This is a genomic window from Enorma timonensis (assembly GCF_000321165.1).
GTDB lineage: Bacteria > Actinomycetota > Coriobacteriia > Coriobacteriales > Coriobacteriaceae > Enorma.
This window is the reverse complement of the sequence record NZ_CAPF01000067.1, coordinates 1-54,999: the sequence shown is the minus strand read 5'-3', so window position 1 is coordinate 54,999 and position 54,999 is coordinate 1. Positions and strand designations below refer to the sequence as shown.

The window sequence follows — 54,999 nt, the reverse complement described above, 5'->3', positions numbered from 1 at the left end:
GGCGCTGCGGCCGACGGCCCCACGACGGGCGATGCGCCCGCGGCCGAGGGCGGCGCCGCCGAGCCCGCCGCCGGCGAGGAGCCGGGTCACGAGCCCGCGCCCGGCACGGGCGGCAAGCTCGCCTTCACCCCCGCCGTGATCCACGTCATGGAGGCGGCGTTCCGCCAGGCGCGCAGCCACGACCAGACCTACGTCTCCACCGAGCACCTGCTGCTCGGCATCGTCGACGAGACCTCATGCCGCGCCATGGACATCCTCTTGCGGCTGGGCGTCTCCGCCCCGGCGATCCGCCAGGCGGTGGAGCAGCTCATCTCGAAGGACCAGGGCAAGCGCCCCATGGCGGGCGCGGGCTTCGGCCGGCCGGGCGCGGGGCTGCCGTTCTTCTCCGGCGAGGCCACGGGCGGCAAGCAGGACAAGGGCGGCTCGATGCTCGAGCAGTTCGGCACGAACCTCACCGCGAAGGCGCGCGCCGGCGAGCTCGACCCGGTGATCGGCCGCGAGCGCGAGATCGGCCGCATGATGGAGATTCTCTCGCGCCGCAACAAGAACAACCCGCTCATCCTGGGCGACCCGGGCGTGGGCAAGACCGCGCTCGTGGAGGGCCTGGCGCAGGAGATCGCCTCGGGCGACGTCCCGGAGAACCTCGTGGACAAGAACATCTGGGCGCTCGACCTGCCCGGCCTCGTCGCGGGCGCGAAGTACCGCGGCGAGTTCGAGGAGCGTCTCAAGGGCGTCATCCAGGAGTGCACGGACGCCGACGACGTGATCCTGTTCATCGACGAGATGCACACGCTCATCGGCGCGGGCTCCGCGGAGGGTTCCATCGACGCGAGCTCCATGCTGAAGCCCGTGCTCGCGCGCGGCGCGTTCCAGATCATCGGCGCCACCACGGCCGAGGAGTTCCGCAAGTACCTCACGAAGGACCCGGCGTTCGAGCGGCGCTTCCAGTCCATCGACGTCGAGGAGCCGAGCATCGAGGACACCGTGAAGATCCTCACGGCGCTCGTGCCGCGCTACGAGGAGCACCACCACGTGCGCTACACGCCCGAGGCCGTCGAGGCGGCCGCGAGCCTCTCGGCGCGCTACATCCAGGACCGCTTCCTGCCCGACAAGGCTATCGACCTCATCGACGAGGCCGGTGCCCGCGCGCGCATCGCGAAGAACCGCGCGCCGGAGGGGCTGCGCGCCGCGGAGGCAAAGGTCGCCGAGCTCAAGCGCGCCATGGACGAGGCGTCCGAGGCGGACGACATGAACCGCGCCGCCGACCTGAAGGAGCAGGAGCACGAGGCCGAGATCGCACTCTCCGAGGCGCGCGCCGCCTGGACGGCGGAGCTCGACGCGAGCCCCATCACCATCGACGTGCCGCAGATCGCCGACATCGTCTCCGTCGCGTCCGGCGTGCCCGTGTCGTCGCTCACCGAGGACGAGAGCCGCCGCCTGCTCGCGTGCGAGGACGCGCTCAAGACGCGCATCATCGGCCAGGACGAGGCGGTGGCCGCCGTGGCGAAGGCCATCCGGCGCAGCCGCTCGCCGCTCAAGGACCCGCGCCGTCCCGGCGGCTCGTTCATCTTCCTGGGCCCCACGGGCACGGGCAAGACCGAGCTTGCCAAGACGCTCGCCGAGTACCTCTTCGGCAGCAAGGACGCGCTCATCAGCTTCGACATGAGCGAGTTCGCGAGCGAGTACGAGGTCTCGAAGCTCATCGGCTCGCCCCCGGGCTACGTGGGGCACGAGGAGGGCGGCCAGCTCACGAAGGCCGTGCGCCGGCACCCGTACTCCGTCGTGCTCTTCGACGAGATCGAGAAGGCGCACCCGGACATCTTCAACATCCTGCTGCAGGTGCTCGACGAGGGACGCCTCACGGACGGCCAGGGCAAGACGGTCGACTTCCGCAACACCGTCATCATCATGACGTCGAACGTGGGCGCGCGCGAGATCGCGCAGGATTCGAGCGTGGGCTTCGGCACTACGGGCGAGGCGGGGCTCACGGCCGGCGAGATCAAGAGCCGCGCCATGGGCGAGCTCAAGCGCCTCTTCCGTCCCGAGTTCCTGAACCGCGTGGACGACATCGTGGTGTTCCAGAAGCTCACGGGCGAGAGCCTGACGGCCATCGCCGAGCTGCTGGTGGACGACCTGCGCCAGCGGCTCATCGCCAACGGCATGAACATCCGGCTCACGGACGCGGCCATCGCGAAGATCGTGTCGGAGGGCACCGACCTCACGAACGGCGCCCGTCCGCTGCGCCGCGCCATCCAGCGGCTCATCGAGGACCCGCTTTCCGAGGAGCTCCTCGCGGGCGAGTGGAAGGCCGGCGACACCGTGGTCTGCGATGTGGACGGCGGCGCGTTCGTGTTCAGCCACGGCACGGGCGAGATTCCCGCGCCGCGCGGCGAGGGCGCGCTCGGCGGCTCGTTCGAGCAGGCGCCGCATTCCGGCGGCGCGTCGCCCCGCGCGGGCGGCGGTGGCGCGGGCGGCCTGCAACAGGTCGGCGCCGGCGCGCGGGCATAGCGCATGTGCGGGGCGGTCTCCTTCGCGGGGCCGCCCCTTTTGCTGTTGTATGGCGTGCCGCCGTGCGCCAACCGCGCCGCCGCCGTGGCCACGCCCTGCGCCGCCGCGCCGTGTCGCCATCCTGCCCGGCCGCGCCGCGTCGCTCGCGCACAAAGTTGACGGATTTCAACGCGAAGGCGACCTTGCGAGCGGCTTCATGCAAAGAGTTGTCAACTTTACACGCGAACGGCGGTGCGACGAACGCGATGCAACCATTCGCTCTGGCTTGTATCATCTGATTTTCAACTTCTCCAACCTTATAGACCAGGGTAAACTATGGAGTCCATGACCGAATTCGGCCTATGGTGCCTTGCGGTGCAGCGCTTTGCACTCTCGATGCCGTGCCACCTTGCAGCATTTTGGTAATTCACGGTCTGAACGCGTGGGTGAACAATGATGTCAGGGGATGCGGGAAACCGCACACGATCGGGAGGAGGAGACCGGTGAAGCTCAACAGCCGCCAGATTCAGCTGCTTCGCTCGGTCGCTCGCTCCGCGAACGGAATCGCCCTGGAAGCGGTTTCCGAAGCGCATGGTATATCCCAGCGCACCATCTATTACGACATCAAGACGATCAACGATTTCTGCGCCACGAACGATTTGGGCGTCCTGCGCGTCGTAGATTGCCATATCGTGGGTAGCGTGGATTGGGAGCGTGCCTGGCAGCTGCTCTCGCAGGGATCGCGCTATTACTTCTCGGCTCCGGAGCGGCGTGCCATGTCGCTCATGTACATCGCCCTTTCGAGCGAGCGCATCACCATCGGTAGCCTCACCGAGACGTTCGACGTGAGCCGCAACACCACGATCGCGGATATTCGCGATATGAAGGAATGCCTCGATACCTTCGGCATCAGGCTTGTGAGCTATCAGAAGCTCGGTTACCAGATTCGGGGTGAAGAGGCGTCGATCCGCAAGGTGCTCTGGCATGAGCTCCAGCGCCTTGAGGGCATGGAATGCCTCACCACGCTCCGCGACTTCTTGCAGCGGACGCTCGTGGCGAAGACGGGCGAGGATATCGACTTCTTCGAGCTCTGTCGCTGTCTCATCAAGCAGTATGAGACCGATCTCGAGACGCGCTGCTTCCTTGAGGGCAACGGCCTCGAGAGCACCATGATCCAGATTTCGTGGCTGCGCAGCCTCGACGGCCATTTCATCACGATGGGTCGCGAGGAACAGGCGGCGCTCATGGACACGCTCGCTTACCGTTCCATCCTCCGCAGCGCCGAGAAGCTCAAGGTGAACGGCATCCATCTGCCTTCTGAGGAGCTCCTGTACCTCACTTCCCTGCTGTTGGGTGTGAAGACGGCCGACTTTGCCAGCCAGCGCGAGGAAGACGAATACGTGAGCAAGCTCGCCGAGCGTCTTTCGACCAATTTTGAGCGCGTGAGCTGCCTGAACTACATCGATAAGGGAATCGTGTGCCGGCAAATCACCCATCATATTCGCCCGATGTACTACCGCATGAAGTACGGTTTGCAGGCGAGCAACCCGCTCACGTCGGACATCAAGAAGATGTATCCGCTCTCATTCGAGTTCGCGCGGCGCGCGACGCGTCTCACCGGCCTCGACCAGCTGGATGATAACGAGATCGCCTACCTTACCATCTATCTCACCGCAGGGCTCGACAGCAAGATGTTCGAAGATGGCGATACGAGTTCCACCAAGGTGCTGATCGTGGGCGCGGCGAACATGTCCACCATCATGCTCATCCGTCAGCGCATCATGGATGCCTGCGGCATGAATTTCGATTACTCTTTCATGGATGTCGCGAAGCTCCGTCGTTGGATGCTCGACCGGTATGCGCTCGTGATCGCCCTCGAGAAGCTGCCCGACCAGCTGATGGGCGAGAACGTGGTAAAGGCAACGCCCCTGCTTACCGACGAGAACCTTGCGAGCATCTTTGAGATTCTGAAGAAGAACCGCATCGTGTCGCGCTACAACGGCGTTATCGAAGAGATCGTGGACATCTTCAAGAACGTCATCCCTGAGCGCGACCACGATTACCTCGAGTCGGACAAGCTGTACTTCGAGCTGTTCCGTTATTTCAACGAGCGTGATTACTCAAGCGCGCTCGAGTCGCGCACGGTGGTAAGCGAGCCGCGCACGGTGGTAAGCGAGCCGCAGATCGCGAAGCAGATCGTGAGCGTTCCCGCCGAATCGACTTGGCAGGATGCGGTGCTTGCCGGCTGCCAGGCAATTTGCGAGGAGACCGGGTCGCGTTTGCTCGTGGAGCGCATGCGCAACCTCGTGACGAGTCCCAAGTTCCAGTGGTATCGCATGGCGGAGGATGCCGTGGTGGTGCACTGCCCCATGCAAGGTGACGCTTGCGGCCATGTGGGCGCGCAGGTTGTTCTTGCTGGGGGGGGCGTGCTTCCCTGATGGCAAGCCCGTCCAGGCGATTTTCTGCCTCACGACCGTAGACCGCTATTCCCACTGGGGAACCCTGTACGGAATCTATACCGCTTATTCAGACGAGCAGCGCTTTGCCGCCGCCCTTGATGGGTGGCGCGGTTGCGCGCTGCCGGTCGAACCAGCAGAAAGCCGGAGGTGATCGGCATGGCACGCGAACGCGCGTATAGCGAGGCCGGGCATGACGGAGCCGATGTCGCGATGGGTGCCTCTGCGCGCGCAATTCCCGGCGGCGTCGGATCGGAAGGCGTTGCGTCCGAGGCACAGCCCGTCCGCAAGCTCAGCCGCAAAGAGCGGAAGCTCTACGGCGGCGAAGCGCATTGCCTGTGGTGCGGCGCGCTCACAGAGAGTCCGTATTATGTGGTGAACCCCGGCGGCGAGCCGGTGCTCAAATGCTGCTGTCAGGAGCACCTCGACCTCATCCAGCTCTTCATCGAACGCGATACCCGCTACAAGCGACCCTTCTGGATCGCGCTGTTCATCTGCTGCTTGGGCAGTCTGCTCTCACTCGGCTTCGAACCCGAGGGCCCTATCGCCTATGTGCCGCTCTTGGGTTTCGCCATCATCGTGATGGTGTGGCCGTCGCTGTTTACGCGCTATGAGTTCTACGCGCGCTTGGGTCTTGTGACCACAAGGCGAGTCTTTCGATTCTTCGCGGTGCTTGTGGGGTTGCTGGCGATTTTCTCGTCGCTCTCCGCATGGCTTCCTGTGCTGTAGGTTTCGCCCGTCGAGCGCTTCGCTCACGTGCATGAATGGTTGGAAGGAGGTGAACGATATGGGTCATCTACTCGATGAGCGGCTGGTTATCCTCGATGCCGATGTGAAGACGGCGGAAGAGGCGATCCATCTTATGGCCAGCCGGCTCGAGGAGCTCGGCTATGTTCGTCCGGGGTACGGCGACATGGTGTGTGAGCGCGAGAAGACGTTCCCCACGGGCTTGCCCGGCAAGACCATGGCGATTGCGCTCCCGCACACCAATCCCGACCTGGTGAACAAGGCGGCGATCGGCGTCATCGTCCCGAAGGAGTCCGTCCCCTTCAAGATGATGGGCGCGCCCGATGCCGACGCCACGCTCGACGTGAAGCTCATCATGCCACTGGTCATCAAGGATCCCAACACGCAGCTGAGCCTGCTGAAGGCCATGATGAACGTCATCCAGGATGGCGAGCTGCTCGAGCACATCCGTGCGTCGCATGACAAGGCCGAGATCATCTCGAGCCTCCAGATGCTTGAGGAAGCATCCGATTAGAGAGGAGCATGCAACATGCGTGCCGTTCGTATTCTTTGCGTCTGTGGTTCCGGTACCGCTACCTCCGCGATGCTCGCGGCGAAGCTCCAGGACGTGCTCGAGGAGCACGGCTATACGGCAGAGACCGACGAGACCAACCCTCCGGGAGTCGAGATCGCCACGACCGGGCGTGACTGGGATCTTATCGCCTTCACGAGCCCCGTCGAGGATTCCAAGGGCATCCCGACGCTCAATGCCACCGGTTTCCTGGTCGGCATTGGTGAGGACGAGTTCATCGAGCAGCTCATGGAGCAGATCGGCAAGCTCGATCTGAGCGAGTAGCCGCTTGGGATTCCGCCGCAGGCGGCGTATCTGCGCCGCCCGCCCCGGCAACACGTTAAGGGGGAACAATGGGCTTTTTTGATACCCTGAAGTTGATCTTCGACACATTCTCGAACTACATCACCGTGCCGATCATCATCTTCGTCATCTGCAAGATCTTCCGCACGCCCACCAAGCGTGCCTTCCAGTCCGCGGTGCTCGTGGGCGTCGGCCTTATGGGCATGTCCTTCGTGACCACCGCCTTCGGCAACGTGCTCACCCCGCTCATCCAGCGCATGGTCGACGTCTCGGGCATCGACAAGCCCGGTCTCGACATCGGCTGGCAGGCGGTCGCCTCCGTGGCGTACTCCACCGACCTCGGCATGATGTTCATCGGCGTCGGCCTGCTTTTCCAGGTTGCCGTGTGGTTCCTCAAGATCACCGACATCTTCATGCCGTCCGACCTGTGGAACAACTACTCCATCTCGGTGTGGGGCTCCTTCCTGTTCCTGCTCTGCGGAAACATGCCGCTCGCCTTCGGGCTCATGTTCTTCGTGAACCTCGTGACCCTGCTCATCGCTGAGTCCGTGCAGAAGCGTTGGTCCACCTACTACGGGTATCCCGGCTGCGCCATGACCGCGCCGCATCACAACGGCGATGCCCCCATGTATCTCGTGCTCAACGTCGTGTTCTCCAAGCTCGGCTTCGATAAGATCAAGGCCAACCCGCAGGCCATCAAGAAGAAGATCGGCTTCATGGGCGAGCCCATGTACATCGGTCTCGTGATCGGCCTCGTGCTCGGCATCGTGGGTAACGTCGATTGCCTCGCCACCATCGAGGCCTGGGGCAACATCGCCCAGGTCGCGGTGACCTGCGCGGCCGTCATGGCCATCTTCCCGCGTATCGCCGGCATGTTCGCTGCTGGCTTCGGCGCGCTTACCGAGTACTCGCACAAGACGCTCGCCAAGTCTAAGTGGGGCAAGGACCGCCAGTTCATCGTTGCTGTGAACGACGCTCTGGGTTACGGCGAAGCCGCGACCCTTACCACCGGCCTGCTTGTGATTCCGTTCGCCATCGCGGTGGCCTTCATCCTGCCCGGCAACGTCGTCATCCCGCTCATGGTGCTTCCGTCGCTGCCCTACATGGTCGAGATTCCCGTCGCCCTCTCCAACGGCAACGTGGTCAAGTCTCTCGTCATGGCAGTCATCGTCTTCTGCGCGAAGCTCCTCATGGCCTCCTACTGGGCTGCCGCCTTCACCCAGATCGCGGCAGAGACCGGTTTCGAGGCTGCCGTTGAGGCCGTTGCGTCCGGTACGTACGTGCTCGGCTTCATCATGTCCAACTGCACTGCTGGTCTCATCACCATGGCGTTCCTGACCCAGAACCCGATCATCATCGCTGCGGTCGTCGCCGTGTACCTGGTGCTCTTCGTGCTCTTCAAGAAGAACAAGGTTCGTTTCCAGGATTACCTCGAGTACCTCGCCACCGGCAAGCGTCCCGAGCATGCCGAGGAAGCGGCTGCGTAAGGTTGATGGCTTGGCTGCCATCATGCAAAGACCTTGATAGGTAATCGATAGGCGGCGGGGTGCGCTCGCGGTACCCCGCCGCCTGGAAAAGAGGATACGAAATGAAGATCGTGGTCATCGGCGATATCGTCGTGCCGTGCGACCTCTTGGTCGAAGCGGCGAAGACCCTCGATGACGCCGCCGAGGTAGTGGCGATCGAGTGGCCGTGCGCATCGCGCCAGGAGTTCCAGCATCGCTCGCAGAACCTTGAGAAGAACGGCCCGGAGGCCGAGCCGGTTCCCGACGAGGTGTATGAGGCCGTTGCGGATGCAGATGTCCTGCTCACGCATTTCTGCCCGGTTCCCGCTTCCGTGGTCGAGGCCGGCAAGAACCTCAAGCTCATCGGAACCTGCCGTGGTGGTATGGAGCACGTGGACGTGGCCGCCGCCACCGCGCGCAACATCCCGGTGATTCACTGCATCCGTAACGCGGAAGCGACCTCCGATTTTGCTATCGGCCTCATGTACGCCGAGACGCGCAACATCGGGCGCGCGCATGCCGCGCTCAAGCAGGGTGAGTGGCGCAAGGAGTATGTCAACAGCGGCTACACCACCTCGATGTGCGAGATGACGCTCGGCGTGGTGGGCCTCGGGCATATCGGCAAGCTCGTCGCCAAGAAGGGCGCCGGCCTGGGGATGAAGCGCGTCATCGCCTATGACCCGTTCGTCACGCAGGAGCAGGTTGATGAGATCGGCCTCCCCGTGACCATGGTCGGCGAGGAGGAGCTCTTCAGCACCGCCGACGTCATCAGCCTGCATCTGCGCCTCACGCCGGATACCGCCAAGTGCATCAACGAGCGCCTGCTCGGCCTCATGAAGCCCACCGCGTATCTCATCAACACGTCGCGTGCCGGCGTCGTCGATAAGGATGCCCTCGTGAAGGCACTGCAGGAGAAGAAGATCGGCGGCTGCGCCCTCGACGTGTTCTGGGAGGAGCCCGTCCCGGCGGATGACCCGATTCTCGCGCTCGATAACGTGACCATCACCCCGCATAACGCGGGCAACGTGGTGGACGCGCTGCCCAAGAGCCCGCTGCTTCTTGCTCGCAAGATCCGCGAGTACTGGGATACCGGCAAGAGCGACATGGTCGTGAACCTGAAGCAGCTTTCCTAAGACCACCCCTACTCTCTTCCCCTTCACTCCCCGTCGGGTTTCTCCACCTTTTTACGCCCGGCGGGGAAGGGGTGGGAGCGAACGCGGCGTACATGCGCCGCCCAATGCGTTCAAGCTATCGAGAGGATGATGTTCCATGATTATGGAAGCAGAGCGTCAGCAGATTGTTGACTACGGTAAGAAGATGAGCGCATCCGGCCTCTCCGTGGGTACGAGCGGCAACATCTCCATCTACGACCCCGAGACCGGTTATATGGCGATCAGCCCCTCCGGCCTGGGGTATTTCGACACCGAGGCCAAGGACATCGTCGTCATGGACCTCGACGGCAACATCATCGACGGTGAGCGCAAGCCCTCGAGCGAGCACGGTCTGCACACCATCGTGTACAAGAACCGTCCCGAGGCTCGCGCCGTGGTGCACACCCATTCGCCGTACGCGACTACGCTCGCGGGCATGCACAAGACGCTGAAGCCCGTCCATTACGCCATGATGGGCTGCAACGTCGACGAGGTGCCGCTTGTGCCGTATGTGACCTTCGGCACGCCTGAGCTCGCTGAGGCCGTGGGCGAGGTTCTGCGTGCGGTGCCGGATACCCGCGTGGTGCTGCTCGCCAACCATGGTGACGTGTGCTACCAGGCGAATCTTCCCAAGGCGTTCGGCCTGGCAGAGAACATCGAGTTCACGGCCCGCATCCAGTGGCAGGCCATGTGCGCCGGCGAGGCCGTCTATCTCACGCATGAGCAGATGGAGACCGCTCGCGAGCGCTCCAAGACCTACGGTCAGCAGGGCAAGTAGCTGAACTGATGGCGTGCCCGGAGCCGGTGCCACCGAGCTCCGGGCTCTCTGCAAGGAGGCGCGCATGCTGAGCGCTGTACTGTGGGATCAGAAGGACATCCGCATCGTGGACGGCCCGATTCCCGAGATCGGCCCGGGCGAGGTTCTTATCAAGAACAAATGCTCCACCACCTGCGGGACAGACGTTAAGAACTTCATGCGGGGGTACCCGCTGCTCAAGCCTCCGCACCCCTTCGGACACGAGTTCTCGGGCGTCATAGCCGCTGTCGGCTGCGATGTGCGGGGGTTTTCGGAAGGCGACCGTGTCGCCGTGCACAATTCGGCGCCTTGCAATGAGTGCTACTGGTGCAAGCACGGACAGCCCTCCATGTGCGAACGACCCGTGTTCAACCGGGGAAGCTACGCTGAGTATGTAAGAGTGCCCGAGGCGATCGTCAGGCAGAACATGTTCAAGATGCCGGACGGCATGACCCATAAGACCGCAAGTCTGCTCGAGCCGTTCGCCTGCGCGGTGTACGGCATCGAGAGTACGCCGATACACGTGGGGGACATCGTCGTGGTGAACGGCGCAGGGCCTATCGGTCTTATGTTCGCGCGGCTTGCCGTGCTCAAGGGTGCTGAGGTTATCGTTACCGATCTAGTGAAAGAGCGCCTGGATATCGCGAGCCGCATGGGAGCGCACCGAGTGCTCGACCTTACCGGGGTTGATGACACCGTTGAGGCTGTGAGGGCGTGCACGCCAGGTGCTCGCGGGGCGGATGTTGTCATCGAGGCGACAGGCCTTATCAGCGTGTGGGAAACGAGCTGTCTCATGGCTCGCAAGGGCGGATTTGTGCTGCTGTTCGGCGGGACGAAGGCGGGCAGCAAGCTCACCATCGATGCGACGCTTTTGCATTACTCGCAGCTCACGATCGCCGGCGTGTTCCACACAACGCCTGTCGACGTAGCTCGTTCCTTCAAGCTGCTCGAGATGGGCGTGATCGACGAGCGCGATTTCGTACAGCACGAATACCGCTTGTCGGATCTCGAGACCGCCATCTTGGAGCATGCAAGCGGAACGGTCATCAAGAACTGCATCGTCTACGACTAGGGCGTACTGGGAAACGCGCGGCGTGCGAAGCGCGTTGCGCAATACCCGGGCTGCCCAGATAGGAGCGTGATAAGCGCATGAGAAGTTATAAGTTGGGCCCGCAGAAGATCGTGAGCGGCGAGGATGCCATCCAGGCGTTGGCCGAGCTGCCTGCCGAGCGGAAGCGCGCTTACATCGTGATGAGCGGCACCATCCAAGAGGAACTCGGCCAGCTTAAGATGGTGACGGACGTGCTTGAGGGTGCGGGCTTCACCTGGAAGGCCTATACGGACGTTGAGCCCGAGCCGAGCTGGAAGACCGTCTTGCGCGGCGCAGAGGACATGAAGGAGTTCGAGCCCGATTGGGTTATCGGATTCGGCGGTGGCTCCGCCATGGATGCGGCAAAGGCCATGTGGGTGTTCTATGAGAACCCCGACTACACCTGCCTTGCCGATGTCATGCCGCCCAATGAGATCAAGACTCTCAAGGAGCGCGCTCGCGTGTGCTGCATTCCCACGAGCGCCGGCACCGGCTCCGAGGCGACGCGCGCCGCACTTGTGAAGGATACGGACGAGCATAAGAAGTACTCCATCCGCTGCATGCGCAACCGCATGGTGCCTGATGTGGCGATTCTCGACCCTGTGTTCTCCACCACGATGCCACCCTCGCTCACGGCTGGGTCCGGTATGGACGCGCTTACGCATGCCATCGAGACCTATGTCGCCACAAACGCCAATCCGCTTTCGGACGCGATGGCCATCGGCGGCTTCATCACGGGCTTCAATAACCTCGCGACCTGCTATGACGAGCCCGAGAACCTCGAGGCGCGCGCTGCCATGCTCGAGGCGTCGTGCATGGCGGGTATCGCGTTCTCCAACGCCGCGCTCGGCATCGTTCACTCCATCGCACATACCTTCGGCGCCATCTACGGTGTACCTCATGGCATGGCGAACGCCATCGTGCTGCCCTATGGCCTCGCGTTCAATGCCGAGCACAGCGAGCGTGCCGCCAAGCGTTACGCCCAGCTTGCGAGCATGGTCGGCGTCGAGGATCTTACGCAGGCCATCATTGACCTTCGCGCGCACATGAACGTGCCGAGTTGCATGAAAGAGGTCGTTACCGACGAGGCGGAGGTCATGGCAAACATCGATCGCCTGGTCGCGCAGGCACAGGCAGACGTCTGCACCCCGTGCACCCCGCACCGTCCCACTGACGAGGAGATGCGCGAGCTCATCCTCAAGGTATACAACGGGAGGTAAACCATGAAGATTACGAGCGTCGACATCGTTAAGGCTTTCAAGGAGCCGAGCGTTGCTGCCGAGGTCGCCGTGGGCAACGTGCCCTGGCACCCCGTTTTCGTGCGCATCAATACCGATGAGGGCATTTCCGGTCTCGGTGAGGTCGGCGTCGCCTATGGCAATGCGCAGACCGCGGGATTCGGCATGGCGGTTGATTTCGCGAAGTGCATCATCGGGATGGACCCGATGAACAACGAGGAGATCTGGAACAAGCTGCATCGCATGACCTTCTGGGGCATGGGTAACGGCGGCGTCATCATGGCCGGCATCTCGGGCATCGACATCGCGCTCTGGGACATCAAGGGCAAGGCGCTCGGCGTGCCGTGCTACAAGCTCCTGGGCGGCAAGACCAACCATAAGTTGCGTGCGTACGCGAGCCAACTGCAGTTCGACTGGGGTAAGGTGAGCCATTCGCTCGCGAAGCCCGAGGAGTACGCCGAGGCTATGCGCAAGGCGATGGCCGACGGCTTCGATGCCGTCAAGGTCGACCCGGTGGGCTTCGACGCGAATGGCGTTTGGATGGGGCGCAGCTCGCGCGGCATCCTGCAGCGTGATCAGATGAAGCTCGCGGTCGACCGCGTCGCCGCCATGCGCGAGGTGGGTCCCGATGTTGACATCATCATCGAGCTCCATGCGCTTACCGACGCCACCACGTCCGTGCAGCTTGGTCGCGAGCTTGCCAAGCTCGGCTGCTTCTACTACGAGGAGCCCACGCAGCCACTCAACCCGAATCTCTTCCGCGAGATCTCGTCCAAGGTCGAGATTCCGATCGCCGCTGGCGAGCGCATGTATACGCGCTGGGGCTATCGCCAGTTCTTCGAGGACCACTCCATCAGCATCATTCAGCCCGACCTGTGCAACACAGGTGGTATCACCGAGGGCAAGAAGATTTGCGACATGGCGCACGTGTACGACATCGGCGTCCAGGTGCACTGCTGCGGTGGCCCGGTTTCGGCGAGCGCTGCGCTTCAGCTCGAGGCGGTCATCCCGAACTTCGTCATCCATGAGCTGCATGCGAGCGCGCTTATCGATGACAACATCGAGCTCTGCACGAATGACTTCGTGGCAAAGGACGGCTACTTCGAGGTGCCGGAGCTTCCGGGTATCGGCCAGGAGCTCACTGAGAAGTGCCTTGCCAACGCGGAGATCGTGACCGTGAAGTAATACAACCCAGCCGGGTTGGTTCTTATCGCGAACGGTTTGCGGCGTAGCATATCTTGGGGCGGTCTCTTTCGCGGGGCCGCCCCTTTTGCTGTTGTGTGGCGCGCCGCGTTGTGGCCACGCCCCTGCGCAGCCGTGTCGTCGCCCCGCCGTGCCGCCATCCTGGCCGGCCGCGTCGCATCGCTCGCGCACAAAGTTGACGGATTTCAACGCGAAGGTGGCTCCGAGAGCGGCTTCATGCACATAGTTGTCAACTTTGCCCGCGAAGGGTGACGTGGCAGAGGCGGCGTGGCAGAGATGACCCCGCCGTCCGCCCGCAACCCTCAACCCGTAGTTCTTTTTTAAACATTGCCGCCGCCGTCTGCCCATCCCGGCCGCGCATGCGAGAATAGATGCATACGTGCGAATGTCGAGTGGGATGGGGGAGCAGTGTGAACAAAGAAGAGATCCAGAAGCGCATGAACGAGGCCATCCGCCTCACCGCCCCTGGCCAGCCCATCCGCACCGCCCTCGACATGATCATCGCCGGGCACCTGGGCGCGCTCATCTGCGTGGGCGACACGGAGCACGTGCTCGCCGCCGGCAACGACGGCTTCCCGCTCAACATCTCGTTCACCTCGAACCGCCTCTTCGAGCTCTCGAAGATGGACGGCGCCATCGTCATCGACGAGAACCTCTCCCAGATCCTGCGCGCGAACTTCCACCTCAACCCGGACCCGTCGCTCGCCACGAGCGAGACGGGCATGCGCCACCGCACGGCCGCGCGCATGAGCGTCCTCACCGACGCCATCGTGATCTCGGTCTCGGAGCGCCGCTCCGTGGTGAACGTGTACGTCCACGGCACGTCGTACCAGATCCAGCCGGTGTCCGAGATCATGGCCTCGGTGAACCAGCTCGTCTCCACGCTGCAGACCACGCGCACCGGCCTCGACCGCGCGCTGCTGCGCCTCACCGCCCTCGAGCTCGACGACTACGTCACGCTCGCCGACATCACCGACATCTTCTCGAGCTTCGAGATTCTCCAGCAGGCGAAAGACGAGCTCAAGTTCTGCATCGTGAAGCTCGGCAGCCAGGGCAAGCTCGTGCGCATGCAGCTCGAGCAGCTCGCGGGCGACGCCATCGAGAACGACTACAACCTCATGATCCGCGACTACGCGCAGGATTCGTCGGAGGCGAACGCCGCGCGCATCCGCAAGCTCTTCTCGGGCATGTCGGCCGAGGAGCTCACGAACCCCAAGCGCGTGGCCGAGGCGCTCGGCTACGACGACCTCGACGAGGACTCCGTCATGACGCCGCTCGGCCTGCGCACCTTAAGCCAGGTCTCGGTCGTGCGCGACGGCGTGGCCGAGAAGATCGTGGACGAGTACGGCTCGCTGCAGGAGCTTCTCGACGACATCCAGAAGGATCCGGAGCGCTTGGGCGACTTCGGCGTCAACAACCCCACGATCCTGGCCGATTCGCTCTATCGCATGGGCGGCAAGCGCGGGGGTGCGGTGTGATCCTGGGGCAGGCGTGCGCCATCATCGTGGCGGGCGGCACGGGCTCGCGGTTCGGCAACCCCGGCGGCAAGCAGCTTGTGGAAATTGCCGGTCGCCCCATGCTCTCGTGGACGGTCGAGGCGTTCGACCGCGCGCGCACCATCGCGCACATCGTCATCGTGTGCCCGGCTGAGCGCCGCGCCGATTACCGCGCCCGCGCGGTGGAGCCGTACGGGTTCTCCACACCCGTCACCTTCGCCGATGCCGGCTCGACCCGGCAGGATTCCACATGCGCCGGGCTCGATGCCGCGCCGGAGGGGTGCGCGCTCGTCGCCATCCATGACGGGGCGCGGCCCCTCATCCTGCCCGAGACCATCGACAACGCGGTGCAGGCGCTTTGCGAGGACGCGGACCTCGACGGCGTGGTGTGCGGCCAGCCCGCCATCGACACGCTCAAGGTGGTCGACCCCGCGGGAATCATCGATTCCACACCCGACCGCAGCCAGTTTTGGTGCGTGCAGACGCCGCAGGTGTTCCGTGCCGATGCTCTGCGTCGGGCGATGGCGTCCGCCCAGCGCGCGGGGCTCGTCGGCACCGACGACGCGTCGCTCGTGGAGGCGGCGGGCGGCTTGGTGCGCTGCATCGAGGCCCCGCGCGACAACCTCAAGGTCACGGTGCCCGAGGACCTGCCGATGGTCGAGGCCCTCATGCGGCGGCGCCTGGGCTGAGGGCCTGGGTAGGGGAGCGCACCCGTTTCCTCCCCGCATTTCCGCCCGCCCGCCGTTCTCATGCGCAGATTTCCACGGATAGCCGGGGCTTGTGCCAGAAAGCTGTCCGGGGTGAAAAAATAATGTACCCCGGCTAAGGGAATCGAAATAGTCGATACCAGCTCGTATGCCTGCGGTCGTGTGGCAACGTGCATGCTGACGCGTGAGAAAACACGACCCCCTCCCCAGTAATTTATCCATTGACAAACGTACCCCCTCACAAGCTAAATGGAAACAACTGGGTACCTCCCACAAAACTGCTTGTCAAAGCGCATATTGAGACCGGCGGTGGCGCGCGAGATACCCGGCTTGCATGAGGGAGGCAATCGCAATGAAGAGCAACCGCACCAGCATCGTCAAACTCCTGAAGCGCGCATATCGCTCGTGGGGCGTCCGCGCCATCGCCATCCTGCTCACGATCATCCTGTGCTCGCAGACGATCGTCAGCTCGGGCGTGCCGCAGGCGATCGCCCAGGAGCTGGGCCAGATACTCGTGACACGGCCGGCAGATGATGCCGACGCCGCCGACGAGGGCACGGCGGGCACCGCCACGGACGACGCCGACCAGGCAGGCACCGAGAACCCCGCAGCAGATGCGAGCGCATCGGCGGGCCAGACGACGGACGGCACGGGCACCGAGGGCGCGACGACGGGCGCCCCCGTGAACCCGTCCGATGCCGCGGGCACCGCCGCGGACGATGCCGAAGACTCCGCAGTACACGAAGCCGAACCCTCGACTCCCTCCGAGGATTCCGCAGATGACGCCGCGACGGACGCCGCGGACAGCTCCACCAACGCCGATGACAACGCGGACGACCCCGCCGCCGATACCGCGGACGACCCCGCCGAGCGCACCGACCCGTACGCGTGGACGGGCGACCTCGGCGCCCTCAAGCTCTCGAGCACCGGCCTCTCGATCGCGCTGCCCTCGCACTCCGACGAGGCGACCGGCGCCACGGACGCGCGGGGGGGGCGTCTGTTGCGGTAGATGAGCAGGCCGACCCGGCAACCTCGGCCGATGCCGCAACCTCGACCGATGCCACGGACGCGCCAGCCGACTCGGACGCCTCCACAACGGACGCATCCGCCGCTCAGACCGTCATCCCGGACACCTATCCCGCGACCCTCAACCTCACCTTCACGCTCAACCCCGCGGACACCGCCAACGCGGGCACCGCTCCCACCGAGGTCATCCCCGGCGACACCTTCGAGGTCACGTTGCCCGAGGGCATCGCGCCCGCAGACCCCTCCGCCACGATCGACGTGTTCCAGGCGGACGACGAGGGCAAACCCATCTCCGTGAAGATCGCCGAGGCCACGTACGAGGACGGCGTGCTCACCGTGACGTTCGTCGCGCCCGTGGACACCGAGACCGGCGCGGCGCGCGAGCTCTCGTCCCTGCGCGCGAGCATCGACCTCGACGTGCTCCTCTCCACGGCGCTCGCGGGCGATACCGCCACGCAGATCGAATGGACGCTCCAGGTCGCCGCCGACGGCTCCGCGCAGACGGCGCGCCTTGCCATCCCCGCGCGCTCGGCGTTCGAGATCGTCCTCGAGCAGCCGCAGCTCTCGCAGGATGAGGAGGTCGCCGAGCAGGAACTCGCCGCCACGGACGCGGCCATGGGCGTGCTGAACGCGCTCACCCTCCCCGGCACCCGCGCGGCCGAGGGCACGTGGACGTACACGTGGGATGCCCGCTCCGGCAGTGCGGAGATGCGCATCACCTGGTGCGATAACAACTCGAGCGCGCGTCCCGATAGGGATACGTATGCGAGCCACGTCCTCCCGCAGTTCCAGATCGACGGGGGCGAGTGGATCACCCTCGTCACGGCGGACGGCAGGCTCACGGAAGCGGCGCGCCAGGCGCTCAACATCCCCGAGAACGAGACCCCGAGCTGGGTGAAGCAGGCGGCGGCGAGCACCGCGAGCACCGGGACGTGGAACCTCTCGGTGAGCGGCATGCCCACCGAACTCAACACCACGGTGACCGTTCCCGCCCTCGAGGAAGACGGCAGCCAGAAGTACGACGAGCGGGGCAACCCCCTGACCGTCGTAGTCCAGCTCGACGAGCACGGCGATCCCCTGTACGAGGAGAACGACCAGGGCGTGATGATGCCCGTCCCGACCGAGAACGGCGCGCCCAGCAAGAGCCAGAAGATCTCCTGGCGCCTCATCGATACGAACGACCTTCCCGCGGGCTACACCTATGGCGAGAACGACGGGGGCGAGACCGGCCTTGAGGGTAGCCAGGAGGGCTCGGACACCCCGCAGCGCTACCTCATGCTCACGCAGGAGTTCACCTTCACCATCCAGGGCAAGCTCGGCGACAAGATGCTCAAGGAGGTGTTCGGCGGCGGCCTCGACGCCTCTGCGTACGCCGACTACTTCCGCTTCAGCGCGCTCATCGACAACAAGCAGGTGACCGACGATACGGGCGCGGTGCGCTTCAACACGCTGGCGGGCATGGCCGGCGCGCAGTACGCCGAGGGCCAGTCGTTCACGATCGTATTCAGCGAAGATGGCAACACCGCAACCATCACGGCGACGCTGCCGCGCTACGACGAGTCCGGCGCGCCGATCGTCTACTACGCCTACTTCGAGGATCCGAACGCGCCCGCGGGCGACGCCCCCGCAACCGACGCGGACTACTTCCAGCCTACGTACGACAACGCCGCCTCGCCGAGCCACGGCAGCGCCACGGATGCGCTCTACGACAACGGCACCATGACGATCCGCCCCGTAGGCACGGCGAGCTACGGCGCGACGAAGGTCTGGCTCGACGGCGGCAACCGGGACAATCGCCCCGAGACTACCTTCACGCTGTGGCGCTACTCCACGAACGGCAGTCCGGCGACCGCCTCGCAGGTGCAGCTCAACGAGGTGGACGGCACCGCTTCGGGCGCGCAGGAGAACGCGGTCGACTACGTGCAGATCACCATCCCCGCGGGGAGCGCGGACACCATCGACCTCGGCCAGCTGCTTGCCGAGCAGTACGGCGAGCAGGGCAAGAACCTCCTCGAAAACCTGCCCAAGTACGACCCGGACGGCTACCCCTACATCTACGCCCTCCGCGAGGACACGAGCCTTGCGGGCTACGAGACCGTCTACGGCTCGGTGGCGGCCGACGGCGCGGTCACGGACACGCAGCCCAACTACGTGGACGAGACGGGCGCGACGCAGAAGCTCGACCAGCCGGATCGCTCGGGCGACCACTTCATCTACAACGGCGGCACCGTGACGAACCGTCTGACCGGCACCGTCGAGGTGAAGGCAACCAAGACGTGGGAGATCGCCGCGTTCCAGGACTCCCTCGACGACGTGGTGGTCACCTTCATGGCGCAGAGCCGCCTGAAGGGCTCGAACGACGCGTGGAATGACACCGGCAAGACGCTCGATGTGGACGGCTGGAAGGCCGAGGTGCTCACCCAGACGTTCAGCGGCACCTTCCCCAAGTACGATTCCCAGGGCCGGGAGCTCGAGTACCGCTGGGTCGAGTGCGACGTGGCGCTCGGCGACCAGGACACCGCCTTCGAAGCCGATGGCGCGGGCGGCGGCACGTTCACCCTCACGCTCGAGAACGAGGAGGGCCAGGACGAGCAGCTCGCCTTCACCTCGACGCTCGACGAGGAGACGAACACCATCACGAACACCTTCGCGAACACGACCGAGGAGCACGTCGACAAGTTCTGGCAGCAGCCGGACGGCAGCATGGCACAGATCAAGCCGCAGGACGGCGCCTACGACGTGGATCACGACCTCGATACGAGCGGCGTGGCGTACGTGCAGCTCTTCCAGAGCGGCACGCTCATCGGCACGTTCGAGCTCGACGGCGTCACCGACGCCGCGCCCACGCCCATCGACGGCCTGGAGGGCGCCACCTACCAGGAGACGGCGTCCTACCACCTGGACTTCGAGGGCCTGCCCAAGTATGACGACGGCGGCGTGCGCTACAGCTACATCGTGCTCGAGACGGACGTGGCCACGGGCTGGTACACGGACCGGCAGTACGACGACGAGACGCACACCACCCAGATCTACAACCGCATCGGCCAGGGCGAGACGTCCGAGATCCGCATCGTGAAGCAGTGGAACGACGGCGACGACTCGCAGCACCGGCTCAAGGTGGCGGTGAACCTCGTCGCCCTGCACCACATCGAGTCGAAGGCGAAAAACGACGACGGCACGCCGCGGTATTCGTATGAGGCGGGCAAGGCCGTGAACGCCCAGCCCATCATCCTCTCGGGGAACGAGGCGTGGTACGCCGAGTACGCGGTGCCCATCGGCAACCTCACCTACAAGGACTTCAAGGTCGTCGAGCTCTACCTCATCGACGAGGACGCGAACGGCAACGAGGTGCACTACCCCGTGGTCGATAGCGCGGAGGCGAAGGCCGCCTACGAGGGGCTTTCGGATGACCTCGACTGGATCAACGAGGGGTGGGACTACGAGACCTCCCGGGGCACCGAGCGCGTCGCCACGGACGACCACGTGTACGAGGTGAGCGCGACCGAGGATGCCGCGCCCACGTACAACGACGACATGCGCGCCGTGACGGCCACGAACCGCCGCCTGGGCCTGCTCGACCTCACCGTCGAGAAGACGTGGAACGACCAGGGCGAGCACACGCGCCCCGACGCCGAGCTCACGCTCTCGAGCACTGAGTACCCCGATGCGTTTAGCGCGGATGCCGAGGGCCGCATCTGGGTTCAGGTGAGTGCGAACAAGCTTCCCGTCCTCGATGACGCGGGCAACCAGCTCACGACGGGCGAGCACGTGCGCGTCGAGGACGGCTCCGTGATCGTGACGGTGGACACGGCGAACGACGCCTACACCTCCACGTACCACTTCTTCGGTCTGCCGAAGTATGACGAGGAAGGCGACGTGGTCCACTACGACGTGAACGAGGAATGGGTGGATGGCCACGGCGACTACTCCTACACGAAGAGGGTGGGCGCCTACACCGTGGGCAGCCGGCACTTCCACGACACGCAGACCATCGAGTTCACCAACACGCGCCAGGCGACGCGCGAGGTGACGTTCAACAAGCTATGGCAGGACCACTACGTGAACGACAGCCTGCGCCAGCGCCCGGACATCTACCTCACGCTCTACCGCGTGACCGTGGGCGTGGACGGCGAGGGTGCCCTCACCTACAGCGAGCCCGAGCAGGTGAACGGCTACGTGCATTACCTCTGGACGGGCACGCCGGATGCCGATGACCCGCAGTACGCGCAAAGCTGCACCATCTCCGGGCTCCCCGCCTACGACGAGAACGGCAGCCAGTACATCTACTACGCGAGCGAGAGCATGTCGGCCGACGGCGGCTCGCTTGACTACGCGCCGGTGCGCTTCGATTACACGGGCGTCGTGAGCGTGCAGGCGGGCTCGACCGAGCCGAACGCGGTCGTGGTCGATGCGCGGTACGAGGGCGCGAACCCCGAGGAGAACGGCACCGGCTGGGCGATCCACGAGGGCGGGCGGTTCGTGAACGCCCTCACGGACAACCTCGTGGCGCGCGGCACGAAGCTCTGGGAGGACGTGCCGTCGAACACGAGCCAGGGCACGGCGGGCACCATGCTCACCGAGACGGACCTGCCCGAGGTCACCGTCTACCTGCAGCAGCGCGTGCAGGGCGAGGCGTGGCCGTCGCTCAAGTTCGACGTGACCGAGGGAGAGGACGGCACGGCGGCCTGGAGCTTCGCCGACGGCACGAGCGCCATCGCCTGGACGTCCGACCTCTCGCAGGTGACGACGAACCAGTACAGCTACATGCTCACGCATACCGGGTCGAACACGGCCGAGAGCGCCGCGGCGGCGATCGCGGCCGAGAACCCGACGCTGCCCGAGGGCGCGGAGCTCCTGCCGCGCTACACCGAGGACGGCAAGATCTACGAGTATCGCGCCATCGAGGTGGTGTGGGGCATGCTCGACGAGCCGGGCGGCATCTCGACCGAATGGGTCAAGAGCACGGATTTCTCGGCGCTGCGCGACGGTGACGAGGACGCGATGGGCGTCTACGTGATCGAGCATGGCGAGACGGGCTCGTTCTTCATCAACAACATCTACCAGTCCAAGACGGGCAAGCTCACCGTGCAGAAGCACTACACCGGCCGCGAAGCGGGCGACCGCTACCCCGATACGACCTTCGACGTGTACCGCTACTTCGTGCGCGCGGACGGCTCGAAGAGCGATGCGGCGCTTGTGGATTCGGTGACGATCACGAACGACATGCTGAAGGCCAAGGAGCCCACGAAGCTTGACGGGCTCACGGTCGAGAACGCCGGCGAGGCGTCGACCACGGCAAGCTACACCTTCGACGGCCTGGACATCTACGCGCCCGACGGCAGCTACTGGCAGTACTACGTGGTGGAGCACAGCATCAAGGGCTACACGACCACGGTCGCGGTGGGCGACGTCGCCGCCGGTAACGTGACGGGTGCGGGCGAGGCGGCCGCGGGCGGCGTGAGCTCCGGCGCACTGTGCCCTGCGGATACGTCGGACTCGGTTGAGAGCACCGTGCTGGGCGATAACACCACGCCCGACGTGACATTCGAGAACGCGTACACGCCGGGTCAGGCCAGCCTCACGGGCACCAAGACCTGGAGCGACTTCGACGACATCTTCAACCTGCGGCCGACGGCGGATGAGTTCAAGGCAGGGCTCACGGTCGAGCGCATCGGGAACGGCAAGGTGGAAAAGCTCGGCGAGGACGGCGGGCTGGGCTTGCTGCAATCCAGCGAGCCTGACGATCCGTACTACTTCACGGTTGCGCCGGATCCAAGCAACCAGAACAACTACATCATCACCCTCGCGAACGTGGCCAAATTCGCGCCCGACGGCACGTCCTACCAGTACCGCATCACGGAGAACCTGTCCGGCATGGTGCTGGGGCAGGACGATGAGACCGCCGACGACTACTACTCGGCGGCGAACACCTCCTCCACGGTGAGCGCGGAGAACCCCGGCAACGGGTTCCGGTTCACGAACTCCCTCAAGGGGCAGGCGTCGGTCGTGAAGACGTGGAACGACGGCGACGACCCCTATGGTCTGCGTCCGACGACCGTGACGGTGCGCCTGCAGGCGCGGTATACGTACTCGGGCGGAACGACGAGCGCATGGGCGGATTTCAAGGCCACGCTGACGAGCCTGGGCTATTGGGATGCCTTCGCCGAGGAGTGCGGCGGTGAGGAGGCAGCCGTGGCGTACCTCGAGAAGACGCTGAGCGCCGAGAACGGTTGGCGCGGGTCGTGGACGGAGCTGCCCACGGCGGGTCGCGAGGCCGCCGGCACCAATCAGGAAGGGCGGCTCTTCACCCTCGAGTACCGCGTGGTGGAGGTGCAGATCGGCAACCAGAAGATCGATCAGCCGACGAATGACGGCGTGAACTTCGAGTACACGACCTCCGAGGGCGGGGAGTACCATCCCTACCAGCCCGCGCAGGACAGCTGGACGAGCGAGCTGGGCAAGAGCTCCACGGCTATTTCCAACACGCTCGAGACCACGAGCATCTCGGCCACGAAGTCGTGGACGGGCGATACCGTCGACGGCGTGTCGGATGCGTGGGATACACGCGGCGGCGACGAATGGGCGGTGACGTACCTCCTGCAGCGTCGCCTCGAGGGCTCCGGGGATGACGGCTGGCAGTGGCTCATGGAGTACGGTGAGGATCTCGCGACGAGCCCGCTGGACGACGGCATCGTCTCGCAGGTCATCACGGGCACGGGCGATAGCGCGACCGCGACCTGGGAGAACCTGCCCGATTGCGACGCGGACGGCACAAAGTACGAGTATCGTGTGGTCGAGCGCGTGCCCGGCGGGTACGACGTCGAGGGCGGCACGGAAATCGCCGAGGCGACCGATGCGACGACGGGCGTGACCTACCGCTTCTACGCGGTGGCGAGCACCGATGCGGACGCGGATGGCCAGGTCGATTCCCAGGCCTTCACGAACGACCTGCGCCTGACCTCGCTCACGGGTACCAAGACCTGGGACGATTACGACACGACGCTGGCCGATGATCTCACCGAGGACGACATGCCCGACCTCGTGCTCTACCGTGCGATCCAGGCGGGCGAGGACGCCACGGGGCACCCGATCTATAGCACGGCCGAGCCCGTGCGGGTGAAGCGGGCCGATGGCACGACCGCCGTCCCGCAGCCCACGTGGAAAGAGACGGGCGACAGCACCTGGACGTTCACGTACGAGGACCTGCCCGCGGCGAACGAGGACAACGTCGACTACGTGTACTGGGCGGTCGAGGAGAACGGCGCGGCACCGGGGTACTACCCGCACTACGGCACCGCCCCGGATCAGAGCGACGCGCCCGCCGGCGCATCCGGCACCACGGTGACGACGCCCGCCACGGCAGGCACGGACGGCGCGCAGCAGAACGAGGCCATCACGAACGTGGCGACGCGCTTCACCCTCGACAAGGTGAGCGACTTCACGCCCGCGGGGGAGAGCGCGCCGGAGAACCTGCGCGACATCGAGCTCACCGTCTACGGCTCGGACGGCCAGATCTACGCCGTGTGGAAGGACGTTGGCGGCACGGTCTCGAGCACCGTGTGGCCCACGGGCACGAGGGACGCCACGACCGGCGGCGTCGAGATGACCGGCACCGATGCCGGCTACATCGTCGGTCTGCGGGCGGGCACGTACACGGTGCGCGAGACGGGCACGGTGCCCGCGGGCTATGCCAAGGCGCCGGATACGACCGTCATCATCGCGAAGGACGGCACGATCGCCGCGACCCAGAGCGGCAACGAGAACGTGCTCGAGGTCACGGGCGGCAATCCCGGCGGCACCATCACGGTGAACGTCGAGGATCCCGTGCTGCGCGCGAACCTGAGCTTCACCAAGTACGTTACGGATGACGGCCAGGTGGGCGGCGCGCACCAGGCACCGCTCCAGAACGCGAAGTTCGACCTCTACGTCGAGGGCATCGACGAGCCCATAGCGCGCGGCCTCACGTCGGACGCGCAGGGCACGGTCGCCACGAACAGCAGCGCCAACAAGGGCATCGCGCTCTCCGATGCGTTCGTGACCGAGCACGACGGCAAGTACTGGACGCTCGCGGACGGCCTGCCCGAGGGCACGTACCACTTCGAGGAGACCGACGCCACCACGGGCGCCGTGCTGCCCACGGGCGATGCCGCGAAGTCCCCCGAGCTTGAGATCACGCAGGCCGACCACGGCACGACGGTCTCGACCGCGGTGGGCGGCGGCGCGGCGCAGATGGCCAACGAGGATTTCTCGGCCGTCGTGAAGCTGCACAAGTACGATACGGCCACCGGGGATCCCATCGAGGGCGCGGTGTTCGACATCACCTACACGCCCGCGGAAGGGTCCGCGAGCACGCAGGCAACGAGTTGGCAGGAGACGACCGGCCCGGACGGCGTGCTCACCATCGACGGCCCGGGCAACGCCGGCCTCGAGAAGGGCACGTACGTCGTGGCCGAGGCGAGCAACACCGGCTATGTGTCGAACGACTTCCGGGCGCAGTTCACCATCGATGACGCCGACGACAACATGACCTACGACATCACGACGACCGATCCTGACGATCCCGCGGTCGAGGCGATCGACTTTGAGGTGACGAGCGGCGAGGACACGTTCACCGACGACAAGGGCATCCCCAACGTGCCCGAGCGCGGCAGCGTGACCATGGCGAAGGTGTCGAGCGCGGGCGCGGCGCCCATCGACGGCGCCACCTTCGAGCTGCAGCGCAAGGCTGAGGACGGGACGTGGGAGACGCTCGCCAGCGACCTCACGACCGGCCGCGACTACACCATGAACGACGCGAACGACGCCCTTGTGGACGCGGAGGGCACCGCGGGCACGAGCGGCCAGATCACGGTCAGGAACCTCACGTGGGGCACCTACCAGTTCGTGGAGACCGCGCCCGCCCCGGGATACGCGGGCGCAAACGAGGACGGCGCGATCACGAGCGCGGAGCTCGAGATCAAGCGCGACGACCTCAACCCGTCGCTCACCGGCGGCACCGCGGTGCCAAACGAGCCCACCCGCCTGGAGCTCGAGAAGGCCAACGACATCGGCCAGCCGCTCCAGGGCGCCGAGTTCCAGGTCACGGCGGTCGGCGCGACTGAGTTCGCCGACCCCGAGGCGCTCACGCAGCAGTACGGTGACACGTACGACGCCGCGAAGAAGACCGTGACGCTCACGACCGACAGCACCGGCCATGCCGCGCTCGAGGCGCAGCTCATGGTGGGCGGCACCTATACCGTCTTCGAGAGCAAGGCGCCCTCGGGCTATGACCCGGCGGACAGCGTGCTCACCGTGGTGGTGCAACAGGACGGCTCGCTCGAGGTGCAGGGCGCCATGCCCGATCGCTACGCGTGGGCGGACCTCGACGAGGACGGGCACGCCGATAACGCCTGGACATTCATGGTGACGAACCTCCATGAGGAGATCGACCTGCGCAAGGTGAGCGCGGACAAGACCGATCTGCCGATCGCTGGCGCGGAGTTCACGCTCATCGGCCAGTGCATGACGGACAACAACACCACGCACACCTACACGACGAACGATGACGGCTACATCCACATCGACGCCGGCCTCATGGGCGGCGTGGTCTACCGCCTCTACGAGTCCAAGCCCGGTGCCGGCTACATCGCGCGCCCGGACACGCTCTTCTTCATGATGGACGAGCGCGGCGAGATCGTGGTGACGGACAGCGCGGGCACCCCGCTCGCCGAGGAGGACTATCCCGCGGGGTACGCGGTCGGCGCCGACGGCATCTCGTTCGAGGTGACCGATGAGTCCGTCGACCTGCAGATCACGAAGCGCGCCCCCGGCGAGGACGGGGAGCTGGGCGAGCCGCTCTTCGGCGCGGAGTTCAGCGTGACGCCGGCCGAGGGCTCCGCCTTCGCCGACGGCCGCGCCGATGCGCAGGTGCTCCGTACCGGCGAGGACGGCGCGCTCCGCATGGGCGCGCAGCTCGTGGTGGGCGGCGTCTACGACATCACCGAGGTCTCCGCGCCCGAAGGCTACGAGCGCGTCACGGGCACCATGCGCGTGACGGTGGCCGCTGACGGCGAGATCATGGTGCTCGGCTCCGTGAACGAGGATGACGAGCTCATCCCGGGTTCCGCCGCGCCCACCGGCTACGAGAAGGTGGCCGACAACGCGTTCGAGGTGCAGGTGACGAACGAGCCCATCGAGGTGGGCATCGTGAAGGTGGGCGAGGACGACGTGGCGACGGGGCTCGCGGGCGCCCAGTTCGAGCTCACGGGCGTGTTCCCGGGCACGGGCTGGATGGCCGACCGCACCGAGACGCGCACCCTCACCACGGGCGAGGACGGCCGCATCGACCTTGCCGCCGAGCTCGTCGCGGGCGAGACCTACACCCTGCGCGAGACCGTCGCGCCGGACGGCTACAAGCTGCTCGAGGGGCAGATCGAGTTCACCGTGGCGGAGGACGGCACGATTACGCTCGTGGGCGACGCGCCCGAGGGCATGAGCATCCAGGGCGATAGCGTGACCATCCTCGCGATCGACGAGCCCATCGGCGTGTCGTTCGCGAAGACGGACGAGGCTGGCGAGGCGCTCACGGGCGCGACGTTCAGCATCGCCCGCACGGACGGCTCCGCGCTGCCCGACGGATCCGCGTCGCGGGAGTTCACGAGCGACGAGACCGGCCTCGTGTTCGAGGACCTGCAGCTCGCGGGTTCCGCCGAGGGCATCGAGTACACCGTCACCGAGCTCGCGGCGCCCGCAGGTTATGAGGTCGCCCCGGCGTTCACCATCCTCGTGTTCGAGGACGGCCACGTGGAGCCGGGCGCGGTGCCCGAGGCCATCGCGGGCGCGGTGAGCGTCGAGAACGAGGCGGCGAGCACGGGCGCCGGCGCGGACGGGGACGCGACCGCCGATGCGGGCGAGGACGGCCAGGTGCCCGCGACCTCGAACAGCGCCGTGGTCACGCTCGCCGACGCGCGCATCGAGGCGCAGATCGCCAAGGTGTCCACGGACGGCCGGGCGCTCTCGGGCGCCGAGTTCGCGGTGACCGGGCGGTTCGCGGACGGCTCCGGCACGAAGGCCGTCGCCGTGGATGAGCGCGGCCGCGCCGAGCTCGAGGGGCTCGTGGCGGGCGAGACGTACCGCGTGCGCGAGACGGTCGCGCCCGAGGGCTACGACCTCATCGAGGGCACCTGGGAGTTCACCGTCCAGGCCGACGGCACGCTTGCGGGCGAGGCGACCTCGACCGGCCCGGACACGGCGGGGTATGCCGTGGCCGAGGACGGCGTGACGCTGCGCGCGGTCGACGCCCCCACGCCGGCGATCCCGGGCGAGCTGCCGGGAACGGGCGACACGAAGCTCACGTACGCGGTCGTGCTGGGCATCGCGGCGCTCGCGTGCCTGGCCGGCGGCCTGCGGCTCTCGAGAAGGAAGAGGTAGGGTCCATGATGGCGACGGATGAGACGGCCGATGCGCGGATCGCCCCGGTCGCGACGGGCTCGGGCGCGGGCGGCGCGGGCTATGGGTGCCTCGCCGCCCGGACGCGCCGCGTGGAGGGGATTCCCACGCGCATCGGGGACCGGCACGCGTTCGTGCATGAGCGCGCCCTCGTGTACATCGCGCTCGAGACGCGCTCGCGCGGGGGCGTGCGCTGCAGCAAGCGCGAGATGGCGGAGCTGCTCGGCGTGAACCTCAGGACCGTCGACCGCGCCATGACGCGGCTGCGCGGCACGGGCGAGGTCGAGTCGGCGCCGCGACACGACGAGACGGGCGCGCAGGTTTCCAACGAGTACCGCGCGACCGCCAAGGGGCTCGCCCAGGCCGATGGGCTCATCGCCCGCGCCTTCGCGCTGGGGGAGTGACGGCGGGCGAAGAACGATGGTATCGCTGGATGGGGCAGCGGGTGCGAAATCCTGCTGCCCCATCCACGTTTTTTGTGCGGCGGCGCGGCGGGCGAGGGCGTTCGGGTATCATCGACCGGAATCTGGTGCCCGCAGGCAGGTAGGGGGAGCTGGTATGGATATTCGGACGGTTCGGCCCGCGACGATGCGCATGCGCACGGCGGCGATCGCCGTCACGGCGCTGCTGATCGCGCTGTTCGCACTGCCGCAGACGGCGTTCGGCATGCAGATCTTTGCCCAAGTGCCCAACAGCAAGCACATCACGCTCGAGGTCGAGCCGACCGACCGTACCGAGGATGTGCGGGAGAAGGTCTCCGAGAAGGAAGACTATGCGAGCGACGCGTTCTACCTGGTATTTGCAGGTAAGGTGCTGAAGGACGGCTTCACGCTGCAGGATTACAGCATCCAGAAGGATTCGACCCTGCACATCGTGCTCAAGCCGACGCTCGAGCTCCGGGTTGCCGCCGACGCCGACCTGTCCGACGGTCTCGATGCCGGGGAGCTCGTGCTCACGGCCGACACGGCTTCGGGAGGCGCCGAGGCGCTGACGGACCAGGCGACCTACTCGTTCAGGCCGGACGGGGCGGCGGACGGCTCGTGGGAGCCGGGGTTCCCTGCGGCGCCCGGTTCCTATGAGGTGCGGGCGCTGGTGCCGGTCGCGCTCGCGGCATCCGACGAGGTGATCGAGCACCTTGAGGTGCGCACGCAGGTCACGATCCCGGATCCCGCAGAGGAACCGGGGACGGGCGGCGACTCTGGTTCGACCGCGCCTGGGATCGGCTCAGAGGGGAGCGGTGACTCCGGTTCCGTGGACGCGGGTGCGGGCTCCGGGACGCCTGGCAGCGGCGCGGAAGGTTCCCCCGAAGCACCCGAGTCTGGGAACGGACAGGCCGGGGCTGAGCAGAACGACGCGGATGCCGGCAGTACGGGCGCGCTGGCTGCGCAGCTGCCTGCCACGGGCGACAATATGCCGACCGTCCTCATCGTGCTCGTCGCCGTCGCCGCCGTGGCGATCGTAGCGGGCATCGTGCTGCGCTCCCGCAAGCGCTAAGCGGCTGCGGCGTTCGCCCTGAGCCGTGCGGTATCATACGGGCAGCGTTCGCGGCACCCCGCGCGCGAGCCGCGACGGAGAGGAGACCTGCCTTATGCTGCGCATCGGACACGGATACGACGTTCACCAGCTCGTCGAGGGGCGGCGCTGCATCATCGGCGGCGTCGACATCCCGCACGAGCGCGGGCTGCTCGGCCATTCGGATGCCGACGTGCTCGCCCACGCGCTCGCCGACGCGATCCTCGGCGCGTGCCGGGGCGGCGACATCGGCAAGCTCTTCCCCGACACCGACCCGGCCTACGAGGGCGCGGACTCGCTCAAGCTGCTCTCCGCCGTCATGGGCTACGCGCGCGAGCGCGGGTACGAGTTCGTCGATGCGGACTGCACCATCGCCTGCCAGGAGCCGAAGATCAGCCCGTACCGCGACGCGATGCGCGCGAACCTCAGCGCGGCGCTCGGCGTGCCTGTGGAGAGCGTGGGCGTGAAGGCCACAACGACCGAGCACCTGGGCTGGGAAGGCGAGGGCAGGGGCATCGGCGCCTGGGCGGTCTGCCTCCTCGACCAGCGCTAATTGATAAAAACCAGACAGGCTGGTTTTTATCACGCGACCGCCGCCAGATGATAAAAAGCAGACAGGCTGGTTTTTATCATTTTGGCATTGGTATGCCGTTCTGTAACATTTCGCCCACGCCCGTTGCCCGCGCGCGTGGGTGCTATCATGAACCACGATGCAGGGGTACCCGCGCGGCCTGTGCTGCCGCGCGAGTTGAGAGGGCATGCGCCCAACCCTTCGAACCTGTCAGGTAATGCTGTCGTAGGGAGCATGCGTGCAAGCAAGGATGTCCGCTCGCAGGCGCGCCGTCCGATACGGGCTCGGCGCGGCATCACGCGGCACCGCTGCGCTTGCGCTCCAGGAGGGAACAAGATGATCGAGAAAGCCGATCTGCAGGAGCAGGTTCGCGCGGCGGCCGCCCAGGTGCGCGCGACGAACCCCATGGCGCCGTCCATCACGAACACCGTCACCATCAGCTTCGTCGCAAACGCGCAGATCGCCGTCGGCGGCTCCGCCGCGATGGTCTACCTGCCGGACGAGGGCGAGGCCATGGCCGCCGCCGGCCCTGCCATGTACATCAACGTGGGCACGCTGCTGCCCATCTACGACGAGACGCTGCCGCGCACGGCCGCGCGCCTCGCGGAGCTCGGTAAGCCCTGGGTGCTCGACCCGGTGGCCGTGGGCATCGGCGAGATGCGCACGCGCCTGCTCGCCGGCTTCAAGGAGCAGAAGCCCACGATCATCCGCGGTAACGCGTCCGAGGTCATCGCCCTCGCCGCCCTGTGGGGGCTCGAGGGCGCCGGCAGCCAGAGCCAGGTGCGCGGCGTCGACTCCACGCAGGAGGTCGACGAGGCGCGGGCTGCCGCCGTGGCGCTCGCGCGCTACACGGGCGGCGCCGTCGCCGTTTCCGGCGCGGTCGACCTCGTGACCGATGGCGAGACCGTGGCGCTCTCGCACGGTGGCTCGCCCTTCATGGCGCAGATCACGGGCTCCGGGTGCAGCCTGGGCGGCGTGTGTGCCGTGTACGCCGCGTGCGCGGAGACCCCGCTCGCCGCGGCGCTCGCCGCCGTGAACGTCTACAACCTCGCGGGTGCCCGTGCCGAGGCGCGCGTGAACGCGCCGGCGAGCTTCCAGGTGGCGTTCCTCGACGAGCTCTACCTCGCCACGCCGGAGGACATCGCGGCGAACCCGTTCGACCTCGAGGAGGCGTAAGGCATGAACACCCTGGTAGCTGTTGCGATCGCGCCCGTGGGCGTGGGCGATGAGCTCAAGGAATACGTCGCCGACGTGGTGCGCGTGATCCGCGAGAGCGGGCTCTCGTGCCGCACGAACTCGATGTTCACCGAGATCGAGGGCGAGTGGGACGACGTGATGCGCGTCGTGAAGGACGCGACGTTCGTGCTGGCGGAGCGTGGCATCCGCACCGAGGTCGTGCTCAAGGCCGATATCCGCCCCGGGTTCGAGAACATGATGGAGCGCAAGGTGCGCGTGGTGGACGAGATCCTCGACCAGGAGTGATACGCAGGCGCCGGTGATAAAAAGGTGTCAGTCACCTTTTTATCACCTTGCGCAGTGAGTGATAATTTGGTGTCAGACACCTTTTTATCACCCCGCGCGATAAGTCAATTGAACCCGTCCCCATTGTCTCGGTGAGTCAATTGAACCCGTCCCCAATGACTCAAGGAAGGAAGCTGCATATGAGCATCCGTGAGAAGCTGGACATCTCGGCATACCTGGTGCTCGGGCCGGAGAACACGCTCGGACGCCCGGTGGCGGACGCGGTGCGCGCCGCGCTCGACGCCGGGTTCACCATCGTGCAGGTGCGCTCGAAGGTGGCGGGTGCGCGCGAGCTCATGGAGTGCGCGCGGTCCGTGGCGGACGTCATCGCCGAGGCGGGCAAGGCCGACACGGTGCCGCTGCTCATCGACGACCGGCTCGACGTGGCGCTCGCCTGCCGCGACGCCGGCATCAAGGTGGACGGCGTGCACGTGGGCCAGAGCGACATCCCGGTCGAGGTGTGCCGCCGCTACCTGGGCGAAGATTCCATCGTGGGGCTCTCCGCCGCAGCGCACGAGATGCGCCGCTACATCGAGACGGCGGATACCTCGCAGGTCGATTACCTCGGCGTGGGTCCGCTGCACGAGACGGCGACCAAGCCGGACTGCGGGCTCGACGATGATGGCCATGTCATCACCCGCAGCCTCGAGGAGCTCGCCGAGCTGCGGCGCGTGAGCCCGAAACCCATCGTCGTGGGCGGCGGCGTGAAGGCGGCGGACATCCCCGCGCTCGCGAAGACCGGCGTCGACGGGTTCTTCGTGGTCTCCGCCGTGGCGGGCGCGCCGGAGCCCTACGCTGCGGCGAAGGAGCTCGTCGACCTGTGGCGCGCGAACGCGTAGGGACGCGAGGCCGGACAACGTGCGAACGCCGTGGGGCGCGGGCGAGCTGTGAGGGCGTGCCCGCGCCCTTTTCTTGAGAACGCTCAGGTGGGCGTTTGTCCGCGGCTTTGATTACGCATCTTTCGGAAAGCCGGGATGTGATTTGTCCGATGCGGGATGCTTGTCAGCTTTACTACGGCCACGTCTGCTCCTCATCCGGAATGCTTGGGTCAAAAACCAAGATCACAGAATTTGATCGTCTGAGGCGCGTGATGCTGTATTCAGTGCACTCTGTGTGTATGCCGACTTATTGATTGATATATACGCTAAGGCACAATCACCAACGCAGCGCCTTATGCCACCTTCTATGGACACGGATACCTATTGCCGGTCAGCTGACGAAATGATGCCATCCAGCTATTGAAACCGACCGTTTATCGGAAGGTAACTGCGCTCTGACACAAGAGAAACGCGTATGTAATATTTTGGAGTAAACTCCAACTAAGAAAATAAATCAGAAGTTTACGCCAAACCTGATGTAAACCCTTGTATTTGCATAGCCAGTTTGCGATGAAAGGGGGTGAAAGCAATCGATATGGCATATGACAGAGCTATGGATAGGCCTGCGAACGGTTTCGCGTTGTCGCGAGAACCGATGCGCTCTCCACCCTGACGGGACAGAACGGATTTTGTTCGCCGTCATAGGTTGAGTGCTCGAGTACTGGGCGCGATTGAGATGAGGTGGGGCAATGATTGTACTTGTGCGTTGCGATGATCGCTTGATCCACGGTCAATGCATGACCGTTATCGTCAAGGAATACGACATCAAAACCATTCTGGTTGTAGATGACACCACGGCAAGCAACCCGATTCTAAAGTCAGTGTTCTCGGCAGCCGTGCCAAGCAATATGAAGGCACGGGTGGTGACGGTCGACCAGGCCGTTTCAAAGATAAAGGCTGCAGCAGAGAACGATGTGCGCACCATGGTGCTCATGAAGTCGCCTGAGGTGTACTACCAGCTCCTGGAGAAATCACCGGAACTTCCGCGGGATTTGAACATCGGCCCCATGTCCGCACGCAAGGGAGCTATCGATGTGCACCCCGCCATCCATCTGCTCCCCCAGGAGGGCGAGGCAATCAAGCAGGCGGTTGCCGCTGGAGCTCATGTGTGGTTCAGGCAGGTGCCCGGCCAGCCGATTATCGAATGGGACGAAGTGAAGGATCGCTTCTAGAGCCGTCATCAGACAGTTGGTTCATAGAGCGAATCGAGAACGGACGGCGCATCGCGCTTTGTCCGCGCATCGGGATTCGAATGAGGAGGGAACGCATGACAGTCTTTCAAGCACTCTTACTCGCGTTATTTGGATGGATGAGCTCCATCTACTCACCGGTGCTCATCGGCGGCCTGCTTGGATGGTATACCATCGGGCGTCCGCTCGTTTCTGGCGCGATTATCGGTTTCATCATGGGCGATGTCACCACGGGCGTCATCATGGGCGCTGCTATCCAGATGCTCTACATTGGCCTCGTGACCCCTGGCGGGTCGATGCCGGCGGACGTGAACTATGCGTCGTGGATCGGCATCCCGCTTGCCATGGCAGCGGGCGCGGGCGAGGAGTACGCCCTTGCGCTCGCCGTTCCGCTGAGCACGCTCGGTGTCCTCGCCGTGTACGGTTTGTGCGCCATCAACCTGTTCTTCGTGCACATGCAGGATAACGCCATTGACAAGGGCAACCTCAAGCTTGCAGCACAAGTGCCCATCATCGGCCAGGTGACGAATTTTGTTTTGCGCTTCATTCCGATTTTCGTGATCGACCTGTTCGGCGCAGACCTCATCACGCAGATCGTGAACATGATGCCCGTGCAGGTGACCGATATCCTGCAGATCTTTGCCAACATGCTCCCGCTCGTGGGCTTCATGCTTCTCATGCGGGTGCTTTGCAAGGTCGATTTCGACCTCATCTATTTCTGCATCGGCTTCTTGCTGGTCGCTGTGGGCGGTATGGCGATGATCCCGGTCGTCATCATCGCGCTCGCCATCGCATATGTGGGGTCGAAGGGTGATTTCAATGCGAAGAACGCTGAAGAGGAGGTCGAATAACATGGCAGAGAACGCAACCGAAACCAAGCTGAGCAAGAAGACCATTGCTAGGGCATATTGGAGCTGGATGTTCTTCAATCTGTCCGTTCAGAACTTCGAGCGCATGCAGGGGCCAGCCGTTGTCAAGATGCTCGGCGATGTGCGCGAGGATTTGTATCCCGGCGATCCTGAAGCGCAGAAGAAGATGCTTGCGCGCCATGCCAACTTCTTCAATACCGAGCCCTATCTGGGCAGCCTCGTTCCCGGCGTGATCCTGGGCATGGAGGCGAGCAAGGCTGAAGGCGCTGATGTGCCTGACGAGCTTATCGACTCGATCAAGACGGCGCTTATGGGACCGTTCGCGGGTATCGGCGACTCGCTGCTTCCCGGTACGATCATTCCCATCCTGCTTTCCATCGCGCTCGGCCTCTCCCCGAACGGAGAGCTTCTTGGACCGATTTTCTACGTGGTCGTGTTCCTCGCCATCATGTTGCCGCTCACACGGTTCCTATTCACCTATGGCGCGCGTACCGGAGCATCTGCGGCATCGGCGCTCTTGGAAAGCGGCATCAAGGACAGGATCGTCTCTATCGCCCAGACTGTCGGACTGGTAGTCGTGGGTGCGGTGACCGCATCCTACACGCAGGTGAACATCGGTCTGGTGTTTACGAGCGGCGACCTCACGATCGATATCGCTTCGATTTTCTCGACGCTCATGCCGGGTCTGCCCGTGCTGCTTATGGCGTTCCTTGCGTACTTCCTTATGGTCAAGAAGAAGTGGAGCGCCAATAGGATGATCCTGTTCTTCCTGATTGTTGCCATCGTGGGTTACTTCACGACGATCCTGACCGTTTCCGCTGCATAAGGGGGCAAGGCCATGAAGGACGTGGTCAAGAGCCTCCTGGGAGGCGTGGTCATATCGTGCCAAGCCTATGAGGATTCGCCCATGTATGGGGCGGATGTGATGGCGCGGATGGCTCGATGCGCCGAGGTGGCAGGCGCTGCCGGCGTGCGCGCGTGCTGGCCGCAGGATGTGCGCGCCGTTCGCGCGGCGGTGGATCTTCCCATCGTGGGTATCAACAAGCGTTTCGGAACGGGCGATCCCCTCGATGACATCTTCATCACGCCAACGGTGGAATCTGCTGCAGAGGTCATCGAAGCGGGTTGCGATATCGTGGGCATCGATTGCACGATTCGCCCTTCCCGTTCATTTGACGAGCTTGTGGCGCTGCTCTCAGAGGTTAAGGAGCGCTATCCCGATATCGCCATCATGGCGGATCTCGCCACCGTCGAGGAGGCCGTGGCGGTTGCCGAAACCGGACTCGTGGATATCATCTCCACGACGCTTGCGGGCTATACGCGCCAGTCACTTGGACGTGCAAGCGAAGGTCCCGACCTTGAGACCTTGCGCGAGGTGAAGGCTTCCGTCGATTTGCCGGTGAACGGCGAGGGTCGCATCTGGGAGCTTGCGGACCTCAAGGCGGTTATCGACGCGGGTGCGGATATGGTGACGATTGGTTCTGCGGTAACGCGGCCGAATCTCATCGCAGAGCGGTTCGTTTCGGCCAACCGCCGCATGCGCTCATGATGCGCGTAGGCACATAGAGATTATCGTGGCGCCGATAGAGATTATCGTGGCGCCGATGCTCCCGTGGGGCATCGGCGCCCACTCTGTTAGAGGTGAAACATGGCTCGATGCATTCAAAGCAATAACGTGTGGTATCGGGGGCGCCTGCAACCTGCGTGGCTGGTAGTCGAGGATGGGAAGATCGTGCAGATCGGGGAGGGTACGCGCAAGCGGGCCGATGCGGATTACGGAGACCTGCTCGTGCTGCCCGGCTTCATCGATGCACATACCCATGGGAACAACGGCGTGTCAACGGAGACCGCTGACGAGCGGGAGATGGAGCGCTGGCAGCGAGAGATTGCGGCTGAAGGCGTTACGTCGTTTGCTGCAACGACCGCGAGCTTTCCCTTCGAAGAGAATGTTGCAATTTTCGGACGCCTTGCGTCGTGCGTCGGTCGAGACGAGGGAGATGTACCTGGGGCAGAGGTGCTGGGAATCTACGTCGAGGGTAATTTTATCGACCCGGATCATCGAGGCGCCCAGGACATCGAAGCCATCGTGGAGCCGTCCATCGAGGTTCTCCAAAGGTACATCGAAGCGTCGCGGGGGACAATCATTCGCATGGTGCTTGCAATCGAGCACGATAGAGACCTTGCCGTGCTCGACTATGCGCGCTCGCAAGGAATCGGTGTGAGCGTTGGGCATAGCGCGGCGACGTACGCCGAGGTGCTCGATGCCTGCTGCCATGGGCTCGATGGCGTGACGCATACCTATAACGGGATGTCGCCCATGCATCATCGCGAGCCGGGCATCGTGGGAGCGGCGCTCGATATTCGCCAGCTCTATGCGGAAATCATCGCCGATGGCCATCATGTCAGCTGGCCTGCGGTGCGCCTGCTCGGCCGGATGAAAGGTATCGACCGTCTTGTGCTGGTGAGCGATGCAAGCCCGCTCAAGGGATTTGACGGAGCGCTTCCTTCGGGGATACATATCGACGAAGAGGGCCAATTCCGCACCGATTCCGGGGCGCTCGCAAGCTCCTCCATGCGCATGTGCGACGGCGTGCGCAATTTGATGCTTCGCGCTGGATTGCCGTTTGCAGATGCGGTATGCGCGGCGACCATCAACCCAGCGCGCCTGCTCGGATGCGAGGCGCGCAAAGGGTCGCTTGAAGTGGGCAAGGATGCCGATATCGTTGTACTTGACCACACGTTCAATGTAGTGCAGACACTCTGCCGCGGTAGAGCGATGTTGATCGAATAGGAGGTAATCTCATGCAGGCCCAGGAAGTTATCGACCATCTTGAGGCGCTGGGAACGTGGGTCGATTGGAACAAGACCCGGGACATCGTGCTCGCGGGCGATGTGACACGCGAGATTGAACGTGTGGGCGTGACGTGGGTCGCCACGATGGCATGCGTACACGACGCGGTTGCGCACGGCATCGATCTGCTCATCACGCACGAAAATCCATTTTATGCCCCCTCGACCGATCCGCACCGCCTCGTATATCGACAGCGGGAAGAGAAGCGCGCGCTTATAGAAGAGAACGGCATGGTCGTTTATCGGTGTCATGACGTGTGGGACAAGGTTCCCGGCGTGGGCGTCGCCGACTGTTGGGCGAAGATTTTGGGTCTGCCGTGCACCCGGAAGGTCGAATCGTATATCCAGCACGCGCGTGTTGAGCCTGTGAGCGTCCGAGATTTTGCGCGCCGGGTGGCCGCCGCCCTTGCGCCGTATGGTGAGGAATCGGTTTGGGTGGTAGGCGATCTTGACGCTCAGGTACGCGAAGTAGGTCTAGGTACGGGCGCGGCGACTGATGTCTGCAGGATGCTTGAGCAGCCGTGCGACGTTTGCATTGTTGCCGATGACGGCATCAGCAATTTCCATGACGTGCAGCTGGCGATAGATGCGGGGGTGCCGCTGATCGTAGTGAACCATGCGTGCTGCGAGAAGCCGGGTATTGACGCGATGGTCGCGTATCTGGCGGACGCGTTTCCCGGATTGGATGCGGTGCGTTTGAGCGAGGGCTACGCCATTCACGCCATTATGGGCTGATTCTCGCTGTGCTTTGCGAGCGGGGTACTGCTTGCGAGGCGTACACGCTTATCCTATCGCCTCCTGCGCCCCGCACGCCGCGGTGCGCAGGAGGCGGCGTGATGATACACTGCAAGGCGCGACGAGCTTATAAGAGCTTGTCCAGGTGGTATGCCATCCGGTTGATTCTACGGAGTGCCCATGCAGGTCATAGCCCAGACGAAGACGCTTTATCCCTCCCTGACCAAATCCGAGCGCAAAGTCGCCGATTTCGTTCTCGAGCACGGGGGCGAATTGGTGCATATGACGCTCTCGGAGCTTGCGCGGCGCATCGGGGTGGGCGAGGCGACGGTGGTGCGCTTTTGCCAGAAGATTGACCTGGGTGGATTTCAGGAGCTCAAGTTCTACCTGGAACTTGAGATTGACGAGTCAAAGCAGGATGCCGGCGAGGGGCCTGAGGGTATCAAGCAGAATCTTATCGACAATATCGAATTCACCTATTCGATGCTGTCTCAAGGCGAGCTTGAGCAGGTGCTCGATGCCATCCACGATGCTGAGGAGGTTTTTTTCTACGGCATCGGAACGAGTGGCCTGTCCGCTTCGATGGGCGAGGCGCGCCTGTTCCGTTACGGCAAGCGAACTCGTGCCGTCACCGACTCGCATGTTCAGATGATGCAGTCGAGTCTGTGCGATTCGTCGAGTCTGCTTATCGCCGTATCGGTTTCGGGTGAGACGAAGGACCTCATCGAATCGGTCGGGGCCGCGCGGAGCGCCGGCGCCCAGGTCGTCGCAATCACCAGCTACGCGAACTCTTCTCTTGCAAAACTCGCTGATCACGTGTTCATCACGTATGACAAGATGAGCTTTCTCGAGGGCGGTACGTTCTCGAGCGCGGTATCGCAAATCTACGTGCTCGATGTGATCACGACGAGCTATGCCCTTCGCTATAGCGATGATGTTGCGCGGGTGCAGGAAAAGATTGGCTGGTCGATGATGAGCAAGGTGAACGTGTAGCAGCTTGTTGCCGCCGGCGTTTCGATAGATGTGCATCTGCGGCTGTGATTGCATACAGTTGTTAAGGAGCCGTGCCTCCGATTCACGCGGGGTGCGAGGCTCCATGTCTATCGCTACAATCTTCTACGAACAGCAGTCTTCCGGCGCCGTGCCCGCCGATTCGAATCGAAGGAGCCCCCATGCTCATCTACAACAGCGCTACGCACGCGAAAGAGGAGTTTCAGCCCATCGAGGCCGGCAAGGTGCGCATGTACGTGTGCGGCCCCACAGTCTACGACAACATCCACATCGGCAACGCGCGCACGTTCATCTCCTTCGACGTGATCCGTCGCTGGCTCATCGCGAGCGGCTACGAGGTCACGTTCGCGCAGAACCTCACCGACGTGGACGACAAGATCATCAACCGCGCGAATGAGCAGGGGCGCACGGCCGCCGAGGTCGCCGAGGAGTTCTCGAAGAAGTTCATCGACGTCATGCACCGCGCGAACGTGCTCGACCCGGACGTGCGCCCGCGCGCTACGAAGGAGATCGGCCCCATGATCGGCATGATCAAGAGCCTCATCGAGCAAGGGCACGCCTACGCGGCCGACAACGGCGACGTGTACTTCTCGGTGCGCAGCGATCCCAGCTACGGTGAGGTGTCCGGTCGCAAGATCGACGACCTCATGGTGGGCGCGCGAATCGAGGAGAACGAGGACAAGCGCGATCCGCTCGATTTCGCGCTCTGGAAGGCCGCGAAGCCCGGCGAGCCCAGCTGGCCGAGCCCCTGGGGCGACGGCCGCCCCGGCTGGCACACCGAGTGCGCCGCCATGGTGCATCGCTACCTGGGCGTGCCGATCGACATCCACGGCGGCGGCTCCGACCTGGCCTTCCCGCACCACGAGAACGAGTGCGCCCAGGCTACGTGCGCGTGGCACGAGGGGTTCGCGAACACGTGGATGCACACGGGGATGCTGCTCGTGGACGGCGAGAAGATGTCGAAGAGCCTCGGCAACTTCTTCACGCTCGAGGAGGTGCTCGAGAAGCACTCCGCCGCGGCGCTGCGCCTGCTCATGCTGCAGACGCACTACCGCTCGCCGCTCGATTTCTCGTGGGAGCGCCTCGAGGGCGCGGAGAACTCGCTCGCGCGCATCGCGGGCACGGTGCGGAACCTCAAGTGGGCGGCCGACCACGCTGAAGGGGAGCCGGACGCCGAGCTCGCGGCCGGTCTCACGGCTGCCATGGAGCGCGCCGCCGCCGAGTACGAGGCATGCATGAACGACGACTTCAACACGGCGGGCGCGGTCGCCGCGTACTTCCAGCTCGTGACCGAGGCGAACACGTACCTCGACCAGGCCGCGGGCGCTGTCGACCCTGAAGCTGCGCGCGTGTGCGGCGCCGTGATCGCGGGCGCCCTCGCGCAGCTCGGCGTCGAGCTGCCGCAGCAGGAGGAGCCGCTGCCCGTTGGGCTCTTGGGCGTCGCCGCGGGGCTCGTGGGCTACACGGGCGACGATGTGGACGAGGCCGCCGAGCGCATCCTCGCCGCCCGCGCCGAGGCCCGCGCCGCCAAGGATTGGGGAACGGCCGACGCCATCCGCGACCAGCTACGCGACATGGGCCTCGTCATCGAGGACACCGCCGCCGGCAGCCGCATCAAGCGCGCCTAGATGTAATGGGTTGGTTGGGGACGTGTTCTTTTCAACCCATTTTGCAAAATAACCCCAGGGGTAATTTTACATTCGACATGAAGACCGCCTCTTGTTAGGGGCGGTCTTTTTGGTCAGGGCTCTTGCACGGTATCGAACATATGTCCGTACGTGGTCGTAGCATACGTGCATGGTGAAACCCACGGGGTGGGAGGCGCGTATGCTGGAAAATGGGAGCGACTATCTGCTGGTGTTGAGCCAAGTGAAACGGGAGATCGCGCAAACGCGGGCACGGGCTGTGAGCCGTGTCAACTCGGAACTGATCTGCATGTATTGGAGGATCGGGACTCTATTAGACGCGCGGAGCTTCTGGGGATCCAAATCAATTGAAACGCTCTCTCAAGATATACGTACAGCTTTTCCAGGGATCAGGGGCTTTTCCGTACGCTATTTGAAATACATGATGAAATTCGCGCGTGAGACCGAGTGGGAAATTGTGCAAACAGTGTTTGCACACATTAGCTGGTCTCACAACATCGCATTGATGAATAAAACGCAAAGCTCCGATGAATGTCTCTGGTATGCGAAAGCCTCTATCGCAAATGGCTGGTCACATTCGGTGCTCATCCACCAAATCGAGTCTCATCTGTATGAGCGCCAAGCGCTATCGACCTCGTTGAACAATTTCAATCGCACGCTGCCGGAACCCGAAAGCGAGCTTGCACAGCAGGCGCTCAAGGATCCATTCATCTTCGATTTCATCACAGCGCAGCAAAGCCGGACCGAGCGCGATATCGAAGAGCAGATGGTTGAGAACGTGACGAAGGTGCTCCTTGAGCTGGGAACCGGCTTCGCATTCATGGGCAACCAGTATCACCTTACCGTGGGCGGCGATGATTTCTATATCGATTTGCTGTTCTACAACGTGCGACTGCATTGCTATTTGGTAGTTGAGCTTAAGAACGAGAAGTTCAAGCCGGAGTTCACGGGCAAGCTCGGGTTCTATGTATCGGTGGTGGACGATATGCTGGCAGGTGAGCTCGATAATCCCACCATCGGACTTGTGCTCTGCAAGGAGAAGAACGATGTGGTGGCGGAGTACGCGTTGCGCAGTATCGACCAGCCCGTGGGCATCAGCGCGTATCGTTTGGGGGATGAACTGCCCGAAGGCTATCGGAATGTATTGCCGACCCCGGAGGACTTGCAGACAAGGCTGTGAGCGCGGGGCACCCATGTAAAAACACCCTAGGGGTTATTTTACATTCGACATGAAGACCGCCCCTCACCAGGGGCGGTCTTGTGCTATGTAAAATAACCCCTGGGGTGTTTTTACATGCGGGGATGGATGCGCTCGTGTTCTAGCAGCTTGAGCTTGCGTTCAATGCCTCCGGCGTAGCCAGTGAGGCTGCCGTCCGCTCCGATGACGCGATGGCAGGGGATGATGATCGATACGGGATTGTGCCCCACGGCGCCGCCGACCGCCCGAGCGGAAACGCGGTCGACGCCGCGCTGCGCCGCGAACCGTTGGGCGATTACGCCGTAGGTGGTCGTCTCGCCGTACGGGGTTTGCAGAAGAATCGCCCACACGTCCTGGCGAAATGCCGAGCCAGCAGGATGCAAGGGCGGCAGCTGCTCGGGGCGCTCGCCTGCGAAGTACGCATCGAGCCAGAAGCGCGCCTGCATGAGAACGGGGGTCTCGCATTCCGCGTGCTCGGAAGGTAGAGCCGCGCCGAAATACTTCTGCCCGACGAACCACGCGCCGGTGAGTCCGAGCTCATCGGCGGCGAGCAGCATGGTGCCCAGGGGAGATTCGTACTGTTGGATTGCAACCATGGCGCCTCCGGATCCGCAGCCAGCTTTATCTGCATGATACGCCGTGCGTCGTGTCGCGCACGGCACGCGATGGCATGGAGAACGGCGCGCCGAGCGCGTCCGGGCTATGCGGGTGCCGGGCAGTTCCGTATACTTACGGTTCATACGCAATCGTGAGGAGTGGAACATGGGTCGTCAGCGGCGAGAGCAGCGTCAGCAGTCCGATGCGGGAAGGTCGCGTCGGGAGGCGGGGCGCGCGCAATCGTCCCAAGGCCGCCGCGGAACGACGGGCGCGCGGCCAGATAAGCGCGCTGTCGGTACGCCCGAGCGCCACCCCTCCGCCCGAGCCCAGCAGCCTGCGCCCACCCGCCCCGCTGGCGCCTACATCGAGGGCCGCCGCGCCGCCGCGGAGGCGCTGCGCACGGGCTTCCCCGTGAAGCGCGCGCTCGTGGCGGAGGGCGAGGGGCGCGACGCCGCGCTTGTCGCGCTCGTGGCGGACGTCCAGGCTGCCGGCATCCCCGTGCGCCGCGTATCGCGCGCGGAGCTCGACGCGCTTTCCGCGCACGGTGCGCACCAGGGCATCGCGCTCGAGGTCGGGGCGTTCCCGTACGCTGACCTCGCGGACGTGATCGCGCGCGCAGGCGACGGCCCCGCCCTCGTGGTGGTGCTCGACCACGTGACCGACGCGGGCAACTTCGGCGCCATCGTGCGCTCGGCCGAGGTTGTGGGCGCGGCGGGCGTGGTCATCGCGAGCAAGCGCGCCGCCGAGGTGACCGTCGCGACCTACAAGACCTCCGCCGGAGCCGTCATGCACCTGCCCATCGCGCGCGTGCCGAACATCGCGCGTGCACTCGAGGATCTGAAAACGGCGGGCTTCTGGGCGGTTGGAGCGAGCGAGCATGCCGACGCCGTGTGCTGGGAGACGCCGCTCGCCGGGCGCATCGCGCTCGTGATGGGTTCCGAGGGCGACGGTATCAGCCGGCTCGTGCTCGAGACCTGCGATGACCTCACGCGGCTGCCGCAGCGCGGGCAAACGGAGAGCCTGAACGTGGCGCAGGCCGCGACGGCGCTCTGCTACGAATGGCTGCGCCAGAACCAGGCGTGAGGCGGTCTCGCGTCTACGCTTTCACCGGTTGCGCGGGCATACAAGCCTCCGCACCCGAGACGGGACGTGCGTTTTTTCTTCGCGAGCCCAAATAATGGTGGTCAAATTCAGATATGCACGATTCGTCGCGTGCGGAGGGCGCTTGATCGAAGCAAATATGGTCTGAACGCCGTAAAATAAGGGCAAAATGGCGGGAAAACCGGCCATTTTGGAAGGTTTGCGGATGATCTGCGGCACATCGCGGCGCCTCCATCGTGCATATCTGAATTCCACCACCACAAAACGCTGCCGCGCGATGAAAAACGCGACGCGCGCCAGGGGATGCATGTAAAATAACCCCTGGGGTAATTTTACCTTGAAGCAAAGGGGGCGAGATGGGCAAGAAGAGCAGGCAAAAGGCGAAGGCGAAGCGCTTCGGCGAGGGCTCGGCCAAGCCCATCGTGAGCGCGAGCACGTACGGCGCGGGCAACGCGTTCGCCTCGGCGTTCGCACCGGCGAGCATCGTCGACCCGGCGCGGGGCACCAACGCGCGCGGCCAACTCGAGCTGCTCGTCGTCGACGGCTACAACGTCATCCATGCGAGCCCGCGCTACGAGCGCCTCGTCTCCGACCATTCGGACGACCCCTATTCCCGTGACGTGCACGAACGTGCCCGCACCGCTCTCATAGCCGACGTCGCCGCCTTCGCGCAGCACCGCTACGAGCCGGTGATCGTGTTCGACGGCGCGGGCAACGTCTCGGCCGACCGCCCGAACCTCCCGCAGGCGGGCGTGCGCATCGAGTTCTCGCCCACGGGCGTCTCGGCCGACACCGTGGTCCAGCGCCTGTGTACGGAGGCGCGCGAAGCCGGGCGCGCATGCTCCGTGGTGACGAGCGACGGCACCATCCAGGCGACGGTCATGGGCAAGGGTGTCACGCGCATCTCGGCGCGCATGTTCGTGGAGGAGATGCAGCTCTTCGACGCCGATGTCAAGGAGGCCGAGGAAGCTCCGGACATCAAGCTCACGCTCGGCAGCCGCCTCTCACCCGACGCCGTGGCGAAGCTCGCGGCGCTGCGCGACGCCACCCTGCGCGGATAGCCGGCGCCTATCGCGGCGACCAAGCGGCCCGTGAGCACCTCCGCACCTCGTGTCCCGCACCCCGTTCCCGCATGCTGCCGTGTCGTGCCATACTAAGGGCACAAGCGGGCAAATGCGAACGAAGGGGGCGGCGATGCGCTATCGCAAGCTGGGAAACACGGGGCTCGAGGTCAGCGAGATCGGGTTCGGCGGTGAGTGGGTCGACGGCACGCCGGAGGAGGCGCTCGCCATGGTGCGCACCGCGGACGAGGCGGGCATCAACATCCTCGACTGCTGGATGCCCGACCCCACGCGCCGGTCGAACCTGGGCGATGCGCTCGCCGAGCTCGGTGCGCGCGACCGGTGGGTCATCCAGGGGCACCTCGGGTCGACCTGGCAGGATGGCCAGTACGTGCGCACGCGCGACCTCGCGCACGTGAAGCCGGCGTTCGAGGACCTGCTCGCGCGCTTCCACACGAGCTACATGGACTTGGGCATGATCCATTACGTGGACAGCCCGGCGGAATACGAGGAGGCCACGTCCGGCCCGTTCATGGACTACGTGCGCGAGCTTCACGCGGCGGGTACCATTCGCCACATCGGCCTCTCCACGCACAACCCGAAGATCGCGAAGCGCGCCGCCTTAAACCCCGAGATCGAGATGATCCTCTTCTCGGTGAACCCCGCGTTCGACATGATGCCGGCGACCGAGAACCTCGACGACTACTTCGGCGAGGCGGGCGAGCAGTCCGCGCGCGACGGCATGACGCCCGAGCGCGCCGAGCTCTACGCGCTCTGCGAGGAGACGGGCACGGGCATCACGGTGATGAAAGGCTTCATGGGCGGCCGCCTCTTCGATGCCGCGCAGTCGCCGTTCGGCGTGGCACTCACGCCCGTGCAGTGCCTGGAGTACGCGCTCACGCGCCCGGCCGTGGCGAGCGTGATGGTGGGGTTCTCCGCGCCGGAGCACGTCGCGGACGCCGTCGCGTATGAGACGGCCACCCCGGAGGAACGCGATTACGCGCGCGTGCTCGCGGGGGCGCCGCGCCACGCCTATATCGGCCAGTGCACCTACTGCGGCCACTGCGCGCCCTGCCCCCAGGGCATCGACATCGCGAGCGTGAACAAGTTCTACGACCTCGCGACGATGTACGACGAGGTGCCGGATTCCCTGCGCGAGCACTACCGCGCGCTGGGGACGACGGCGTCGGCGTGCGTCGCGTGCCGCGCGTGCGAGCGGCGCTGCCCCTTCGGCGTGGGTATCGCGGACAAGATGGCCGCCGCGGCCGAGCTCTTCGGCTGCTGATGATAAAAAGGTGTCAGACACCTTTTTATCAGAAACGGGCTCGGAGGTGCGTCCCCCGAGCCCGCATGTGTCATGGAGCCAGCGACAGGAATCGAACCCGCAACCGTCTGATTACAAATCAGATGCTCTACCGTTGAGCCACGCTGGCGCTTTGAAGCGTGTCCTAGGATACTGAAACCGCCCGGCTGGCGCAAGGCGACTCACTGCGGGCGGGTGGGGTGGACGGCGCTGGCCGATGGGTTGGTTGGGGACGTGTTCCTTTCAACCCATTCGCGCGATTGCGGCGTCTCCCGCAGAATCCGAATGGGTTGATAGGAACACGTCCCCAACCAACCCATCCCACTTCGCCGAAATTCTCGCGTATCTTCGCCCGCGATGGGGGTATAGTACGCATACACTTTTTTCTTCCGTAACCAGCTCCGCTTCGGGCGGGGCGCCGAGCACATCAGATACGAGTTCTAGCGAGTACGAGGTAACGGCATGCAGTGGAGTAAGGCCATCTAACAACTTAATAGCGCGTGATGTATGTGGTCCAGCAGTCCCTAGGCGGAGCTGTCTCTATTCGAGGAGCTGCGCCCCGGGTCCCTGCCCCCTGTCCCGTCTCGGCGTGGTCGTTCCTGCGCCGGGCGGAACCGACAGGGCTGTCACCTTGATAACCGCATACACGCCAACCTCCCTTCGGCGGGGCGCGCCCGGCGCTGCCCCGTCCCGCGGCGAGCGCACCCCGAGTGCGCGACGACCTGCGGAAGCGAGCCCGCCGGGGCGATGACCTTGTGGGGAGGGCGGCGCGACCCATTCGTCCGGTGGCAGCGGCCACAAGGAACGAGCGCGGCGGCCGACGGGCCGCGCCGACGCACGAACGTCGGGCACCGGACGGGGAAAGTCGGCTGGGCACCCCCCATCGCGGGCGGTGCCGGCCGGCACACACGGCACCAGCCGCACAACGACATCACGCGTTATCAACTAAGGGAGATTCGCATGGACGAAGATGTTCCGACGCTCGAAGATCTGATTGAAGAACTGACGGCAACGCCCGTCGAACCGACCGTCGAGCAGCTCGCATGGAAGGCAGAGCAAGAACGCATCGCGCGGGAGCAGAAGGCCCGCGAGGATGAGTTCAACCGGCTCCGCCGTCCCTACCACGATCGCGTCTTCAGCGCGTTCGCAGCGTTCGCCCGGATTCCGCTCGCGCACCTGGCAGGGGGCTCCGGACGCGTCGCGGAGGCGACCCGTGCGCGCATCGATGGCTACCTGAAGCGGTTCGGGCCGGGGCTCTGGGATCACTGGGGCAAGACGCTCGGCTCTGCTGCGTGCCTCATCACAGAGGACTACTTCGACCTCGAGGAATACCAGCCCAAGCTCATGAAGCAAAAAGACGATGACGAGTTGAACATCGTGCCCTGGGAGCAGCCCTATGAGCCGCCGGCCGAGGGCTATTACCCTGACGATACCGCCATCGGAGCCGCGCCCGATGCGCCCGAGCGCGACGCCAAGATCAAGGAGGGCCTCGCCCGCATCATGCCCTGCATGACCGAGCTCGTCGCCACGGCGATCGACGTGCTCGAGCTGCACGGCGTCGACACGCACCGCGCCGATGCTTACGAGCAGGCGCCGAGCTTCGGCGAGGGGTACTACGCAAAGCCTCTCTACGCCGGCATGCTCAAGCTGCCCGCCGCCGCGCGGGAAGACGCCATCGACCGTTTCACGCTCATGGGCATGACGGAGGACGAGGCGCGCACGACGGTCTCCGTCCTGCTCGAGATCCCGTTCTGCGAGCTCGAGGCCGTCGTCTGGTTCTTCTACGACGACGAGGAACCCTACGGCTTCTCGAAAACGACCTTCATGCTCGATCTATCCGAGGGCGAGGGTAAGATCATCGACGGGATCGAGTTGTCTCGCCAGGAGCTCATCAACACGATTGACACCGTCGCCTCCGACACCGTCTGCCACATCAAGACGGCGCACGTGAGCGCAGACGATAGCCAGCCCATCGCTGCTGTCGTGCGCGACCTGGCGGCAGGCGCGCGCACCGACGATGAGTACGAGGCGCTGCTAGCCATAGGGACGTACAACAAGCTGCTCCACCCGCTCTCCATCATGGCCGACTACCGGATTCCGCGCTGCTGAGCGAAAAAACTCAAAATTCCTGAGCACGTTCGCCTGCGGCGGGTGTATAGTGAAGCCCACCCGTTAAAGAGTTCTGTACCCACAGGCTCGCCGCCAAGCACATCAGATACGAGTTGTAGCACGTAAGAGGTAATGGCAAGCATGAGCAAGACCATCTAACAACTTAATAGCGTTGGTTGCACGTCGTGGTTCGTCCCTAGGCGGAGCTGTCTCGATTTGAGGCGTTTGCGCTTGCGGACGTTCCCAGCCCTGCCCCATCGGCGCGGTCGTTCCTGCGTCGTGGGCGCATGGGTCATGGTAGCTTGACAACCGTATACGCGCTGCTTTCCAGCGGCGTGGTTGCGCCTTGCGCGCAATCGCGCTCCCCGACGAGCGCGCCCCGAGCGCGCGATGACCCGGGGAAGAGAGCCCGGCATGGCGATGACCTCGCGGGGGAGCAGCGCGATTCCACATCCTGCACGGCATCTGAAAGGAGCGCGTGGGCAGCAGACGCAACCGCCCCGCCGCTGAGCACTCGATGTCGCGCAGGGAAACCACACGACGACCGCCAGCTCAAGGCGGTCAAACAAACACGTATCCATAACGCAGTCCTCCGTGCGCCCACACGCGGCGCACGGCCCCACCCTCGAGCACATCACGATGGAAACCACACGTATCAGACGGGAGAGGAACCACATGGCACACCCTACGGCGCAGCAAACCTTTTTCGATTCGAACCCTGAATACGCGACGCTCGTCTACGCGGCGCAGGACGCGCGGGCGGCACTCGGTATGGCGCTTTCCGGCGAACTCGACGCGCTGCTCGCGCATGAGGGAGGCGTCGAGTACGAGCGGTACGGCCGCCCGAGCGATGAGGAGATGCTCGCAACCTATCTTTCCTCCCTGCAGCGCGTCTGGGCGTATGAGGAGGAGCACCGCGAAGAGGTGCGCCGCTGCCAGGATCTATTCGGTTCCGAGACGTGCGTGGAGGCGTAGCATGAACACGCGAACTACCGTACTTGCCGGCCGCATCGACGCGGCGCTTGACAGCATGGTTCCGCCCGAACTGATCGCTGCCAGCCTCTCCGTCCTTGCGCGTGCCCCCTGGGAGCGCTACTGCGGAGACGCGAAGGCGCGCCGCATGTGTCACCGCATCGCTACGTCGGGGATGACCGGGCTGTACCTCGAGAGCTATGGCGCGGAGCTGCCCGAATGGACAGGCGATGTCGGCGGCATCGCGCGCCTCGCGATGATCCTCGACGACGCCGTCCGCCGCGCGCAGGATCACAACGCCCTCGTCGCCCTCACCGCGAGTCGGGAGGCGCTCGTAGACGGCCTGCTCGACCCGATCCGCAAGTACACGATGTGGAACAGCAAAGCCCGTGAGCAGAAAGAGACCGGCCAAGCGTCTGACGATACGGGCAGGGAGACATCTCGTTCGCAGCGCCGGCGCTCGCCCCGATACGATTTCGCTCACATGGCACGGAAGTACTGTGGCAACGACCTCAATGCTGCCGAAGCGCGTGCGCTGTTCTATGCCTTCTGCTTTTCCACGGCGGGCGACATCCTCGAAGCCGTCAGGTCGTCGCCTGAACTCTCCAAGGGCCCGGCAGCGCCGGACTTCAAGCAGTATTCCGCACGGGCGACCGGGGCGCTCGGGGAATCGCGCGACTGCTCTGCCGAGGTCATGTGCGAGCACTTCGCGAAGAAGCGAGCGTGTATCGATGAGGCCTGCGAGGACGAGGACTATCCCTGGTGGGATGAGGATCCGGAGAGTCCCGAGGAACGCTTGCAGCGCTTGGCCCTGCCCCTGTTCTTCGAACCCCTGGCGCTTGCGAGGTGCTATGGAACCGGGGCAGCGTGTGCTCGCACACAGGCACGCCGCAATCCCACGCTCTCTGCCCGCCTCGCTGCCGCCTGATGCAAGGGCGCGCCAGACCAAAACCAATACGTTTCAGAAGGGATGCTGCTCATGTCCACGGACTTGCCGAACGTCATCGACCGCACCGCTTACCAGAGCCAGACCATCGTCGGCCGCAACCGCACCATCGAGACCGACTCCTTCCAGACGGGCATCAACAACAACATGCTCGTCATCGGCCCATCAGGCGCGGGCAAGACGCGCCACGTGCTCAAGCCCAACCTGCTTCAGATGGGCTCGAGCTTCATCGTGCTCGACACCAAGGGCACGCTCTGCCGCGAGATGGGCACGATGCTCGCTGGTGCAGGCTATACGGTCGAGTGCCTCGACTTCGCGAACATCTGCGAAGAGCCGCGACCGCTTCCCGCCGGAGCCGCGCACGTGGGCTACAACCCGCTCTCGTTCATCCGTCGAGACTCCCACGGCCGCCCCAACCAGCAGGACATCCTCTCCATCGCTGTCGCACTCTGCCCTGTCGAGAACGGGAAGGAGCCGTTCTGGGACCGCGCCGCGGCAAACCTCCTTGCCGCGCTCATCGCATACGTGATGGAAGAGCTGCCACGCGAGGAGCAGACGTTCGCTGCGCTGGTCGAGCTTGCCGAGCACCTGAATGACGGTGCGACATTCCGCTTGCTCGATGACCTCGAGGTGAGCGACCCCGATAGCCTCGCATCCTCGCTGTACCTGCGCTACGCCTCCACGCGCGATGCCGAGAAGATGAACGCGAGCATCATCGGCATCATTGCCGAGAAGCTCATGTGCCTGGGGTTCGACGGGGCGCTCAGACTCTACACCGCCTCCCGCCAGGTCGATTTCGCCCGCTTCGGCCACGAGCGCCGCGCGCTCTTCGTGACCATGAGCGACATCGACCGCGCGCTCGATCCACTCACGAGCCTCTTCGTCGACCAGGCCTTCAAGGCGCTCCTGCGCGAAGCGGACCGTTGCCCGGGCGGCCGCATGCCCGTTCCCGTACGGCTCTTCCTCGACGACTTCGCGAACCTCTACATCAACAACATCGACGACCTGCTCGCCGTCGCACGCAGTCGAGAGATCTGGGTCACGCTGCTGCTGCAGTCTGTGAATCAGCTCGAGGCACGCTACGGCCGGTCGCGCGCCATGTCCATCATGGGCAACTGCGACGTGCAGCTCGCGTTGGGCTTCCAGGACCTCGACACGGCGCGTTGCTTCTCCGAGCGTGCGGATCGGATGCCGAAGACCCTGCTCGAGCTGCCCTCCGGTCGCGCCTGGCTCTTCGTACGCGGTCGGCGTGCCGAGGAAGTTGAGAGCTACCGCCTAGAGGAACACCCGCGCTACGCAGAGCTCGTCACTGCGGCTGCCGCTCCGTTCGAGACGTCGGGGCAGAGGGCTCCGGAAGCAGCGCCCGCGCGTGAACCCGTCGATCCCGTTTCCATGGGGGAGGCGTGTTCGTTCACGCTCGACGAGGAAATTCCGTTCTAGCCCCGCCCCAGCACCTGTCTAGTCTGTTCAAACCGTGTAGCCCAAGAGAGAGGAATCTTCATGGAACAACGCATCATCAGTCCCCGCACCATGCGCGAGACGGCGCGCGGCATCGCGCTCACGAGTATCTACGACGAGATGCTCTCCCGCCGCGAGCTCTCCGTGACCGGAGCGATCGATGCCGCCATGGCGTTCGACATCTGCCAGCAGCTGCTCCAACTCGAGCACGATGACACCTCCGCCGAGGTCACGCTCTATGTGGCGAGTCCGGGCGGCAGCGTCTCCGCCGGCCTCGCCATCGTGGACACCATGCGCACCATCGCATGCCCCGTGCGCACCGTGTGCCTCGATACCGCCGCGTCCATGGGCGCGATTATCTTCGTTTCCGGTGACCGCCGCGAGATGTTCCCGCACGCCGAGCTCATGATCCACGACCCGCTCATCCAGAACGCCGGCGGCTCGGCGCTCTCCGTGCAGGAGACGAGCCGTCGCCTCATGGGGCTTCGCCGCACCCTCAGCCAGATTCTGGCTGACCGCAGCGGCCTTACCGTCAAGCGCGTGCAGGCGCTCACTGCCAAGGACACCTTCCTCACTGCCGAGCGCGCCGTGGAGCTCGGCTTCGCCGACGCGATCGTCGAGCCGCGCAAGGCGGCATAGAGGAGGGCGTGCCGGGTCGCGCCCGAGCAGCGTGCTTGCGCGCGTCCCGGCTTGTTTCGCCATTGCAGGTCGACGTCGAGAGGGAAGGAGACGCGCATGTTTCGCATCCTGTTCAAGTTCATCATCCGAATGCTCCTGGTTTGCTTCATATTGCTCTGTCTGATGGCCTACTGCACCGCTCACGTTCCCGACCCAAACACCGGTTTCAACCCTATGGGCGAGCAGGTGTTCGTCCCCGAGGGCAAGGCCTATATGGGCGAGGTGGTCGAAATCAACGAGGGATCTCAGCTTGAGGAATGGGCACACTCGTTCGACCCGGGGCAGTATCCGGATTACGTCCGCGTCGTCAGCGCGTATCCGGACGAACTGCGCACCGAGCTCGATAACGGCATCTTGTACGGAGAGGTCGATGACCTCGGACGCCTGCCGGGTGCTGCCGGTTGGATCACGAACGACATGCGCTCCGATGCACCGGATGCAGAGGCGGACATCATGGATATGAAGGGTAACGTCTGGGCGAAGGTGCCCGGCACGCCGGGGCGCTACGGCTTCGAGGGCAACTTGTTCAAGCCCGTGAATCTCATTCCTCCGTCGCTCGGTGGCGACAACGCGAGCCACAACATCGTGCGCGGCACTGTGATGCTCGATGAGGGCGACGGTCACACCCCGGGTGGCCTCTCCTATACCGAGAGCCTTGTCAACGACTACCTCGATACGCATCCGGACGGGCGCGTATGGTACAACGTCGTGCCGGTCTACGGCGCGGGCGAGGTCATCCCGCGCGCCATCGTGGTCGGCATCGCTACCGAGGACGGTGAGTTGAGCGTGCGTGCGGTCGTGTTCAACGCCGCGAACGGCCTCGACATCGACTACAAGACCGGTGAGGTGAGCATGGTGAGGTAACGCCGGGCGAGCTTGCCGGGAAGAGGGGGGGTCGGTTCACTTGATATTCTGTCCGCAGGGGGCGGTATACTTGCCAGAAACAGCATTGCCGGTTTTGACGGCGCAGGAGGGGCGGTTCCCTGTCGTTGAGCGAGGAAGTAAAGGGCGACCACGTTTGCAGTTCTGACGAGCAACAGGCTGATTGACGATGATGTATTTATAGGAGCGAGGAGAGCACATGAGCAGTCAAGATCGTATCGATATCGGCAACGAGAACGTCAATGCAAAGGGTGCATCTGAATGGCGCGAGGCCGAGCAGAAATGGGAGGCGCGGGAGAAGCTCTTGGGCTGCGACCCGTACTCCATTGCTGGCGGCACCACAAGCGATGTGATTCGGCAGCTTGCTGACATGGGGCTCTTGGGCAAGAACGCAAACGTCCAGGTGATGACGCGAGTAGTGGATTCGATTCTCAAAAAGGCCAAGGTCATGCGAGATTCCAATACGCCCACTGACCTCGGCCGCACCTACGGTATTTCTGATGACCCGAAGAAGCCCTTCGGCGGACAGGCCATCAAGCCGATTCTGATCGTGCTCAACCAGCTTAATCTGATTACGGTAGCCACGAGAAGGAATGCAGCTCCACGGATGACTTGGGAAGAGGCTGAGCGGGCGTGGCTTAAGCTGTACCGTACGGCAGAGGGGCGCAGGATTCTTCAATTCATGAAGGGTGGGACAATCAAGGATCTTCTGCGTGAGCTCGTGGAGAAAGGGCATCTTTCCGAAGAAACCCATGTCAATGCGATTAGCAAGCGCGTTCTTACTGTTTTGCGAGATGCGGGGTTTATTGAGCTCAACCCAGACTACTCATTTAGCGTTACCGACCAAGGAAGGAAGCGCGGAATTGTCCGTGCCGAAGGGTCGGAGTTTGATGGTAGGATCGTGATGGACAAGACTCCTTCCCGGTGGAATCGCAAGCACCGGTTCTTCGAGTTTTTCACCTCATCTGATAGTGAAGGGCTAGTACTTACCGCGCTTATACAGCTGGATTTGTTTCTAGCTGATTCAAAAGCCGAGCTTCAGCGGCGCAAGACGGAAAGATACAACCGCTCTAAAACTAAATGGCTCAAAGCACAGTTAAACTGGGAAAAGAAATGCGGTGCGCTTGAGGGTCTTGACGATATCGAAGGCGGAACTCTCTACCACGTGCTTTATCAACTTGCCGAGAGGGGTTTTCTCTCGGTTGCGAGCTGGGATGAGTCGAATGGTGCCGATGAGCATCGGGACGAAAGCCTGTGTTCATCTGACCAGGTATCCAGCATGATAGACAATCTTAAAAAGCCGATCGAATCGCTTCAAAGTGGCCAGATCGGTCGCTATGTGGATAAAAAAGATGACCAGCTATCGATTGCCGCTCGCGTTAAGAAAGCCTTCCCCGAAGCGGGTTTGGTTGACTTCATTGCAGGAAGACCGGCTAGTTCTAGTTTGTCTCGCTATTTGACCAGTGACTTTGGCCGGGAGCGCGGAGTTATCTACCATGATGGGTCTCTAAAAATAGGGAGGGTTGACGTTAGCGCAGATGGTGTGGAGACAATTCTTGTGCTACTTGATCATCTGGGTCTACTCATCACTGACCGAAAAGCTATCCAGAGGGAGCGCGAGAAGTTTGAGGCAAAGAAGCGTTCAATAGGGAAGAGGATTAATGAGCTGGAAGCAGTGAGGGCGCAGCTGGAGGAAGAGGAGCGCAAGAAGAGAGAAGAGCGGGAGGCA

42 protein-coding genes and 1 tRNA gene are annotated in these 54,999 nt (G+C 64.3%); 40 read left to right on the top strand and 3 right to left on the bottom strand.

Annotation, left to right across the window (positions count from 1 at the left end; translation table 11 throughout):
- The 30 genes from BN423_RS10825 to BN423_RS08010 form a co-directional block, all read left to right on the top strand.
- On the top strand, positions 1 to 2,508 hold a 2,508-nt coding region (locus BN423_RS10825; RefSeq protein WP_019239766.1), incomplete at its 5' end, for an ATP-dependent Clp protease ATP-binding subunit.
- 482 nt (positions 2,509 to 2,990) lie between these two features.
- Positions 2,991 to 4,925, top strand: a complete 1,935-nt coding sequence (locus tag BN423_RS08155) for a BglG family transcription antiterminator (protein ID WP_019239765.1) — start codon at positions 2,991 to 2,993, stop codon at positions 4,923 to 4,925.
- A gap of 177 nt (positions 4,926 to 5,102) precedes the next feature.
- Positions 5,103 to 5,672 carry a hypothetical protein gene (locus tag BN423_RS08150; protein WP_019239764.1) on the top strand — a complete coding sequence of 190 codons (570 nt, stop codon included), beginning with the start codon at positions 5,103 to 5,105 and terminating at the stop codon, positions 5,670 to 5,672.
- A 58-nt stretch (positions 5,673 to 5,730) separates the two neighbouring features.
- Complete coding sequence (locus BN423_RS08145) at positions 5,731 to 6,204, top strand: PTS sugar transporter subunit IIA (protein WP_019239763.1); 474 nt, start codon at positions 5,731 to 5,733, stop codon at positions 6,202 to 6,204.
- A gap of 15 nt (positions 6,205 to 6,219) precedes the next feature.
- The gene (locus BN423_RS08140; protein WP_019239762.1) at positions 6,220 to 6,525 is read left to right on the top strand and encodes a PTS sugar transporter subunit IIB; all 306 of its coding nucleotides are present in this window, start codon (positions 6,220 to 6,222) and stop codon (positions 6,523 to 6,525) included.
- Between the two features lie 68 nt (positions 6,526 to 6,593).
- On the top strand, positions 6,594 to 8,030 hold the full coding sequence (locus tag BN423_RS08135) for a PTS galactitol transporter subunit IIC (RefSeq protein WP_019239761.1): 1,437 nt from the start codon (positions 6,594 to 6,596) through the stop codon (positions 8,028 to 8,030).
- Positions 8,031 to 8,131: 101 nt separating this feature from the next.
- Complete coding sequence (locus BN423_RS08130) at positions 8,132 to 9,181, top strand: 2-hydroxyacid dehydrogenase (protein ID WP_019239760.1); 1,050 nt, start codon at positions 8,132 to 8,134, stop codon at positions 9,179 to 9,181.
- 136 nt (positions 9,182 to 9,317) lie between these two features.
- On the top strand, positions 9,318 to 9,977 hold the full coding sequence (locus tag BN423_RS08125; RefSeq protein WP_019239759.1) for a class II aldolase/adducin family protein: 660 nt from the start codon (positions 9,318 to 9,320) through the stop codon (positions 9,975 to 9,977).
- 64 nt (positions 9,978 to 10,041) lie between these two features.
- Positions 10,042 to 11,067 carry an alcohol dehydrogenase catalytic domain-containing protein gene (locus BN423_RS08120; protein WP_019239758.1) on the top strand — a complete coding sequence of 342 codons (1,026 nt, stop codon included), beginning with the start codon at positions 10,042 to 10,044 and terminating at the stop codon, positions 11,065 to 11,067.
- Between the two features lie 77 nt (positions 11,068 to 11,144).
- Entirely contained in the window at positions 11,145 to 12,305 is a 1,161-nt protein-coding gene (locus BN423_RS08115) for an iron-containing alcohol dehydrogenase (protein ID WP_026089049.1), read from the top strand.
- 3 nt (positions 12,306 to 12,308) lie between these two features.
- A complete protein-coding gene (locus BN423_RS08110) occupies positions 12,309 to 13,508 on the top strand; it encodes a mandelate racemase/muconate lactonizing enzyme family protein (protein WP_019239756.1) in 1,200 nt (399 codons plus the stop codon).
- 428 nt (positions 13,509 to 13,936) lie between these two features.
- Positions 13,937 to 15,004: a DNA integrity scanning diadenylate cyclase DisA gene (gene disA, locus BN423_RS08105; RefSeq protein WP_019239755.1), complete on the top strand. Its 1,068-nt coding sequence runs from the start codon at positions 13,937 to 13,939 to the stop codon at positions 15,002 to 15,004.
- Positions 15,001 to 15,711, top strand: a complete 711-nt coding sequence (gene ispD / locus BN423_RS08100; RefSeq protein ID WP_019239754.1) for a 2-C-methyl-D-erythritol 4-phosphate cytidylyltransferase — start codon at positions 15,001 to 15,003, stop codon at positions 15,709 to 15,711. The genes disA and ispD overlap by 4 nt, the downstream gene beginning before the upstream one ends.
- A gap of 370 nt (positions 15,712 to 16,081) precedes the next feature.
- On the top strand, positions 16,082 to 16,738 hold the full coding sequence (locus BN423_RS11820; protein WP_019239753.1) for a hypothetical protein: 657 nt from the start codon (positions 16,082 to 16,084) through the stop codon (positions 16,736 to 16,738).
- A 632-nt stretch (positions 16,739 to 17,370) separates the two neighbouring features.
- A complete protein-coding gene (locus BN423_RS10820; protein ID WP_316244967.1) occupies positions 17,371 to 28,164 on the top strand; it encodes a SpaA isopeptide-forming pilin-related protein in 10,794 nt (3,597 codons plus the stop codon).
- A 5-nt stretch (positions 28,165 to 28,169) separates the two neighbouring features.
- The gene (locus tag BN423_RS08080) at positions 28,170 to 28,586 is read left to right on the top strand and encodes a hypothetical protein (protein WP_019239750.1); all 417 of its coding nucleotides are present in this window, start codon (positions 28,170 to 28,172) and stop codon (positions 28,584 to 28,586) included.
- 154 nt (positions 28,587 to 28,740) lie between these two features.
- Complete coding sequence (locus tag BN423_RS08075; protein ID WP_232385541.1) at positions 28,741 to 29,676, top strand: ubiquitin-like protein; 936 nt, start codon at positions 28,741 to 28,743, stop codon at positions 29,674 to 29,676.
- Positions 29,677 to 29,770: 94 nt separating this feature from the next.
- Positions 29,771 to 30,247 (top strand): 2-C-methyl-D-erythritol 2,4-cyclodiphosphate synthase, encoded by a 477-nt coding sequence (gene ispF, locus BN423_RS08070; protein ID WP_019239748.1) that lies wholly within the window; start codon positions 29,771 to 29,773, stop codon positions 30,245 to 30,247.
- Between the two features lie 354 nt (positions 30,248 to 30,601).
- Positions 30,602 to 31,441 carry a hydroxyethylthiazole kinase gene (gene thiM, locus BN423_RS08065; protein WP_019239747.1) on the top strand — a complete coding sequence of 280 codons (840 nt, stop codon included), beginning with the start codon at positions 30,602 to 30,604 and terminating at the stop codon, positions 31,439 to 31,441.
- Between the two features lie 3 nt (positions 31,442 to 31,444).
- Complete coding sequence (locus tag BN423_RS08060; protein ID WP_019239746.1) at positions 31,445 to 31,747, top strand: MTH1187 family thiamine-binding protein; 303 nt, start codon at positions 31,445 to 31,447, stop codon at positions 31,745 to 31,747.
- Positions 31,748 to 31,926: 179 nt separating this feature from the next.
- The gene (locus tag BN423_RS08055; RefSeq protein ID WP_019239745.1) at positions 31,927 to 32,625 is read left to right on the top strand and encodes a thiamine phosphate synthase; all 699 of its coding nucleotides are present in this window, start codon (positions 31,927 to 31,929) and stop codon (positions 32,623 to 32,625) included.
- 728 nt (positions 32,626 to 33,353) lie between these two features.
- Entirely contained in the window at positions 33,354 to 33,836 is a 483-nt protein-coding gene (locus BN423_RS08050; protein ID WP_019239744.1) for a PTS system mannose/fructose/N-acetylgalactosamine-transporter subunit IIB, read from the top strand.
- Positions 33,837 to 33,931: 95 nt separating this feature from the next.
- Entirely contained in the window at positions 33,932 to 34,705 is a 774-nt protein-coding gene (locus BN423_RS08045) for a PTS mannose/fructose/sorbose/N-acetylgalactosamine transporter subunit IIC (RefSeq protein WP_026089048.1), read from the top strand.
- Position 34,706: 1 nt separating this feature from the next.
- Positions 34,707 to 35,549, top strand: a complete 843-nt coding sequence (locus BN423_RS08040) for a PTS system mannose/fructose/sorbose family transporter subunit IID (protein WP_019239742.1) — start codon at positions 34,707 to 34,709, stop codon at positions 35,547 to 35,549.
- A 12-nt stretch (positions 35,550 to 35,561) separates the two neighbouring features.
- On the top strand, positions 35,562 to 36,272 hold the full coding sequence (locus tag BN423_RS08035; protein WP_019239741.1) for an N-acetylmannosamine-6-phosphate 2-epimerase: 711 nt from the start codon (positions 35,562 to 35,564) through the stop codon (positions 36,270 to 36,272).
- A gap of 99 nt (positions 36,273 to 36,371) precedes the next feature.
- Positions 36,372 to 37,514 (top strand): N-acetylglucosamine-6-phosphate deacetylase, encoded by a 1,143-nt coding sequence (gene nagA, locus BN423_RS08030; protein WP_019239740.1) that lies wholly within the window; start codon positions 36,372 to 36,374, stop codon positions 37,512 to 37,514.
- A gap of 11 nt (positions 37,515 to 37,525) precedes the next feature.
- A complete protein-coding gene (locus BN423_RS08025) occupies positions 37,526 to 38,308 on the top strand; it encodes a Nif3-like dinuclear metal center hexameric protein (protein ID WP_019239739.1) in 783 nt (260 codons plus the stop codon).
- 180 nt (positions 38,309 to 38,488) lie between these two features.
- A complete protein-coding gene (locus BN423_RS08020; RefSeq protein WP_019239738.1) occupies positions 38,489 to 39,301 on the top strand; it encodes a MurR/RpiR family transcriptional regulator in 813 nt (270 codons plus the stop codon).
- A gap of 179 nt (positions 39,302 to 39,480) precedes the next feature.
- A complete protein-coding gene (cysS, locus tag BN423_RS08015; RefSeq protein WP_019239737.1) occupies positions 39,481 to 40,947 on the top strand; it encodes a cysteine--tRNA ligase in 1,467 nt (488 codons plus the stop codon).
- Between the two features lie 199 nt (positions 40,948 to 41,146).
- Positions 41,147 to 42,145, top strand: a complete 999-nt coding sequence (locus tag BN423_RS08010) for a PDDEXK nuclease domain-containing protein (RefSeq protein ID WP_019239736.1) — start codon at positions 41,147 to 41,149, stop codon at positions 42,143 to 42,145.
- 110 nt (positions 42,146 to 42,255) lie between these two features.
- Here the strand turns inward: BN423_RS08010 and BN423_RS08005 are convergent, their stop codons facing one another.
- Complete coding sequence (locus BN423_RS08005; protein WP_019239735.1) at positions 42,256 to 42,759, bottom strand: methylated-DNA--[protein]-cysteine S-methyltransferase; 504 nt, start codon at positions 42,757 to 42,759, stop codon at positions 42,256 to 42,258.
- A gap of 166 nt (positions 42,760 to 42,925) precedes the next feature.
- Here BN423_RS08005 and rlmB point away from each other — a divergent pair, with 166 nt between their 5' ends.
- A complete protein-coding gene (gene rlmB, locus BN423_RS08000) occupies positions 42,926 to 43,843 on the top strand; it encodes a 23S rRNA (guanosine(2251)-2'-O)-methyltransferase RlmB (RefSeq protein ID WP_019239734.1) in 918 nt (305 codons plus the stop codon).
- A gap of 21 nt (positions 43,844 to 43,864) precedes the next feature.
- Here the strand turns inward: rlmB and BN423_RS11585 are convergent, their stop codons facing one another.
- A complete protein-coding gene (locus tag BN423_RS11585) occupies positions 43,865 to 44,170 on the bottom strand; it encodes a hypothetical protein (RefSeq protein WP_157196237.1) in 306 nt (101 codons plus the stop codon).
- 47 nt (positions 44,171 to 44,217) lie between these two features.
- Here BN423_RS11585 and BN423_RS07995 point away from each other — a divergent pair, with 47 nt between their 5' ends.
- Positions 44,218 to 44,922, top strand: a complete 705-nt coding sequence (locus BN423_RS07995; RefSeq protein WP_019239733.1) for an NYN domain-containing protein — start codon at positions 44,218 to 44,220, stop codon at positions 44,920 to 44,922.
- A gap of 133 nt (positions 44,923 to 45,055) precedes the next feature.
- The gene (locus BN423_RS07990; protein ID WP_019239732.1) at positions 45,056 to 46,207 is read left to right on the top strand and encodes an aldo/keto reductase; all 1,152 of its coding nucleotides are present in this window, start codon (positions 45,056 to 45,058) and stop codon (positions 46,205 to 46,207) included.
- 73 nt (positions 46,208 to 46,280) lie between these two features.
- Here the strand turns inward: BN423_RS07990 and BN423_RS07985 are convergent.
- Positions 46,281 to 46,355, bottom strand: a tRNA-Thr gene (locus BN423_RS07985).
- A gap of 830 nt (positions 46,356 to 47,185) precedes the next feature.
- On the opposite strand from BN423_RS07985, the gene BN423_RS07980 reads away from it, so the two are divergent.
- The 7 genes from BN423_RS07980 to BN423_RS10815 form a co-directional block, all read left to right on the top strand.
- Positions 47,186 to 48,334 (top strand): hypothetical protein, encoded by a 1,149-nt coding sequence (locus BN423_RS07980; protein ID WP_019239731.1) that lies wholly within the window; start codon positions 47,186 to 47,188, stop codon positions 48,332 to 48,334.
- 675 nt (positions 48,335 to 49,009) lie between these two features.
- Positions 49,010 to 49,309 (top strand): hypothetical protein, encoded by a 300-nt coding sequence (locus BN423_RS07975; protein WP_019239730.1) that lies wholly within the window; start codon positions 49,010 to 49,012, stop codon positions 49,307 to 49,309.
- Position 49,310: 1 nt separating this feature from the next.
- Positions 49,311 to 50,234, top strand: a complete 924-nt coding sequence (locus BN423_RS07970) for a hypothetical protein (RefSeq protein ID WP_019239729.1) — start codon at positions 49,311 to 49,313, stop codon at positions 50,232 to 50,234.
- 51 nt (positions 50,235 to 50,285) lie between these two features.
- Entirely contained in the window at positions 50,286 to 51,692 is a 1,407-nt protein-coding gene (locus tag BN423_RS07965) for a VirD4-like conjugal transfer protein, CD1115 family (protein WP_019239728.1), read from the top strand.
- 60 nt (positions 51,693 to 51,752) lie between these two features.
- Positions 51,753 to 52,349: a ClpP family protease gene (locus BN423_RS07960; protein ID WP_019239727.1), complete on the top strand. Its 597-nt coding sequence runs from the start codon at positions 51,753 to 51,755 to the stop codon at positions 52,347 to 52,349.
- A 96-nt stretch (positions 52,350 to 52,445) separates the two neighbouring features.
- The gene (locus BN423_RS07955; RefSeq protein ID WP_019239726.1) at positions 52,446 to 53,252 is read left to right on the top strand and encodes a DNA/RNA non-specific endonuclease; all 807 of its coding nucleotides are present in this window, start codon (positions 52,446 to 52,448) and stop codon (positions 53,250 to 53,252) included.
- 217 nt (positions 53,253 to 53,469) lie between these two features.
- Positions 53,470 to 54,999 (top strand): hypothetical protein (locus BN423_RS10815; RefSeq protein ID WP_043359876.1); only part of this gene is annotated, 1,530 nt, incomplete at its 3' end.

What these genes read in the sequence shown, in the direction of transcription:
- BN423_RS08150 (WP_019239764.1), top strand. Translation starts at nt 5,103, where the DNA reads ATGGCACGCGAACGCGCGTATAGCGAGGCCGGGCATGACGGAGCCGAT.
- BN423_RS08145 (WP_019239763.1), top strand. Translation starts at nt 5,731, where the DNA reads ATGGGTCATCTACTCGATGAGCGGCTGGTTATCCTCGATGCCGATGTG.
- BN423_RS08140 (WP_019239762.1), top strand. Translation starts at nt 6,220, where the DNA reads ATGCGTGCCGTTCGTATTCTTTGCGTCTGTGGTTCCGGTACCGCTACC.
- BN423_RS08135 (WP_019239761.1), top strand. Translation starts at nt 6,594, where the DNA reads ATGGGCTTTTTTGATACCCTGAAGTTGATCTTCGACACATTCTCGAAC.
- BN423_RS08130 (WP_019239760.1), top strand. Translation starts at nt 8,132, where the DNA reads ATGAAGATCGTGGTCATCGGCGATATCGTCGTGCCGTGCGACCTCTTG.
- BN423_RS08125 (WP_019239759.1), top strand. Translation starts at nt 9,318, where the DNA reads ATGATTATGGAAGCAGAGCGTCAGCAGATTGTTGACTACGGTAAGAAG.
- BN423_RS08120 (WP_019239758.1), top strand. Translation starts at nt 10,042, where the DNA reads ATGCTGAGCGCTGTACTGTGGGATCAGAAGGACATCCGCATCGTGGAC.
- BN423_RS08115 (WP_026089049.1), top strand. Translation starts at nt 11,145, where the DNA reads ATGAGAAGTTATAAGTTGGGCCCGCAGAAGATCGTGAGCGGCGAGGAT.
- BN423_RS08110 (WP_019239756.1), top strand. Translation starts at nt 12,309, where the DNA reads ATGAAGATTACGAGCGTCGACATCGTTAAGGCTTTCAAGGAGCCGAGC.
- BN423_RS11820 (WP_019239753.1), top strand. Translation starts at nt 16,082, where the DNA reads ATGAAGAGCAACCGCACCAGCATCGTCAAACTCCTGAAGCGCGCATAT.
- BN423_RS10820 (WP_316244967.1), top strand. Translation starts at nt 17,371, where the DNA reads ATGGGCGTGCTGAACGCGCTCACCCTCCCCGGCACCCGCGCGGCCGAG.
- BN423_RS08080 (WP_019239750.1), top strand. Translation starts at nt 28,170, where the DNA reads ATGATGGCGACGGATGAGACGGCCGATGCGCGGATCGCCCCGGTCGCG.
- BN423_RS08075 (WP_232385541.1), top strand. Translation starts at nt 28,741, where the DNA reads ATGGATATTCGGACGGTTCGGCCCGCGACGATGCGCATGCGCACGGCG.
- ispF (WP_019239748.1), top strand. Translation starts at nt 29,771, where the DNA reads ATGCTGCGCATCGGACACGGATACGACGTTCACCAGCTCGTCGAGGGG.
- thiM (WP_019239747.1), top strand. Translation starts at nt 30,602, where the DNA reads ATGATCGAGAAAGCCGATCTGCAGGAGCAGGTTCGCGCGGCGGCCGCC.
- BN423_RS08060 (WP_019239746.1), top strand. Translation starts at nt 31,445, where the DNA reads ATGAACACCCTGGTAGCTGTTGCGATCGCGCCCGTGGGCGTGGGCGAT.
- BN423_RS08055 (WP_019239745.1), top strand. Translation starts at nt 31,927, where the DNA reads ATGAGCATCCGTGAGAAGCTGGACATCTCGGCATACCTGGTGCTCGGG.
- BN423_RS08050 (WP_019239744.1), top strand. Translation starts at nt 33,354, where the DNA reads ATGATTGTACTTGTGCGTTGCGATGATCGCTTGATCCACGGTCAATGC.
- BN423_RS08045 (WP_026089048.1), top strand. Translation starts at nt 33,932, where the DNA reads ATGACAGTCTTTCAAGCACTCTTACTCGCGTTATTTGGATGGATGAGC.
- BN423_RS08040 (WP_019239742.1), top strand. Translation starts at nt 34,707, where the DNA reads ATGGCAGAGAACGCAACCGAAACCAAGCTGAGCAAGAAGACCATTGCT.
- BN423_RS08035 (WP_019239741.1), top strand. Translation starts at nt 35,562, where the DNA reads ATGAAGGACGTGGTCAAGAGCCTCCTGGGAGGCGTGGTCATATCGTGC.
- nagA (WP_019239740.1), top strand. Translation starts at nt 36,372, where the DNA reads ATGGCTCGATGCATTCAAAGCAATAACGTGTGGTATCGGGGGCGCCTG.
- BN423_RS08025 (WP_019239739.1), top strand. Translation starts at nt 37,526, where the DNA reads ATGCAGGCCCAGGAAGTTATCGACCATCTTGAGGCGCTGGGAACGTGG.
- BN423_RS08020 (WP_019239738.1), top strand. Translation starts at nt 38,489, where the DNA reads ATGCAGGTCATAGCCCAGACGAAGACGCTTTATCCCTCCCTGACCAAA.
- cysS (WP_019239737.1), top strand. Translation starts at nt 39,481, where the DNA reads ATGCTCATCTACAACAGCGCTACGCACGCGAAAGAGGAGTTTCAGCCC.
- BN423_RS08010 (WP_019239736.1), top strand. Translation starts at nt 41,147, where the DNA reads ATGCTGGAAAATGGGAGCGACTATCTGCTGGTGTTGAGCCAAGTGAAA.
- BN423_RS08005 (WP_019239735.1), bottom strand. Translation starts at nt 42,759, where the DNA reads ATGGTTGCAATCCAACAGTACGAATCTCCCCTGGGCACCATGCTGCTC.
- rlmB (WP_019239734.1), top strand. Translation starts at nt 42,926, where the DNA reads ATGGGTCGTCAGCGGCGAGAGCAGCGTCAGCAGTCCGATGCGGGAAGG.
- BN423_RS11585 (WP_157196237.1), bottom strand. Translation starts at nt 44,170, where the DNA reads ATGCATCCCCTGGCGCGCGTCGCGTTTTTCATCGCGCGGCAGCGTTTT.
- BN423_RS07995 (WP_019239733.1), top strand. Translation starts at nt 44,218, where the DNA reads ATGGGCAAGAAGAGCAGGCAAAAGGCGAAGGCGAAGCGCTTCGGCGAG.
- BN423_RS07990 (WP_019239732.1), top strand. Translation starts at nt 45,056, where the DNA reads ATGCGCTATCGCAAGCTGGGAAACACGGGGCTCGAGGTCAGCGAGATC.
- BN423_RS07980 (WP_019239731.1), top strand. Translation starts at nt 47,186, where the DNA reads ATGGACGAAGATGTTCCGACGCTCGAAGATCTGATTGAAGAACTGACG.
- BN423_RS07975 (WP_019239730.1), top strand. Translation starts at nt 49,010, where the DNA reads ATGGCACACCCTACGGCGCAGCAAACCTTTTTCGATTCGAACCCTGAA.
- BN423_RS07970 (WP_019239729.1), top strand. Translation starts at nt 49,311, where the DNA reads ATGAACACGCGAACTACCGTACTTGCCGGCCGCATCGACGCGGCGCTT.
- BN423_RS07965 (WP_019239728.1), top strand. Translation starts at nt 50,286, where the DNA reads ATGTCCACGGACTTGCCGAACGTCATCGACCGCACCGCTTACCAGAGC.
- BN423_RS07960 (WP_019239727.1), top strand. Translation starts at nt 51,753, where the DNA reads ATGGAACAACGCATCATCAGTCCCCGCACCATGCGCGAGACGGCGCGC.
- BN423_RS07955 (WP_019239726.1), top strand. Translation starts at nt 52,446, where the DNA reads ATGTTTCGCATCCTGTTCAAGTTCATCATCCGAATGCTCCTGGTTTGC.